At 73.3% G+C, this 56,981-nt stretch carries 54 protein-coding genes, 2 pseudogenes and 1 riboswitch (2 of these 57 running past the window's edge); of the genes and pseudogenes, 21 read left to right on the top strand and 35 right to left on the bottom strand.

The window, feature by feature from the left end:
• A protein-coding gene (locus DV701_RS17890; RefSeq protein ID WP_114930381.1) for an NAD(P)H-quinone dehydrogenase crosses the window boundary here: on the bottom strand, positions 1-700 show its 5' portion. 752 nt of this gene lie to the left of the window's left edge; only the first 700 of its 1,452 coding nucleotides appear in the window; it begins with the start codon at positions 698-700; its stop codon lies beyond the left edge, outside the window.
• Between the two features lie 47 nt (positions 701-747).
• On the opposite strand from DV701_RS17890, the gene DV701_RS17885 reads away from it, so the two are divergent.
• Positions 748-1,587 (top strand): purine-nucleoside phosphorylase, encoded by an 840-nt coding sequence (locus tag DV701_RS17885; RefSeq protein WP_114930379.1) that lies wholly within the window; start codon positions 748-750, stop codon positions 1,585-1,587.
• A 15-nt stretch (positions 1,588-1,602) separates the two neighbouring features.
• Complete coding sequence (locus DV701_RS17880; RefSeq protein WP_114930377.1) at positions 1,603-3,297, top strand: phospho-sugar mutase; 1,695 nt, start codon at positions 1,603-1,605, stop codon at positions 3,295-3,297.
• 51 nt (positions 3,298-3,348) lie between these two features.
• Here DV701_RS17880 and DV701_RS17875 read toward each other — a convergent pair whose 3' ends face one another.
• Positions 3,349-3,975: a hypothetical protein gene (locus DV701_RS17875; protein ID WP_114930375.1), complete on the bottom strand. Its 627-nt coding sequence runs from the start codon at positions 3,973-3,975 to the stop codon at positions 3,349-3,351.
• Between the two features lie 43 nt (positions 3,976-4,018).
• On the opposite strand from DV701_RS17875, the gene DV701_RS17870 reads away from it, so the two are divergent.
• The 7 genes from DV701_RS17870 to DV701_RS17845 all read left to right on the top strand — a co-directional run bounded on the left by DV701_RS17870 (position 4,019) and on the right by DV701_RS17845 (position 11,009).
• The gene (locus DV701_RS17870; RefSeq protein ID WP_114930373.1) at positions 4,019-4,696 is read left to right on the top strand and encodes a uridine kinase family protein; all 678 of its coding nucleotides are present in this window, start codon (positions 4,019-4,021) and stop codon (positions 4,694-4,696) included.
• The gene (locus tag DV701_RS17865; RefSeq protein ID WP_114930371.1) at positions 4,693-5,760 is read left to right on the top strand and encodes a hypothetical protein; all 1,068 of its coding nucleotides are present in this window, start codon (positions 4,693-4,695) and stop codon (positions 5,758-5,760) included. The genes DV701_RS17870 and DV701_RS17865 overlap by 4 nt, the downstream gene beginning before the upstream one ends.
• A 12-nt stretch (positions 5,761-5,772) precedes the next feature.
• A complete protein-coding gene (locus DV701_RS17860) occupies positions 5,773-6,429 on the top strand; it encodes a DUF4129 domain-containing protein (protein ID WP_114930369.1) in 657 nt (218 codons plus the stop codon).
• Complete coding sequence (locus DV701_RS18375; RefSeq protein ID WP_162803114.1) at positions 6,426-7,694, top strand: DUF4350 domain-containing protein; 1,269 nt, start codon at positions 6,426-6,428, stop codon at positions 7,692-7,694. The genes DV701_RS17860 and DV701_RS18375 overlap by 4 nt, the downstream gene beginning before the upstream one ends.
• Positions 7,691-8,671 carry an AAA family ATPase gene (locus DV701_RS17855; protein ID WP_114930367.1) on the top strand — a complete coding sequence of 327 codons (981 nt, stop codon included), beginning with the start codon at positions 7,691-7,693 and terminating at the stop codon, positions 8,669-8,671. Before DV701_RS18375 ends, DV701_RS17855 begins: the two co-directional genes overlap by 4 nt.
• A 10-nt stretch (positions 8,672-8,681) precedes the next feature.
• Positions 8,682-9,989 carry a DUF58 domain-containing protein gene (locus DV701_RS17850; protein ID WP_114930366.1) on the top strand — a complete coding sequence of 436 codons (1,308 nt, stop codon included), beginning with the start codon at positions 8,682-8,684 and terminating at the stop codon, positions 9,987-9,989.
• 72 nt (positions 9,990-10,061) lie between these two features.
• A complete protein-coding gene (locus tag DV701_RS17845; RefSeq protein WP_114930365.1) occupies positions 10,062-11,009 on the top strand; it encodes a cation diffusion facilitator family transporter in 948 nt (315 codons plus the stop codon).
• Positions 11,010-11,060: 51 nt separating this feature from the next.
• Here the strand turns inward: DV701_RS17845 and DV701_RS17840 are convergent, their stop codons facing one another.
• Positions 11,061-12,056 (bottom strand): stage II sporulation protein M, encoded by a 996-nt coding sequence (locus DV701_RS17840; protein WP_114930364.1) that lies wholly within the window; start codon positions 12,054-12,056, stop codon positions 11,061-11,063.
• 63 nt (positions 12,057-12,119) lie between these two features.
• On the opposite strand from DV701_RS17840, the gene DV701_RS17835 reads away from it, so the two are divergent.
• The gene (locus DV701_RS17835) at positions 12,120-12,923 is read left to right on the top strand and encodes an RDD family protein (RefSeq protein ID WP_114930362.1); all 804 of its coding nucleotides are present in this window, start codon (positions 12,120-12,122) and stop codon (positions 12,921-12,923) included.
• Between the two features lie 49 nt (positions 12,924-12,972).
• Here the strand turns inward: DV701_RS17835 and DV701_RS17830 are convergent, their stop codons facing one another.
• Positions 12,973-14,091: an adenosine deaminase gene (locus DV701_RS17830; RefSeq protein WP_114930360.1), complete on the bottom strand. Its 1,119-nt coding sequence runs from the start codon at positions 14,089-14,091 to the stop codon at positions 12,973-12,975.
• 59 nt (positions 14,092-14,150) lie between these two features.
• On the opposite strand from DV701_RS17830, the gene deoC reads away from it, so the two are divergent.
• The 3 genes from deoC to DV701_RS17815 are packed head-to-tail and all read left to right on the top strand — an operon-like array spanning position 14,151 to position 17,580.
• On the top strand, positions 14,151-15,158 hold the full coding sequence (gene deoC, locus DV701_RS17825) for a deoxyribose-phosphate aldolase (protein WP_456093833.1): 1,008 nt from the start codon (positions 14,151-14,153) through the stop codon (positions 15,156-15,158).
• Between the two features lie 50 nt (positions 15,159-15,208).
• Entirely contained in the window at positions 15,209-16,651 is a 1,443-nt protein-coding gene (locus DV701_RS17820) for an aldehyde dehydrogenase family protein (RefSeq protein ID WP_114930356.1), read from the top strand.
• Positions 16,652-16,653: 2 nt separating this feature from the next.
• Positions 16,654-17,580 carry an aldehyde dehydrogenase family protein gene (locus tag DV701_RS17815; protein ID WP_114930354.1) on the top strand — a complete coding sequence of 309 codons (927 nt, stop codon included), beginning with the start codon at positions 16,654-16,656 and terminating at the stop codon, positions 17,578-17,580.
• A gap of 44 nt (positions 17,581-17,624) precedes the next feature.
• On the opposite strand, the gene DV701_RS17810 is transcribed toward DV701_RS17815, so the two are convergent.
• Both DV701_RS17810 and DV701_RS17805 read right to left on the bottom strand, forming a co-directional pair.
• Complete coding sequence (locus tag DV701_RS17810; RefSeq protein ID WP_114930352.1) at positions 17,625-18,914, bottom strand: thymidine phosphorylase; 1,290 nt, start codon at positions 18,912-18,914, stop codon at positions 17,625-17,627.
• Positions 18,907-19,590 carry a hypothetical protein gene (locus DV701_RS17805; protein ID WP_114930350.1) on the bottom strand — a complete coding sequence of 228 codons (684 nt, stop codon included), beginning with the start codon at positions 19,588-19,590 and terminating at the stop codon, positions 18,907-18,909. The genes DV701_RS17810 and DV701_RS17805 overlap by 8 nt, the downstream gene beginning before the upstream one ends.
• A gap of 30 nt (positions 19,591-19,620) precedes the next feature.
• Between DV701_RS17805 and DV701_RS17800 the strand changes: the two genes are divergently transcribed.
• Positions 19,621-20,295, top strand: a complete 675-nt coding sequence (locus DV701_RS17800) for a hypothetical protein (RefSeq protein WP_114930348.1) — start codon at positions 19,621-19,623, stop codon at positions 20,293-20,295.
• Positions 20,296-20,328: 33 nt separating this feature from the next.
• On the opposite strand, the gene DV701_RS17795 is transcribed toward DV701_RS17800, so the two are convergent.
• The 8 genes from DV701_RS17795 to DV701_RS17760 form a co-directional block, all read right to left on the bottom strand.
• The gene (locus DV701_RS17795) at positions 20,329-20,724 is read right to left on the bottom strand and encodes a cytidine deaminase (protein ID WP_114930346.1); all 396 of its coding nucleotides are present in this window, start codon (positions 20,722-20,724) and stop codon (positions 20,329-20,331) included.
• Positions 20,725-20,735: 11 nt separating this feature from the next.
• Positions 20,736-22,055: an ABC transporter permease gene (locus DV701_RS17790; protein ID WP_114930344.1), complete on the bottom strand. Its 1,320-nt coding sequence runs from the start codon at positions 22,053-22,055 to the stop codon at positions 20,736-20,738.
• Positions 22,052-23,380: an ABC transporter permease gene (locus DV701_RS17785; RefSeq protein ID WP_114930342.1), complete on the bottom strand. Its 1,329-nt coding sequence runs from the start codon at positions 23,378-23,380 to the stop codon at positions 22,052-22,054. Before DV701_RS17785 ends, DV701_RS17790 begins: the two co-directional genes overlap by 4 nt.
• On the bottom strand, positions 23,377-25,002 hold the full coding sequence (locus tag DV701_RS17780) for an ABC transporter ATP-binding protein (protein ID WP_114930340.1): 1,626 nt from the start codon (positions 25,000-25,002) through the stop codon (positions 23,377-23,379). Before DV701_RS17780 ends, DV701_RS17785 begins: the two co-directional genes overlap by 4 nt.
• A gap of 146 nt (positions 25,003-25,148) precedes the next feature.
• Entirely contained in the window at positions 25,149-26,306 is a 1,158-nt protein-coding gene (locus tag DV701_RS17775) for a BMP family lipoprotein (RefSeq protein ID WP_114930338.1), read from the bottom strand.
• Between the two features lie 186 nt (positions 26,307-26,492).
• A complete protein-coding gene (locus DV701_RS17770) occupies positions 26,493-27,734 on the bottom strand; it encodes an amidohydrolase (protein WP_114931359.1) in 1,242 nt (413 codons plus the stop codon).
• Between the two features lie 87 nt (positions 27,735-27,821).
• A complete protein-coding gene (locus DV701_RS17765) occupies positions 27,822-29,405 on the bottom strand; it encodes an acyl-CoA mutase large subunit family protein (protein WP_114930335.1) in 1,584 nt (527 codons plus the stop codon).
• Positions 29,406-29,427: 22 nt separating this feature from the next.
• The gene (locus DV701_RS17760) at positions 29,428-30,321 is read right to left on the bottom strand and encodes a quinone-dependent dihydroorotate dehydrogenase (protein WP_228255112.1); all 894 of its coding nucleotides are present in this window, start codon (positions 30,319-30,321) and stop codon (positions 29,428-29,430) included.
• 27 nt (positions 30,322-30,348) lie between these two features.
• On the opposite strand from DV701_RS17760, the gene DV701_RS18975 reads away from it, so the two are divergent.
• The 3 genes from DV701_RS18975 to DV701_RS17750 all read left to right on the top strand — a co-directional run bounded on the left by DV701_RS18975 (position 30,349) and on the right by DV701_RS17750 (position 32,919).
• On the top strand, positions 30,349-30,501 hold the full coding sequence (locus DV701_RS18975) for a hypothetical protein (protein ID WP_228255111.1): 153 nt from the start codon (positions 30,349-30,351) through the stop codon (positions 30,499-30,501).
• 28 nt (positions 30,502-30,529) lie between these two features.
• A complete protein-coding gene (locus DV701_RS17755) occupies positions 30,530-31,636 on the top strand; it encodes a mannose-1-phosphate guanylyltransferase (RefSeq protein WP_114930331.1) in 1,107 nt (368 codons plus the stop codon).
• A 131-nt stretch (positions 31,637-31,767) separates the two neighbouring features.
• Positions 31,768-32,919, top strand: coding sequence for a glycosyltransferase family 4 protein (locus tag DV701_RS17750; RefSeq protein WP_202863580.1), 1,152 nt, complete (start codon positions 31,768-31,770; stop codon positions 32,917-32,919).
• A gap of 112 nt (positions 32,920-33,031) precedes the next feature.
• Here DV701_RS17750 and DV701_RS17745 read toward each other — a convergent pair whose 3' ends face one another.
• Both DV701_RS17745 and DV701_RS18970 read right to left on the bottom strand, forming a co-directional pair.
• Positions 33,032-33,517, bottom strand: coding sequence for a 2'-5' RNA ligase family protein (locus DV701_RS17745; protein WP_228255110.1), 486 nt, complete (start codon positions 33,515-33,517; stop codon positions 33,032-33,034).
• 182 nt (positions 33,518-33,699) lie between these two features.
• Positions 33,700-34,221, bottom strand: coding sequence for a LysM peptidoglycan-binding domain-containing protein (locus DV701_RS18970; protein ID WP_114930327.1), 522 nt, complete (start codon positions 34,219-34,221; stop codon positions 33,700-33,702).
• A gap of 227 nt (positions 34,222-34,448) precedes the next feature.
• On the opposite strand from DV701_RS18970, the gene DV701_RS17735 reads away from it, so the two are divergent.
• Positions 34,449-35,441, top strand: coding sequence for a malate dehydrogenase (locus DV701_RS17735; protein WP_114930325.1), 993 nt, complete (start codon positions 34,449-34,451; stop codon positions 35,439-35,441).
• 66 nt (positions 35,442-35,507) lie between these two features.
• Here the strand turns inward: DV701_RS17735 and DV701_RS17730 are convergent, their stop codons facing one another.
• From DV701_RS17730 to pcrA, 12 genes and pseudogenes are all read right to left on the bottom strand, one after another.
• On the bottom strand, positions 35,508-35,831 hold the full coding sequence (locus tag DV701_RS17730; protein WP_114930323.1) for a DUF3017 domain-containing protein: 324 nt from the start codon (positions 35,829-35,831) through the stop codon (positions 35,508-35,510).
• Positions 35,828-36,688 carry a bifunctional methylenetetrahydrofolate dehydrogenase/methenyltetrahydrofolate cyclohydrolase gene (locus DV701_RS17725; protein ID WP_114930321.1) on the bottom strand — a complete coding sequence of 287 codons (861 nt, stop codon included), beginning with the start codon at positions 36,686-36,688 and terminating at the stop codon, positions 35,828-35,830. The genes DV701_RS17730 and DV701_RS17725 overlap by 4 nt, the downstream gene beginning before the upstream one ends.
• A 65-nt stretch (positions 36,689-36,753) precedes the next feature.
• A complete protein-coding gene (locus DV701_RS17720) occupies positions 36,754-37,299 on the bottom strand; it encodes a glycine cleavage system protein R (protein WP_114930319.1) in 546 nt (181 codons plus the stop codon).
• 45 nt (positions 37,300-37,344) lie between these two features.
• Positions 37,345-38,940, bottom strand: a complete 1,596-nt coding sequence (purH, locus tag DV701_RS17715; protein WP_114930317.1) for a bifunctional phosphoribosylaminoimidazolecarboxamide formyltransferase/IMP cyclohydrolase — start codon at positions 38,938-38,940, stop codon at positions 37,345-37,347.
• Between the two features lie 28 nt (positions 38,941-38,968).
• Positions 38,969-39,046, bottom strand: a riboswitch (ZMP/ZTP riboswitch).
• A 1-nt stretch (position 39,047) separates the two neighbouring features.
• Positions 39,048-39,680, bottom strand: a complete 633-nt coding sequence (purN, locus tag DV701_RS17710; RefSeq protein WP_228255109.1) for a phosphoribosylglycinamide formyltransferase — start codon at positions 39,678-39,680, stop codon at positions 39,048-39,050.
• A 39-nt stretch (positions 39,681-39,719) separates the two neighbouring features.
• Complete coding sequence (locus DV701_RS17705; protein WP_114930313.1) at positions 39,720-41,021, bottom strand: cell division protein PerM; 1,302 nt, start codon at positions 41,019-41,021, stop codon at positions 39,720-39,722.
• 160 nt (positions 41,022-41,181) lie between these two features.
• A complete protein-coding gene (gene sucD / locus DV701_RS17700) occupies positions 41,182-42,072 on the bottom strand; it encodes a succinate--CoA ligase subunit alpha (RefSeq protein WP_114930311.1) in 891 nt (296 codons plus the stop codon).
• A 35-nt stretch (positions 42,073-42,107) separates the two neighbouring features.
• Positions 42,108-43,292 carry an ADP-forming succinate--CoA ligase subunit beta gene (gene sucC / locus DV701_RS17695; protein WP_114930309.1) on the bottom strand — a complete coding sequence of 395 codons (1,185 nt, stop codon included), beginning with the start codon at positions 43,290-43,292 and terminating at the stop codon, positions 42,108-42,110.
• Positions 43,293-43,381: 89 nt separating this feature from the next.
• Positions 43,382-43,786, bottom strand: coding sequence for a cobalamin B12-binding domain-containing protein (locus DV701_RS17690; RefSeq protein ID WP_114930307.1), 405 nt, complete (start codon positions 43,784-43,786; stop codon positions 43,382-43,384).
• 9 nt (positions 43,787-43,795) lie between these two features.
• Entirely contained in the window at positions 43,796-44,785 is a 990-nt protein-coding gene (locus DV701_RS17685; protein WP_267874122.1) for a serine hydrolase domain-containing protein, read from the bottom strand.
• 125 nt (positions 44,786-44,910) lie between these two features.
• Positions 44,911-45,033 (bottom strand): annotated as a pseudogene (locus DV701_RS19180) (serine hydrolase); the annotation flags it as partial.
• A 115-nt stretch (positions 45,034-45,148) separates the two neighbouring features.
• Positions 45,149-47,662 (bottom strand): DNA helicase PcrA, encoded by a 2,514-nt coding sequence (gene pcrA / locus DV701_RS17680; RefSeq protein ID WP_114931355.1) that lies wholly within the window; start codon positions 47,660-47,662, stop codon positions 45,149-45,151.
• 78 nt (positions 47,663-47,740) lie between these two features.
• On the opposite strand from pcrA, the gene DV701_RS17675 reads away from it, so the two are divergent.
• From DV701_RS17675 to DV701_RS17665, 3 genes are read left to right on the top strand one after another with little or no spacing between them, the layout of a single operon-like run.
• Positions 47,741-48,136: a hypothetical protein gene (locus tag DV701_RS17675; protein ID WP_114930305.1), complete on the top strand. Its 396-nt coding sequence runs from the start codon at positions 47,741-47,743 to the stop codon at positions 48,134-48,136.
• Complete coding sequence (locus tag DV701_RS17670) at positions 48,133-48,558, top strand: hypothetical protein (protein WP_114930303.1); 426 nt, start codon at positions 48,133-48,135, stop codon at positions 48,556-48,558. Before DV701_RS17675 ends, DV701_RS17670 begins: the two co-directional genes overlap by 4 nt.
• Positions 48,555-49,622: a lysylphosphatidylglycerol synthase transmembrane domain-containing protein gene (locus DV701_RS17665; protein ID WP_162803113.1), complete on the top strand. Its 1,068-nt coding sequence runs from the start codon at positions 48,555-48,557 to the stop codon at positions 49,620-49,622. The genes DV701_RS17670 and DV701_RS17665 overlap by 4 nt, the downstream gene beginning before the upstream one ends.
• A gap of 433 nt (positions 49,623-50,055) precedes the next feature.
• On the opposite strand, the gene DV701_RS17655 is transcribed toward DV701_RS17665, so the two are convergent.
• The 7 genes and pseudogenes from DV701_RS17655 to DV701_RS17625 form a co-directional block, all read right to left on the bottom strand.
• Positions 50,056-50,901, bottom strand: coding sequence for a type 1 glutamine amidotransferase (locus DV701_RS17655; protein WP_114930297.1), 846 nt, complete (start codon positions 50,899-50,901; stop codon positions 50,056-50,058).
• Positions 50,898-52,225, bottom strand: a pseudogene (locus tag DV701_RS17650) (MurT ligase domain-containing protein). Before DV701_RS17650 ends, DV701_RS17655 begins: the two are co-directional and overlap by 4 nt.
• A gap of 5 nt (positions 52,226-52,230) precedes the next feature.
• On the bottom strand, positions 52,231-53,820 hold the full coding sequence (guaA, locus tag DV701_RS17645; protein WP_114930295.1) for a glutamine-hydrolyzing GMP synthase: 1,590 nt from the start codon (positions 53,818-53,820) through the stop codon (positions 52,231-52,233).
• Positions 53,817-54,152, bottom strand: coding sequence for a DUF3817 domain-containing protein (locus tag DV701_RS17640; protein WP_114930293.1), 336 nt, complete (start codon positions 54,150-54,152; stop codon positions 53,817-53,819). Before DV701_RS17640 ends, guaA begins: the two co-directional genes overlap by 4 nt.
• Positions 54,116-54,955 (bottom strand): SURF1 family protein, encoded by an 840-nt coding sequence (locus DV701_RS17635; RefSeq protein ID WP_114930291.1) that lies wholly within the window; start codon positions 54,953-54,955, stop codon positions 54,116-54,118. The genes DV701_RS17640 and DV701_RS17635 overlap by 37 nt, the downstream gene beginning before the upstream one ends.
• A gap of 51 nt (positions 54,956-55,006) precedes the next feature.
• Complete coding sequence (locus tag DV701_RS17630; protein WP_228255108.1) at positions 55,007-56,419, bottom strand: YncE family protein; 1,413 nt, start codon at positions 56,417-56,419, stop codon at positions 55,007-55,009.
• A gap of 19 nt (positions 56,420-56,438) precedes the next feature.
• Positions 56,439-56,981 carry the 3' portion of a GuaB3 family IMP dehydrogenase-related protein gene (locus tag DV701_RS17625; protein ID WP_114930289.1) on the bottom strand. The gene runs 579 nt beyond the window's last position, so the window shows 543 of its 1,122 coding nt (coding positions 580-1,122); its start codon lies beyond the right edge, outside the window; its stop codon occupies positions 56,439-56,441.

The following is a 56,981-nucleotide window of genomic DNA, read 5'->3' as shown; positions in this document are numbered from 1 at the left end:
CGGGCAGCACCCGGTCCCTCGAGGAGATCAGCGTCACCGCGCAGCCCAGCCCGAGGTAGGCGTGCGCCAGCTCGGCACCGGTGACTCCCGAGCCGATGACCACCAGGTGCTCGGGCAGCTCGGTGAGGTCCCAGATCTGCTGCCAGGTCAGGATGCGCTCCCCGTCCGGGAGCGCGGAGTCCAGCACGCGCGGGCGCGCCCCGGTGGAGATCAGCACCACGTCCGCCTCCACGACCCTGGTCGCCTCCGCCGCGCTCCGGTCCTGCCCGTGCGGCGCCGGCTGCTCGCCGGAGGCCACGTCCTGCACGCCCTGGACCACCTCCACGCGGCGGTCCGGCAGCAGCCGCCCGGCGCCCTGGACGACCTCGACGCCGGCGCTCTCCAGCCGCTCGTCGATGTCCCGGCTCTGCGCACGGGCAAGATCCATGATCCGGGCGTTGACGTCGCTGATGTGGGCGGTGACCCCCTGGTCACCGGGCACGTTGGCGCCGTCGAAGTGCACGCCGATCCGCCGGGCCGCGCTGAAGCGGTCCATGAAGTCGGCGGTGGCGATGAGCGCCTTGCTCGGCACGCAGTCGGTGAGCACCGCGGCCCCGCCCAGGCCGGAGCGCTCCACGACGGTCACCTCGGCGCCGAGCTGTGCGGCGCCCAGCGCCGCCTCGTACCCGCCGGGACCCCCGCCGACGACGACCACGGACATGTTCGCTGCGCTCACGACCCCTATCCAACCATCGGTAGGCTGCGACGGTGACCTCCACCTCCCCGACGCACCCCGACCTCGCCGATCCGGCCACCGACCCGCAGGAGGTGGCGCGCGCCGCCGCCACGGTGATCGCGCAGCGCACCGGAGCCCCGCGGCACGACATCGCCCTCGTCCTGGGCAGCGGCTGGAAGACCGCGGCCGACCTGCTCGGGGAGTCCGCCGCCGAGATCGAGAACACCGAGGTCCCCGGCTTCGTCGCCGCCGCCGTCGAGGGGCACTCCGGCACGATGCGCTCGGTGCCGCTGGCCGACGGACGCCGGGTGCTGGTCTTCGGCACGCGCACGCACTACTACGAGGGTCGCGGCGTGCGCGCCGTCGTCCACGCCGTCCGCACCGCCGCCGCGGCCGGCTGCTCGACGATCGTGCTCACCAACGGCTGCGGCGGGCTGCGCCCCGAGTGGGCGCCCGGCACCCCCGTGCTCATCAAGGACCACATCAACCTGACCGCCGACTCCCCGCTGGAGGGCGCGACCTTCGTCGACCTCACCGACGCCTACGCCCCGCGCCTGCGCGAGCTGGCCCGTGAGGTCGACCCGAGCCTCGACGAGGGCGTGTACGTGCAGTTCCGGGGCCCGCACTACGAGACCCCGGCCGAGGTCGCGATGGCCGGCCTCATCGGCGGCGACCTCGTGGGCATGTCGACGACCCTGGAGACCATCGCCGCCCGCGAGGCCGGGCTGGACGTCCTGGGCATCTCCCTGGTCACCAACCCCGCGGCGGGGATCAGCCAGACGCCGCTGGACCACCAGGAGGTCATCGAGGTCGGCCGCGCCGCCGCCGAGCGCTGCGGCGAGCTGCTCGCGCGCATCGTCGAGAAGATCTGAGGCAGGAGAACAGGTATGGAGAACGCCACCACCCAGGAGCTCCTCGCCCGGGTGCGCGCCTGGGTCGAGGACGACCCCGACGAGCAGACCCGCGTCGAGCTGCGGGACCTGCTCGGCCGCGCCGAGGCGGGCGAGGCCGCCGCCGTCGAGGAGCTCGAGGACCGGTTCGCCGGCTTCCTCGAGTTCGGCACCGCCGGGCTGCGCGGCGCCCTGGGCGCCGGGCCCCACCGGATGAACCGCGCGGTGGTGATCCGCACCGCCGCCGGCCTGACGGCATACCTGAGGAGGACGCTGGAGGCCGCCGGCGACCGGACCCCTGGCCCCGCGGTGGTGATCGGCTTCGACGCTCGCCACAACTCCGACGTCTTCGCCCGCGACACCGCCGCCGTCGTGGAGGGCGCCGGCGGGCGGGCCATGGTCCTGCCCCACCCGCTGCCCACGCCGGTGCTGGCGTTCGCGATCCAGCACCTCGGCGCCGATGCAGGGGTGATGGTCACCGCCAGCCACAACCCCCCGCAGGACAACGGCTACAAGGTCTATCTCGGCGACGGCTCTCAGATCGTGCCGCCCGCGGACGCGGACATCTCCGCCGAGATCGCGCAGGTCACCTCGGTGCGCGAGGTGCCGATGGCGCGGGACGGGTGGGTCACCCTCGGCGAGGACGTCGTCGAGGCCTACCTCGAGGCCGCGGTCGCGGTGCTCGACCCGGACAGCCCGCGGGACCTCTCGGTCGTGCACACCGCCCTGCACGGCGTCGGCTCCGGCGTGGTGCTGGAGGCCTTCCGCCGCGCCGGCTTCCCCGAGCTGTCGCCGGTCGCCAGCCAGGAGGAGCCCGACCCCGACTTCCCCACGGTGACCTTCCCCAACCCCGAGGAGCCCGGCGCCATCGACGCCGCGCTCGAGCTGGCCGGGCAGGTGCGGCCCGACCTGGTGATCGCCAACGACCCCGACGCCGACCGCTGCGCCCTGGCGGTCCAGGACGGCGGGGCCTGGCGGATGCTGCGCGGCGACGAGGTGGGCGCGCTGCTGGGCCACCACGTCCTGGCCCGCGGACGGGTGAGCAAGGAGCGCCGGGTGCTGGCCCGCTCCATCGTCTCCTCGCGGCTGCTCGGCGCGATGGCGCAGGCAGCAGGACTGCCGGGGCAGGAGACCCTCACCGGCTTCAAGTGGATCGGCCGCGTCCCGGGACTGGCCTACGGCTACGAGGAGGCGCTCGGCTACTGCGTCGACCCGGCCACGGTGCCCGACAAGGACGGCGTGACCGCCGCACTGATGGCCGCCGAGCTGGCCGCCACGCTCAGGGCGGAGGGCCGCACGCTGCTCGACGTGCTCGACGACCTGGCGCTCGAGCACGGGGTGCACGCCACCGACGCGTTCTCGGTGCGCGTCGCCGACCTCGCGCTCATCCCGCCGGTCCTGGCCCGGCTGCGGGAGCAGCCGCCGGCTGAGCTGGGCGGGGTGGCCGTGGCCACGGTCGAGGACCTCGCCGAAGGGGTCGGAGCGCTGCCCCCGACCGAGGGCCTGCGCTTCCTCCTCGAGGACGACACGCGCGTGATCGTGCGCCCGAGCGGCACCGAGCCCAAGCTCAAGGTCTACCTGGAGGCCGTCGTCCCCGTCGACGGTCGCGAGCACCTCGCGCACGCGCGCGGAGAGGCGGCGCGTCGTCTGGCGGCGGTCCGCGAGGGTATGGAGCAGCTCACCGCCCTCTGACGCCGGCGGGGGCGCCGGGACGGGCTGGGCGTGGCTGCCGGCCACCACCTGTCAGCTCAGCAGCGCCACCACGAGGAGGACCAGGGCCAGCACGAGCACGACGAGCGCCGACCACGCCGGCCGCCGGGTCACCACGTCGGTCCCCTGCTCGTGCGCGCGGGCCTCCCCTCCGTCCAGGCGCCAGCGCTGCAGCGCGCGGTGCACCTCGTCGGCCACGCCCTGCGCGGTGGTGCCGGCCGAGCCGCGGTGGCGGGTGGTCTCGGCGAAGTCGTCGACCGCGCGGCGGCGCACCCACTCCCGGCGCACCGGGACCGCCCACGCGCTGTGCCGGTGCCCCTGTCGGTCGTTGAGCTCCAGGGCCCAGCGGTCGGTGACCTCCTCGACCGCCGCGAACGGCACCCGGGTGTCGCTGACGAGGTTGGCGAGCACGACCCCGTCCGTGCGCAGCTGCACGTGCGGGCGCAGGAAGAGGACCCACGCCAGACCTGCCAGTGCCACGACCAGCGCGGCGGGCCACGCCAGCCCCCGGTGCGACCCGCTCACCAGGTCCACGACCGTCAGCGTGGCGAACACCCCGGCCACCGCGACCATCCCCCACCCGACGATCCTGGCCGGCAGGGTGCGGTAGACGCGGACCAGGTCGCCGGTCGGCGGCGGCAGGGTGCTGGGTGCGCTCACGCCGCCCGAGTCTACGGGCGGGCGGCACCTAGAATGGCGCACCATGGATCATGACGCCGGCCGCCGTGCCCGGGTGCTCGTCCTCTCCGGTCCCAGCGGCGCCGGCAAGTCCCGGCTGGCGCGGCGTCTGCACGAGAGCCACGGGTTGCCGCTGCTCCCGCTCGACGACTTCTACCGGGAGCTCGGCGCGCCCGACCTGCCGATGAGCCCGCTGGGCCTGGTCGACTGGGACGACGTGCGCTCCTGGGACCTCGACGCTGCCCTGAGGGCCGCAGAGGAGCTGTGCGTGCGGGGCAGCACCCGGGTCCCGACCTACGACATCTCGACCTCCAGCGTGGTCGGCCACCGGACCATCGAGCTGGGCGGGGCACCGCTGGTGGTGGCCGAGGGGATCTTCGCCGCCCACGCCATCGAGGGGCTGCGCCACCGCGGCCTGCTCGCGGGTGCCTGGTCCGTCCACCACCGCCCCTGGGTGGTCTTCGCCCGGCGGCTGGCGCGCGACCTGGCCGAGCGGCGCAAGCCACCGCTGACGCTGTGGCGGCGGGGCCACGCGCTGCGCCGCGCCCAGCCGGGTATCGTGGCCGCACACCGGGCCCTGGGTGCCGTTCCGGTCCGGGCCAGGGTGGCCGAGCGGGAGGCCGCGGACCTGCTGCGCGACCTGCAGCACGACATACCCGGGGACGCCGAGCACGCACCAGACGCAGGAGGAGCAGGGGGATGAGCCAGCCGCCAGGGTCCGACCACGGGGGGCAGGTGCCCCGGTGGACCCCGCCCCCACCCGGACCCGTTCCCGGGCCCCAGGCGCCGCAGCAGCCCGCCCCGGCCTGGCAGCAGCTCCCGCCGGAGCAGCTGGCCCGCCTGCACCAGCCCGGCGTGGTGCCGCTGCGGCCGCTCACCCTGGGCGACGTCTTCGGCGGCACCCTGCAGACGATGCGTCGCAACCCCTCGGCGACCGTCGGCACCGCCTTCCTCGTGCTGGCGGTGCTGCTCGTGCCCTCCTACCTCGCCTCCCTGGCGGTGCTGAGGGTCGGCTCGCTCGCGGCGGAGGACCGCTACCTGCTCTCGACGGTGGTCAGCACCCTCTTCCTCGCGCTGGCCTCGGTCGCCCTGACCGGCATGATCGTGCACGTCGTGGGAGAGGCGGTGCTGGGCGACCGCGTCGGTCTGGCGCAGACCTGGCACGCCGTCCGCGGTCGGCTGCCCGCCCTGCTCGGGGTGCTCGTGCTCATGTCCCTGGTGCTGACCGTGCTCGCCGTCCTGGCGGTGGTGGCTGCGCTGCTGCTCGGCTGGGCGCTGTCCAGCGTGGGCGAGGTCGCCGCGATCGTGGCCGGCGTCCTGGTGATGCTCGCGCTGCTGCTCGTGGTCGCCTGGGTCGGCGTCCGGCTCTCGCTGGCGCCCGCCGCCGTCGTCCTGGAGCGGGTCGGCCCGTGGCGCGGGCTGCGCCGCGCCTGGCGCCTGACCACCGGCGGCCAGGGCTGGCGGGTCGTGGGCATCACCCTGCTCGCCGGCATCCTGACGACCATGTTCAGCAGCATGGTGCAGTTCCCGGTGACGCTGGTGCTGAGCGCCCTGGGGGGGCTGGACCCGTTCGGCGACGCCTCCCTGGTCAGCCCGCTCATGGTCGGCACCGACCACCTCGTGCAGCTGGTGGTCAACGCCTTCGTCGTCCCGTTCACCGCCGGCGTCACCGCGCTGCTCTACCTCGACCAGCGGATCCGCCGGGAGGGCCTGGACTCCGCCCTGGTCCAGGCCGCCCAGGCCCGGGCCGCCGCGCGGACGCGCTGACCGGGGCCGCGGGTGCTCATCATCGGCGTCCCGGTCGACCCCGACCGGGAGGAGGCGCGGCGCCTCCTCGAGGAGGAGCTGTCCGGGCCCGGCTACGAGCTGCACGAGTCGTTCGTCGCGCGCGCCTGGCGCTGGGTCGCCGACCACCTGCCCGCGCTCGACCTGCCGGCCCGGCTGCCCTCGTGGGCCGCCTGGGCGGTGCTCGCGGGGGTGCTCCTCGTGGCGCTCGCCGTCGTCCTCTTCGCCGCGCGCGACCGGTGGCGCCGTCCCGGTCCGGGTCGAGCGGCCGGTGGCGCGGTGCTCGACGGGGCCGGCCTGCCGGCCGCCGCGTACCGGCGCCGGGCGGCGGACGCCGCCGCAGCCGGGAACCACGCCGACGCGCTGCTGGACGCCTACCGGGCCGTCGCCGCCGGCGCCGTGGAGAGGGCGCTGCTCGACGGGCGTCCCGGGCGCACCGCCCACGAGGTCGCCGTGGACCTCGCACAGGTCTTCCCGCAGGAGGCGTTCGCACTGGCGCGGGCCGCGGACCGCTTCGACGCGGTGCGCTACGGCGCGGCCGCGGTGGGGGCCGAGGAGGCCAGCCGGGTCGTGGAGCTCGACCGGCGGCTCGTCGCCGCGCGGCCGGTCCCGGCTGCCGATGGCGAGGTCACGGTCGGAGGTGCGCCGTGAGCGCGCCCGCCCCGCCCTGCACGGACGAGGGACCCGGCTCCGAGGACGAGCACGGGTTCGACGCCGGGCCGGACGAACCCGCCCGGCCGGACCGCCCCGACCGGCTCCGCCTGCTGCGTCGGTGGGCCCCCTGGGTCGTCCTCGCCCTCGTGGTCGCCGTCGTCGCCACCCTGCTCTCCGGGAACCCGTCCGGCGAGCGGCTGGGCCCGGACAACCCGGGTCGCGAGGGCGGGCGAGCGCTGGCACGGGTGCTGTCCGACCAGGGCGTCGACGTGCAGCCGGTCGCCGGCGGCACCGCGCTCCTCGACCGACCGGTCGGGCCGGGCACCACCGTGCTGCTGACCGGGACCGCCTACCTTGACCAGCAGGCCGGAGCCGACCTGCTGGCCCGCTCGGCCGGCGCGGACCGGCTCGTCGTCGTGGTCCCGGACGCGACCGCATCGCCCGGCACCGTGCTCGGCCTGGACGTGGGCGTCGAGCCCGCCGCGGGCGGGCCGCCGCGCGAGCCGGACTGCCAGGACCCGCTCACCCGCCCCGGCGACCTGCTCCTGCGCCAGGACGTCCAGCTGGAGGCCTCCGGCGCCGACCGGTCGCCCGTGACCGCCTGCTACCCACCCACCCGCGGGCACAACGCCGGCGGCGCGCGCGAGGGCGCGCTCCTGTCCTGGCCCGCCACCGCCGAGCGGCCCGAGGTCGTGCTCGTCGGATTCGGCAGCGCGCTGGAGAACGCGCACGTCACCGACGGCGCGCACGCCGCGCTCGGGCTGCGTCTGCTCGGCGGGAGCCCGGAGCTGCTCTGGGTGGTCCCGCAGCCGGGCGACGCGGCCGCGGAGACCGAGCCCACCACGCTGTGGGAGGCGCTGCCGCGCAGCACCACGGCGGTCGTCGTGGTCCTGGGTGCCGCCGTCCTCGCCCTCGCCCTCTGGCGCGGCCGCCGCCTCGGGCCGGTCGTCACCGAGCCCCTGCCCGCGGTGGTCCACGCCGCGGAGACGACCCGCAACCGCGGCCGCCTCTACCGACAGGCCCGCGACCGGCGCCACGCCCTCGACGCGCTCCGGCAGGGCACCCGCCGACGGCTCGCCCCGCGCCTGGGCCTGCCCACCACGACCGAGGCAAAGACCCTCTCCCGCGCCGTCGCCGACGCGACCGGGCGGCCGGTCGAGCAGGTGCAGCAGCTGCTCGAGGGACCGCTGGACGACGACGACAGCACGCTCGTGACCACCGCCCGGGAGCTGCGCTCCCTCGAGGAAGGACTGCACCCATGACCGAGATCGACGCCGGGCACGACGACGCCGAACGCGCCCGCGCCGCCCTGCACGCCCTCCGTGAAGAGGTGGGCAAGGCGGTGGTCGGGCAGGAGCAGGCCGTCTCCGGGCTGGTCGTCGCGCTGCTCGCGCAGGGGCACGTGCTCCTCGAGGGGGTTCCCGGCACCGCCAAGACGTTGCTGGTGCGGACCCTCGCCGCCGCGCTCGAGGTCACCACCACGCGGGTGCAGTTCACGCCCGACCTCATGCCCGGCGACGTCACCGGCTCGATGGTCTACGACGCGGGCCGGGGCGACTTCACCTTCCGCCCGGGGCCGGTCTTCACCAACCTGCTGCTCGCGGACGAGATCAACCGCACGCCTCCCAAGACCCAGTCCTCGCTGCTCGAGGCGATGGAGGAGCGCCAGGTCACCGTCGACGGCACGACGCACGCCCTGCCCGCGCCCTTCCTCGTCGCCGCCACCCAGAACCCCGTCGAGTACGAGGGCACCTACCCCCTCCCCGAGGCCCAGCTGGACCGCTTCCTGATGAAGGTCACCGTGCCGCTGCCGCCGCGCGAGGACGAGATGCAGGTCGTCTCCCGGCACGCGGCGGGCTTCGACCCGCGCGACCTCGCGGCGGCGGGAGTGCGCGCCGTCGCCACGCCCGCGGACCTGGCCGCCGGGACCGCCGCCGTCGGTCGGGTCCAGGTCTCCCCCGAGGTCGTCGGGTATGTCGTGGACCTCGCCCGTGCGACCCGCACCTCCCCCTCCCTCCAGCTCGGCGTCAGCCCGCGCGGGGCGACCGCGCTCATGCGGACGGCGCGGGCGTGGGCGTGGCTGTCGGGGCGCGACTACGTCACCCCCGACGACGTCAAGGCGCTGGCGCACGCCACCCTGGCCCACCGCGTCGCGCTGCGCCCGGAGGCCGAGCTCGAAGGAGTGAGCACCACCTCGGTGCTGGAGTCGGTGCTGGCCTCGGTGCCGGTGCCGCGCTGAGGGGCTCGCCGTGGTCGTGAGGGGTCCGGTCCTCGCCCTGGTCCTGCTGGGCGTGGTGCCCGTCGTGCTGTGGCCGGGCAGCGCGGGGACGGTCGCCGCCCTGTGGTTGGCGGGCGTCGCGCTGCTGGTGCTGCTCGACGCGGCGCTGACCCCCTCGCCCCGCACCGTCGGCCTGGAGCGCTCGCCGGACCCGCAGGTGCGCCTGGGCGAGCCGGCGGCGTCCACGCTCACACTGACCAACCCGGGCACGCGCCGTCTGCGGGGGATGGTGCGTGACGCCTGGGTGCCGTCGGCCGGAGCGGCCGACCCACGCCATACCCTCGACCTGCCCGCCGGCGAGCGCCGCCGGGTGACCACCACGCTCGTGCCCGTCCGGCGCGGGGAGCGCGCGGCGGTCGGCGTGACGGTGCGGCTGCACGGGCCGTTGGGCCTGGCGGGGCGGCAGGCGACCACCCCGGTGCCGGGCGTGGTCCGCTCGCTGCCGCCGTTCCGCTCCCGCGCGCAGCTGCCGAGCAGGCTGGCGCGCCTGCGCGAGATCGACGGCCGCTCCGCGGTGCGCACGCGGGGGCAGGGCACCGAGTTCGACTCGCTGCGCGACTACGTCGAGGGCGACGACGTCCGCTCGATCGACTGGCGCGCGACGGCTCGGCGCCAGCACGTCGTCGTGCGCACCTGGCAGCCCGAGCGCGACCGCCGGGTGGTGATCGTGCTGGACACCTCCCGGACCGGCGCCGCGCGCGTCGGTGACGAGCCGCGGCTGGACGCCGCGATGGACGCCGCGCTGCTGCTGGCGGCGCTCGCCGAACGGGCCGGGGACCGGGTCGACCTGGTCGCGGGGGACCGGGTGGTCCGGGCGCGGGCCGGCTCGGGGACCGGCAGCTCCCGCGCGCCGCTCCTGCACGCGATGGTCACCGCGATGGCGCCCCTGGAGCCGCAGCTGGTCGAGGCGGACTGGACGACCCTCGCCGGAGCGGTCGTCGGCCTGACGCGCAGGCGCGCGCTGGTCGTGCTGCTCACCCCGCTGGAGCCGGCCGCGGTCGAGCAGGGCCTGCTGCCGGCGCTGCCGACGCTCACCGCGCACCACCGCGTGGTCCTGGCCTCCGTCGCCGACCCGGCGCTCTCCAGGCTGCGGCAGGACCTCTCCTCGGTGGAGCGCGTCTACGACGCGGCGGCCGCCGAGCGCGCCGGCGCGCTGCGGCACCGGACGGCCGCGGCGCTGGCCCGGCTCGGGGTGAGCGTCGTCGACGAACCTCCTGCCGTGCTGCCGGGCGCGCTGGCCGACCACTACCTCGAGCTCAAGGCGAAGGGCCTGCTGTGAGCACCGCCGCCGGCCGGGTGCAGGCCGGTAGGATCGACGCCATGCCCGCCGCCCGGACCCCTGAGCCTCCGCATGCCCTCCACCCCTGAGAAGCCCAGTCTCAGCACCCGCCACCCGGCGCCGGAGGACCTGACGCGGTTCGCCTGGCTGTCGATCGCCGCGGCCGTCGCGACGATCCTGCTCAAGGGCAGCGCCTGGTACGTGACGGACTCGGTGGGGCTGCTCTCGGACGCCGCGGAGAGCACCGTCAACCTGGTCGCCGCGGTGGTGGCCCTCGTCGCCCTGCGCGTCGCGCTCCGGCCGCCGGACCGCAACCACAACTTCGGGCACAGCAAGGCCGAGTACTTCTCCGCCGCCGTCGAGGGCGTGATGATCTTCGTCGCCGCCGCGGTCATCCTCATGGTGTCGGTGCAGCGCTTCCTGGACCCTGCGCCGCTGGACAACATCGGGATCGGCCTGGCGATATCGGTCGTCGCCTCGGTGATCAACGGCTCGGTGGCCTGGGTGCTGCTGCGCGCGGGGAAGCAGCACCGATCCATCACGCTCACCGCCGACGGCAAGCACCTGCTCACCGACGTGTGGACCTCCGTCGGTGTCGTCGTGGGCGTGCTGCTGGTGTGGCTGACCGGGTGGGAGCGGCTGGACCCGATCATCGCCTTCGCGGTGGGGATCAACATCCTCGTCACGGGGTGGGGCCTGATCCGGACCTCCACCTCCGGCCTCATGGACGCCTCGCTCCCGGCCGAGGACAACGCCCGGATCGTCGGGGTCATCGAGACGTTCATCGCCGGTTTCGAGGAGGACGACGTGCGCTTCCACGCCTTCCGCACCCGTGAGTCCGGCCACCGCCGCTTCATGGAGATGCACCTGCTCGTCCCGGGCGACTGGACCGTCAAGCGCGGGCACGACGTCGCCGAGGACCTCACGGACGCGCTCCTGGCGCAGTACCCGGACCTGCGCGTCAACCTGCACCTGGAGCCGGTCGAGGACCCACGGTCCTACGAGGACATCGGGATCTGAGCGCGTCGTCGGGACGAGCCGCGCACGCTCCCGGCGCCGCCCCGCCCCGGCTCACCCCGTCGTGGGCGCGGACGCGGACTGCAGGTGCTCCCCCACGTCCCCGCTGACCCCGGCCCGCACCGCGCGCCGGCCCAGGGTGAAGACGTAGACGAGGAAGAGAGCCAGCGCGAGGACCCCGATGCCCACCCTGGCCCAGGTCGGCAGCGGCGAGGGCGTCACGAAGCCCTCGATGAGGCCGGAGACGAGCAGGACGACGACGAGACCGAGCGCGACCCCCGCGGCCGTGCGGCCCTCCCGGGCCAGGTTGGCCAGCCGGGTGCGCGGCCCCGGTGCGACCCACGCCCAGAAGAGGCGCAGGCCGACGCCGGCCGCGACGAAGATCGCCATCAGCTCCAGCAGCCCGTGCGGGGTGATCAGCCCCCAGAAGACGTCGGCCCGCCCGTGCCGGTGCATCAGGGAGCCGATCACGGCCAGGTTGGCGATGTTCTGCCACAGCAGGACGACTACCGGGAAGCCCAGCACGCCGAGTCCGATGCAGCGAGCCGCCACCCAGGCGTTGTTGACCCAGACCAGCGTCGAGAAGCTGCTGGCCGCGTGCTCGGAGTAGTAGGACTCGAACTGCACGTTGACCAGCAGCTGCACCTGCTCCGGGCTCATCAGCGAGTTCTCGACGACCGGGTGCTCGTAGAGCCACCACCCCAGCACCAGCGCGACGAGGACGTTGACCGCCGCGGTGATCCCCCACCACCAGCGCAGCCGGTAGAGCGCCGCCGGGAAGTCCTCGGCGAAGAAGCGGCCCACCCCGGACCAGGACAGGGTCGGCACCCGAGAGGCGCGCGCCCTGGCACGGACGACCAGCGTGGAGAGGTAGCCGACGACGGCCGGGTCCGGCGCCGTGGAGCGGACCAGCGACAGGTCGGTCGCCGCGAGCTGGTAGCCGTCGACCAGCTCGTCCGCCTCGGCCCCGGTGAGCCGTCGGCGACGAGAGAGCGCGTCGAGCCGCCCCCACGCCTCCCGGCGTCGTCCCACCAGCGCGTCCAGGTCCACCCGGGTCACTGTATGCGGTGCTCCCGGGCCCTCCTGCCGCCCGCCCTACTAGGCTGATCGACCATGGCGGCCCGGGGGATCTTCGACACCGAGCGCTTCGTCACCGCCGAGGCGGTCGAGGTGGAGCTGCCCGCGGCCTCGCTGCCCCTGCGGATGGTCTCGGGGATCATCGACCTGCTCGTGGTCGCCGCCGGCGTGCTGATCCTCCTCCTCGTGACGCCGTTCGAGCTCTTCGGCCGGGACGCGGCGCTCGGCCAGGCGTTCGGGATCGTCGTCATGGCCCTGGTGATGGCCGGGCTGCCGATCACCCTGGAGACCCTCCTGCACGGGCGCACCGTAGGCAAGCTCGTGATGGGGCTGCGCACCGTGCGCGACGACACCGGGCCGATCGGCCTGCGGCACGCCACCATCCGCGCGCTCGCCGGCACGGTCGAGCTGTGGATGACGTTGGGCGGGCTGGCGCTGCTGGTGGCCGCGACCAACGAGCGGGCCCGCCGCATCGGCGACCTGCTCGCCGGCACCTACGTCGTCCGTGAGCGCGTGCGCCTGCGGCTGGTCGAGCCGCCCGAACCGAGCCCCCAGCTGGCCGCCTGGGCGGGGGGAGCGGACATCGGCGTCATCCCCGACGCCCTTCTCGTCGCGGTCCGCCAGTTCCTGCTGCGGGCGCCCGGCCTCACCGCCGAGGCCCGCGCGTCGACCGGGCCGGCGCTCGCCGGTGCGGTGCTCGAACGGGTCGCGCCACCTCCCCCCGGCGGCGCGCACCCCGAGGACGTGCTCGCCGCGGTGCTGGCCGAGCGCCGACGCCGCGACGAGGACCGGCTGGACCGGGCCGACGCCCTGCGCGCCCGGCTCCTGCCCCCCGGCTGACCCCGCGCGGCATCTTCGTGCCGGGGGTTCTCTCGGGAGTCTGTTCTGCTCAGGTCCCGTCATAGGCGGGCTTGAGCACTCCCTCGATGATGTCCAGCCGCTCGTCGAAGGGCAGGAAGGCCGACTTCATCGCGTTGACCGTGACCCGGCGCAGGTCCGCCCGCGTCCACCCGGCCCGCTCCACGAGCAGGCCGGCCTCGCGGGTCATCGAGGTGGCGCTCATCAGCCGGTTGTCGGTGTTGAGGGTGACGCGGAACTGCAGGTCCTTGAGCAGGCTGATCGGGTGCGCCTCGATCGAGGCGGCAGCGCCGGTCTGCACGTTGCTGCTGGGGCACATCTCCAGCGGGATCCGCGTGTCCCGGACGTAGGCCGCCAGCGCCCCGAGCTCGAAGGCGCGGGGGTCGGTCGCGGCGCGGGCGATCGCCGCCGGCAGGTCCTCGGTGACCGGCACGCCGTCCAGAACGATGTCGTCGACGATGCGCACCCCGTGGCCCAGACGGTCCGCTCCGCAGAACTGGATCGCCTCCCAGATGCTCGGCAGGCCGAACGCCTCGCCGGCGTGGATCGTGAAGTGCGCGTTGTGCTGGCGCAGGTAGTCGAAGGCCTCCAGGTGCCGGGTGGGCGGGAACCCGTCCTCGGCGCCGGCGATGTCGAAGCCGGCGACCTGGTCGCCGAGATGGCGCACGGTCAGCTCGGCGATCTCGACCGATCGCGCCGCGTGCCGCATGGCGCTGGGCAGGACCCTGACGCGGATCGGCCGGCCCTGCCCGGCCGCCTCCTCTTCGCCCTCCCGAAAGCCGCGGTTGACCGCCAGGACGACGTCGTCGAGCGTCAGCCCCTGGCGCAGGTGCTGCTCGGGGGCGTAGCGGGACTCGGCGTAGACGACCCCGTCCGCGGCCAGGTCGACCGCGCACTCGCGCGCGACCCGCGCCAGCGCCTCCCGCGTCTGCATGACGCCCACGGTGTGGTCGAAGGTCTGCAGGTAGCGCACGAGCGAGCCGGAGTCGGCGGCCTCGGCGAACCACCGGGCCAGGTCGTCGACGTCGTCCGCCGGCAGCGCGTCATACCCCTCCTGCCGGGCGATGTCGAGGACGGTGGCGGGGCGCAGGCCGCCGTCGAGGTGGTCGTGCAGGAGCACCTTGGGCAGGGCGGCGAGGTCGGTCTCCATCTGCGCATCCTGCCAGATCGCGCAGCGGCCGGTCAGGGCTGCCGGGCTACACTCGGGCGGTGACCACAACCCCTGACACCGTCGCCGTGACCGCCGCGGACCAGGAGGCCCGGGCCCGCGACGTCCTGGGCGTGTCGCGCCTGACCGACACCGCCCTGACCTCGTGGCTGCACGGGCTGCCCGGCGTGGACCAGGTCGGGTGCGAGGCCCGCGCCGCCGCGCTCGGCACCCGCTCCATCAAGACGACCTCCAAGGCCTGGGCGATCGACCTGGCGATCTCGATGATCGACCTGACCACGCTCGAGGGCGCGGACACCCCCGGCAAGGTCCGCGGCCTGTGCACCAAGGCCCTCTCGCCGCTGCCCTCCGACCCCAGCACGCCGCGGCCGGCGGCCGTCTGCGTCTACGGCGACATGGTCGCCACCGCCAGGGCGACCCTCGGCGCCAGCGACGTCAAGGTCGCGGCGGTCGCCACCGCCTTCCCCAGCGGCCGGGCCAGCCTCCCGGTCAAGCTGGCGGACACCCGGTACGCCGTGGAGGCCGGCGCCGACGAGATCGACATGGTGATCGACCGTGGCGCGTTCCTCTCCGGTGACCACGTGACCGTCTTCGAGCAGATCGTCGCCGTCAAGGAGGCCTGCGGCGACGCGCGGCTCAAGGTCATCCTGGAGACCGGTGAGCTGGTCACCTACGACAACGTGCGCCGCGCCAGCTGGCTGGCGATGCTCGCGGGCGCCGACTTCATCAAGACCAGCACCGGCAAGGTCGCGCCCGCCGCCACCCTCCCGGTCACCGTGGTCATGCTCGAGGCGGTGCGCGACTGGCTGGCCCTGACCGGGCGGATGGTGGGCGTCAAGCCGGCCGGTGGCATCCGCACCAGCAAGGACGCCATCAAGTTCCTCGTCGCGGTCAACGAGGTCGCCGGGGAGGCGTGGCTGTCGGACGAGTGGTTCCGCTTCGGCGCCTCCAGCCTCCTCAACGACCTGCTGCTGCAGCGCCAGCGGATGAGCACCGGTGCCTACTCCGGCGCCGACTACATCCCCGACGACTCGCCCAGCCTCTACTGAATCCCACGGGGGCTGCGCCCCCGTGCACCCCCGAACCGACAAGGACCGTCATGCCCACCTTCGAGTACGCCCCCGCGCCGGAGTCCCGCGCGGTCCTCGACCTCGCCTCCTCCTACGGACTGTTCATCAACGGCGAGTTCACCCCGTCCACGGGCGGCGCCAGCTTCAAGACGGTCAGCCCGGCCACCGAGGAGGTCCTCGCCGAGGTCTCCGAGGCGAGCGAGGCCGACGTCGAGGCGGCCGTGGCCGCCGCGCGCACGGCATACACCCGCGTCTGGTCCAGGATGTCCGGCGCCGACCGGGGCAAGTACCTCTTCCGCATCGCCCGGATCCTGCAGGAGCGCGCGCGCGAGTTCGCGGTGCTGGAGAGCCTGGACAACGGCAAGCCGATCCGTGAGTCGCGCGACGTCGACATCCCGCTGGCGGCGGCGCACTTCTTCTACCACGCCGGCTGGGCCGACAAGCTCGACTGGGCCGGCCTGGGCGCCGACCCGCAGCCCTACGGCGTCGTCGGCCAGGTCATCCCGTGGAACTTCCCGCTGCTGATGCTCTCCTGGAAGATCGCCCCCGCCCTGGCGACCGGCAACACGGTCGTGCTCAAGCCGGCCGAGACGACGCCGCTGACCGCGCTGCTCTTCGCCGAGGTCTGCCAGCAGGCCGACCTGCCGCCGGGCGTGGTCAACATCATCACCGGCGCCGGCGCCACCGGCCAGGCGCTCGTGGGCCACGGCGACGTGGACAAGGTCGCCTTCACCGGCTCGACCGCGGTCGGCAAGGCGATCGCCCGGACCATCGCCGGCACCCGCAAGAAAGCCACCCTGGAGCTGGGCGGCAAGGCGGCCAACATCGTCTTCGACGACGCGCCGCTCGACCAGGCGGTCGAGGGCATCGTCAACGGCATCTTCTTCAACCAGGGGCACGTCTGCTGCGCCGGCTCGCGCCTGCTCGTGCAGGAGTCGGTGGCCGAGGAGGTCCAGGAACGCCTCAAGGCGCGCCTGTCGACCCTGCGCGTCGGCGACCCGCTGGACAAGAACACCGACGTCGGCGCGATCAACAGCCGCGCGCAGCTGGACAAGATCACCGAGCTGGCCGCGGTCGGAGAGGCCGAGGGGGCGCAGCGCTGGTCGCCGGAGTGCGAGCTGCCGAGCAAGGGCTTCTGGTTCGCCCCGACCGTCTTCACCGGCGTCAGCCAGACCCACCGGATCGCCCAGGAGGAGATCTTCGGGCCGGTCCTGTCGGTGCTGACCTTCCGCACCCCCGGCGAGGCGGTCGCCAAGGCCAACAACACCCCCTACGGGCTGTCCGCCGGCATCTGGACCGACAAGGGCTCGCGCATCCTGTGGATGGCCGACCAGCTCAAGGCCGGTGTCGTCTGGGCCAACACCTTCAACAAGTTCGACCCGACCAGCCCCTTCGGCGGCTACAAGGAGTCGGGCTACGGCCGCGAGGGCGGCCGCCACGGACTGCAGGGCTACGTCAGGACGGGAGCGTGAGCATGGCCGATTCTCGAGTCGACGTGCGCAAGACCTACAAGCTCTACATCGGGGGCAAGTTCCCCCGCAGCGAGTCGGGCCGCTCCTACGAGGTGTATGCCGCTCCGCGCGGCTCGCGCACCTCCGCCTCGCGGACCGACCCGCCGTTCCTCGCCAACGTCGCCCAGGGCTCGCGCAAGGACGCCCGCGACGCGGTCGTGGCGGCCCGCAAGGCTCAGCCCGGCTGGGCCGGCGCCACCGCCTACAACCGCGGCCAGGTGCTCTACCGGGTGGCCGAGGTGATGGAGGGCCGCCGCGACCAGTTCGTGGCCGAGGTCCGCGCCGCGGAGGGGCTGACGCCCGCGCGGGCCGAGGCCGCGGTGTCGGCCGCGATCGACCGGTGGGTCTGGTACGCCGGCTGGTCGGACAAGTACACCCAGGTCGACGGGGCGCTCAACCCGGTCGCCGGCCCCTACTTCAACATCTCCGCCTCCGAGCCCACCGGTGTCGTGGCGGTGCTCGCCCCGCAGCGGTCCTCGCTGCTCGGCCTGGTCTCCGCCGTCGCCCCGGTGATCGTCTCGGGCAACACCGCGGTGGTCCTGACCTCGCAGGAGCGGCCGATCCCCGCGATCACGCTGGCCGAGGCGCTGGCCACCTCCGACGTGCCCGGCGGCGTGGTCAACATCATCACCGGCCGGACCGCCGAGGTCGCCCCCTGGCTGGCCTCGCACCGTGACGTCAACGCCATCGACCTCACCGGCGCCGCCGGTGTCGAGGACCTGTCGTGGGGCCAGCTGGAGGCGGCCGCCGCCGAGAACGTCAAGCGGGTCCTGCGCCCGGCCGGCGACGGGCCCGCGGCCGTCGAGCCCGATTTCGTGCCGGTGCCCGACCTGACCCGCCTGCGCACCTTCCAGGAGACCAAGACCGTCTGGCACCCGAAGGGCGTGTAAGGCCCGACCACAGCGGTGCGCTCGCACCGCTGTGCCGGCGAGGGTCAGGCGATCCGGTCGATGACGATGTCGCGACGCCCGTCAGCGGTGCCGCGAGAGCCGATGTCCCAGGCGCCCTCCAGCGCCTCGACGGCCCGGGCGAACCGCTGGGGGGTGTCCGTGTGCAGGGTCACCAAGGGCTGGCCGCCCCTGACCCTCTCGCCCGGCTTGGCGTGCAGCTCGACGCCGGCGGCGGCCTGCACCGGGTCCTCCTTGCGGGCGCGCCCGGCGCCGAGGCGCCAGGCGGCGACGCCCACGGAGAAGGCGTCGAGGCGGGTGAGGACGCCGTCGGCATCGGCCGTGACGACGTGGGTCTCCTTCGCCGTCGGCAGCGGCGCGTCCGGGTCGCCTCCCTGTGCGGAGATCATCCGGCGCCACACGTCCATCGCACGACCGTCGGCGAGTGCGTCGGCCGGGTCCACGTCGGTGACGCCGGCGCCGGCCACCATCTCCCGGGCCAGCGCGAGCGTGAGCTCGACGACGTCCGCAGGACCGCCGCCGGCGAGCACCTCGACCGACTCGCGCACCTCGAGCCCGTTGCCGGCGGTCCGCCCGAGCGGCGTGGACATGTCGGTGAGGAGCGCCACCGTGCGCACCCCGGCGTCGGTGCCGAGCGCCACCATCGTCTGCGCCAGCTCGCGGGCGTCGGACTCGGTCTTCATGAACGCGCCCGAGCCGACCTTGACGTCGAGCACGAGCGCGCCGGTGCCCTCGGCGATCTTCTTGCTCATGATGGAGGAGGCGATGAGCGGGATCGCCTCGACCGTGCCGGTCACGTCCCGCAGCGAGTAGAGCCGTTTGTCGGCCGGCGCCAGGCCGGACCCGGCGGCGCAGATCACCGCGCCGACGTCCTCGAGCTGGGCGAGAATCTCCTCGTTGGACAGCGCCGCCCGCCAGCCGGGGACGGCCTCCAGCTTGTCCAGGGTGCCGCCGGTGTGACCCAGTCCTCGACCGGACAGCTGCGGCACCGCGACCCCGCAGGCGGCGACGAGCGGCGCGAGGGGCAGCGTGATCTTGTCGCCGACGCCTCCGGTGGAGTGCTTGTCGGCCGTGGGCCGGGACAGGGAGGAGAAGTCCATCCGCTCGCCGCTGGCGATCATCGCCGCGGTCCAGTCGGAGATCTCCCGGCGGGTCATACCGTTGAGCAGGATCGCCATGGCCAGGGACGCCATCTGCTCGTCGGCGACGACCTCGCGGGTGTAGGCGTCCACCACCCAGGCGATCTCGTCGGTGGACAGCTCTCCCCGGTCGCGCTTGGTGCGGATGATGTCGACGGCGTCGAAGGACTCACTCATGGCGACCAGTGTGGCCCATCCGGAGGCAGGTCTGGACGACCCTGGTCACCTTCGAGCCCGGCGGGTTCTCCCCCCGCGCCTCGCGGACCTGCCCGTCCAGCGCCCGCAGACCCCTCACGAAGGCGTCCCGGTCCGGTCCCGAGCTGCCCGCAGCGGCGCCGAGCGAGCGCTGCATCCTCGCGACGAGGTCGTCGATCTCGTCGAGCACCCTGGTCGTCTCGGTGGCCGTGCCCTCGGACGCCGCGCGCTGCAGGTCGTGTCCGGAGCGCGTGAGGTGCAGCTGGCCCAGGGACACGACCGGGTCGGAGGAGGTGCTCGCGGTCCCGCCGGTGGCCGCCGTGCCCGGGGAGGAACCGGGATAGTGCGGCACGTCGATCGTCGGCATCGGGTGCTGCGGCTGCCCGGCGCCGGGCTGACCCTGGCCGGCCCCGGCGGGAGCGTCCTGGGGCCCCTGCTGGGGCCAGCGGGGCTGCGAGCCGGCCCACCCGCCCTCACCGACCCGCCCGGGCCCGCCGTCGCCGCGCGACCGGCTGCGACGGCCCAGGATGTTGACGAGCACGGCGCTGACGACGATCAGCGGCACCAGCGAGGCGTCGGCGTCGAGGACGCGCAGCAGCACGAAGACCGCGATCAGCCAGCCCCACCAGGGCACCCTGCGCACGTTCACCTGCCGCACCCGCTGCCACCGTGTGACATCCTGTCCCGCGTGCTCATCGCTGACGTCATGGCCCTCGTCGTCCCTCCTGTGACCGACCTGCTCCGTCGGAGCCGGTCCCGTGGTGGGACGAACGGCACCGAGCCGATGTTCCCCACCATCGTCGCAGTCCGCAACGACCGGGTGGTCGCGGCGGTCACCTCCCCCCGGCTGGAGATCACCCTCACCTGCGCCCAGACGATGGCCGTGGGTCTGGGCGCGACGGCGCTGGTGCTCGCCGCCCAGGCCGACCTCGGGGGCTCCCCGGTCGTCGGCTACTCGGTGATGACCGGGGACCGCAGGGCCAAGTTCGCCGTGCAGGGGGTGCGCTTCGAGCAGGACGGGTCGGTCGCCTTCGCCGAGCCGGTCGACGGCGGCGACCCCCACGACGCGACCATCCTGACGGTTCTCGCGGAGGCCATGGCGCAGCGTCCTGTGGACGTGACGAGGGTGGCGCGCAAGGACCGGGGCGGGACCTTCGGCGAGGAGCTCTTCCTGCCGTCGGAGCAGGGTCGTGTCGTCGTCGACGCGGGCACCATGCAGACCCTGCACGAGCGGGTCGCGGGTGTCTCCGGCGAGGCCGTCTACGTCGCCCGCAGCCCCGAGGCCGCTCGCCTCGCGCTGGAGGCCGGGCTGCCGCGCACGTCGCTGGTGAGCGCCGAGGACTGGCGCCCCGCGGCGGGCTGAGGACCGCCCGGACCGACCGGCCCGGTGGGCCGCTCAGACGTCGAGGTCCTCGGCGCCGAACGCCTGGGGCAGCACCTCGTCCATCGCCAGCACGCCCTCCGGCGTCTGCAGCAGGCACGCCGCTCCCCCGTGCTCCCAGATGAGCTGGCGGCACCGCCCGCACGGCATGAGCAGCTGCTCCTGCCCGCCGACGCAGACCACGGCGACCAGCCGCCCACCACCGCCGGCGACCAGGTCGGAGACCATGCCGCACTCGGCGCACAGCGTGACGCCGTAGCCGGCGTTCTCCACGTTGCACCCGAGCACCACGCGGCCGTCGTCGACGAGCGCGGCGGCGCCCACCGGGAAGCGCGAGTAGGGCGCGTAGGCACGGCGCATGACCCCGACCGCGGCCCCGCGCAGGGCGTCCCAGTCGACCTCGTGGCTCACGGCATACCTCCTCAGCTCTTGGTGTAGGGGATCCCCTCCGCCGCCGGCGGGCGCACCCGCCCGACGAAGCCGGCGACGGCGAAGATCGTGATGACGTAGGGCAGCATGAGCAGGATCTCCGAGGGGACGCCGCTGCCGATGGTCGACAGCACGTTGCCCAGGTTCTTGGAGAAGCCGAACAGCAGGGCCGCGGCGACCGCGCCCTTGGGGTTCCACTTGCCCAGGATCATCGCCGCCAGGGCGATGTAGCCCTGGCCGGCCGACATCTCCCGGCCGAAGGCCAGCCCCGACCCGACGGTGAAGAACGCGCCGCCCAGGCCGGCGACCGCGCCGCCGAGGATCGTGTTCCAGACCCGGCGCGGGTTGACCTTGATGCCCACCGTGTCCGCCGCCTTGGGATGCTCGCCGACCGCCCTGGTGCGCAGTCCCCAGCGGCTGCGGAAGAGCATGAACTGCAGGAGCGCGACGATGACGTACATCAGGTAGATCAGGATCGTCTGGTTGAACAGCACCGGGCCGATCACCGGGATCTGCGCCAGGCCGGGGATCGGCAGCCTGGGCAGCGGCATGCGGGAGTTCCACAGCGCCTTGTTGTCCGACAGGAGCGTGGCGAACAGGAAGCCGGTCAGGCCGATGATGAGGGTGTTGAGGACGACCCCGACGATGATCTGGTTGACCCGGAAGCTCACCGAGAACCACGCCAGGGCAGCGCCGACGAGGGCGCCGGCGACGGGCGCGGCGAGCAGGCCGGCATACCCCGACCCGGCGGCGGAGGCGACCACCGCTGCCCCGAAGGCGCCGAAGAGCAGCTGGCCCTCGATCGCGATGTTGATGATGCCAGAGCGCTCGCAGATGACGCCGGACATCGCCCCGAAGACCAGCGGCACCGAGAGCGCCAGGGCGCCGGCCAGGAGGGAGACCATCGGGATGACGGTCGACTTCCCGGCCCCGACATAGGTGAGGAAGGCGAGCACGAAGGCTGCCCCGACCACGATGTGCACCCAGGCGGGCACGGGGCGTCCCTGCCGGTAGCGCAGGACGGCCAGGACCAGGCCGGCGACCATGACCAGGACGAGCACGAGCAGCGAGACGAGCGAGGGGACCGGAGCGTTGGGGATCCGGAACAGGTCCGTGCCCGCACCGAACTGGAAGTTGGTGCGCGCGTCGGCGGGGACGTTGAGCACCCAGGCCAGCAGCGTCACCAGCGCCGCCAGGGCGTAGACCACCGCCGTCTTGATGCTCCCCCGCGGTCGGGCGCGGGTGACGTCGCCGGCCTCGGCCGGGGGCGTGGGCGGCGTCGCGGGCTGCTGGGATCGGGTGGCGGTGCTCATGCCGAAGCCTCCGTGGTCGCAGGAGCGGCCCTTCGTCGCCGTGGCCGGTCGGGATCGGGCAGCCGGAAGATGGAGCGGACCAGCGGTGGCGCCGCGATCAGCAGGACGATGAGTGACTGCACCACCAGCACGATGTCGATCGGGGTGGCGGTCAGCGACTGCATGAGGAACCCGCCGGCCTTGAGCCCCCCGAAGAGCAGCCCGGCGAAGAAGGTGCCCCAGGGTCGCGAACGTCCCAGCAGCGCCACCGTGATGGCGTCGAAGCCGAAGGAGGCGGCCACGCCGGCGGTGAGCGAGCGTTCGGTGCCCATCACCTGCCCGCCGGCGGCGAGCCCGGCGAGGGCACCGGCGACGACCATGGTGATGATCGTGGTGCGGCCCACCGACATGCCTGCGGTGCGCGCGGCCGCGGGGCTGGCGCCGACCGCGCGGATCTCGAAGCCGATCGTGGAGCGCTCCATCAGCCACCACACCGCCAGGGTGGCCAGGATCGCCACGACGAAACCCCAGTGCAGGCGGAAGCCGTTGCCCGGCCACAGCCACTGCGGCACGAGCAACGGGTAGGTCGCGTCGGCGGCGATCGCCGGGCTGCGCTGACCGGTGCGACCCGGGTTGAAGGACGGCTGCTTGAGGATGTAGCTGATCAGGTACACCGCGACGTAGTTGAGCATGATCGTCACGATCACCTCGTTGGCACCGAAACGGGCCTTGAGCAGCCCGGGGATGCCGCCCCAGACCGCGCCGCCGATCAGTCCGCCGAGGATCGCGACGAGCAGGTGGATGACCGGCGGCAGGTCGAAGGCGAAGCCGAGCCAGGCGGCCACGATCGCGCCGACGACGATCTGGCCCTGGGCACCGATGTTGAACAGGCCGGCCCGGAAGCCCACGGCGATGCCCAGCCCGGCCAGGATCAGCGGGATGGAGAACACCATGGACTCGGTGAACGGCTTGACCATCCCGGCCAGGGTGCCCGCCCGCCAGTCGAAGACCGACCCGCGGAACAGCGCGATGTAGGCGTCGGTCATCGACGTCCACGCCGCCGAGAGCAGGTCCGTGGGACGCGCGAAGAAGTAGCTCGCGGCGTCCCGGACGTCCTGGTCGGCGAAGGCGATGAGCAGCCCGCCGATCAGCATCGCCAGCACGACCGCCAGCACCGACATCAGCGCGCTGCCGGAGAGGATCTGGTGCAGCACCGTGGGACGGTCCTGCTCGCGGTGGGTGGGACCCTGGTCGCTGCCCGTCTCCCCCGGCGGGGCCGCGAGGACCGACTGCTCCTCGCCCGCGTCGGACCCGGTGGGCCGCCCCGGCCCGGTCTGGTCGCTCACTCCTGCTCCTCCCTGCTCTGCTGCTGGACGTCGGGTATGCCGTCCCCGTCCAGGTCGGCCCTCGCCAGCGCCGACCGGTGCTCGCTGGCCTGCCGCTGGGCCTCGTCCACGGGCACGCCGGCCATCATCAGGCCCAGGACGTCCCGGCTCACCGGCGTGCCGTCCTCCTCGACGGCGTCCAGGATGCCGACGATGCGCCCTCGGTACATGACGGCGACCCGGTCGGCCAGGGCCATCACCTCGTCGAGCTCGGTGGAGACGATGAGCACCGGGGTGCCGTTGTCGCGCTCGGCGACCATCCGCTTGTGCACGAACTCGATGGAACCCACGTCGAGGCCCCGGGTGGGCTGGGAGGCGACGAGCAGGCGCAGCGGACGGGACATCTCCCGGGCCAGCACGACCTTCTGCGCGTTGCCGCCCGAGAGGGTGGAGATCGGGTCCTGGACCGAGGTGAGACGCACGTCGAACTCCTCCGTGCGGTGCTCGGCGTTGGCCGTGACCGTCGCCGGGTCCATCGACACCCCCCGCGCGAACGGCGCCGTGTCGTAGACGTCCAGGACGAGGTTCTCGGCGATGCTGAAGCTGGGCACCACGCCGTCCGTCGAGCGGTCCTCGGGGACGAAGCCCAGCCCCGAGTGCAGGCGCTTCTTGACGCTGCGCACCAGCAGGTCCTCCTCACCCAGCGTCATCGTGCCAGCGTCGGCCTCCTCGAGCCCGAGGATGACCTCGGCCAGCTCGGTCTGTCCGTTGCCCTGGACGCCGGCGATGCACAGGATCTCCCCGGCGCGCACGTCGAAGGAGATGTCGTCGACCAGGACCGTGCCGTTGCCGGAGACGACGCTGAGGTCCCTGACCTGGAACGCGGCCTCCCCCGGGTCGGCGGGGGGCTTGTCGACGGTGAGACTGACCGAGCGCCCGACCATGAGCGAGGCGAGCTCGGTCTCGGTCGAGCTCGGGCTGGCCTCGCCGACCACCTTGCCGCGCCTGATGACCGTGATCCGGTCGGCCACCGCGCGCACCTCGCGCAGCTTGTGGGTGATGAAGACGATCGAGGTGCCGGCCGCCTTGAGCTCGCCCATGATGCCGATCAGCTCGTCGGTCTCCTGGGGGGTCAGCACCGCGGTGGGCTCGTCGAGGATGAGCACATGGGCGTCCCGGGAGAGCGCCTTGATGATCTCGACGCGCTGCTGGACGCCCACCGGGAGGTCCTCGACGACCGCGTCCGGGTCCACGTGGAAGCCGAACCGGTCGGAGATCTCCGTCACCCGGCGGCGTGCCTCGTCCAGGCGGAGCACCCCGCCCGGACCGGCCGGCTCGTAGCCCAGCGCCACCGACTCGGCCACGGTGAAGACCGGCACCAGCATGAAGTGCTGGTGGACCATGCCGATGCCGGCGGCGACCGCGTCGCCCGGGCCCTTGAAGCGCACCGGTTCCCCGTCGACGAGGATCTGTCCGTCGTCCGGGTCGTACAGCCCGTAGAGGACGTTCATCAGCGTCGACTTGCCGGCGCCGTTCTCGCCCAGGAGGGCGTGGATCTCTCCTGGCTCGACGACGAGGTCGATGTGGTCGTTGGCCACCAGAGAGCCGAAGACCTTGGTGATTCCCTGCAGCTCGAGCTTCATCGCGCTTCCTGCTTCATCCTGCACCTCACGGGGCGGGCGGTCGGTTCGGGGAGAGGGTATGCCGCCGGCTGGGACAGCGTAGCGGCCCGGCCCCCTGGGGCCGGGCCGCTACCGGGAGTGTCAGCCGATCAGCATCGGCCGCCGCGTCACTGCTGCGGCGCGTTCGGCGTCTCGATGACGAGGTCGCCGGAGATGATCTGCTGCTTGTACTCCTCGATCTTGTCGGTGAGCTCCTGCGGGACGTCACCCTCGAAGTCGTGGTACGGGGCCAGGCCGACGCCCTCGTTCTCCAGGGTGCCCACGTAGGGCTCGTTGGTGAAGCCACCCTCGACGGTGTCGGTGACGGTGGTCTCGACCGCGGCGCCGATCTGCTTCATCACCGAGGTCAGCATCAGGTCGCCGTACTCCGAGGCGGTCACGAAGCCGTCCGAGTCGACCCACACCAGCTTGACGCCGTCGGCGGAGGAGGCCGCCGCGGCGGCACCCAGGCCCACCGGTCCGGCGACCGGCATGATGATGTCGGCGCCCTGGGAGATGAACTGCTCGGTCAGGGTCTGACCCTGGCTCTGGTTCTCGAAGTCGCCGGAGAAGGAGCCGTCCTGGGCCTCCTTGTCCCAGCCGAGGAGGTTGACGTCGGTGCCGTTGTCCTCGTTGTACTTGTCGACGCCGTCGGAGAAGCCGTCCATGAAGATGGAGACCGACGGGATCTTCAGGCCGCCGAAGGTGGCGACCGTGCCACTCTCGGACATGCCCGCCGCCAGGTAACCGGCCAGGAAGCTGGCCTCGGCGGTGTTGAAGAGGATCGGCTTGGCGTTGTCGATCTCCACCGGCTGGAAGTCGGCATCGCTGAAGGCGGAGTCGATGAGCGCGAAGTTGGTGTCCGGGTTGTCCTCGGCCGCGGCCTGGATGGCGTCCTCGAGGAGGAAGCCGACGCCGATGACGATGTTGCAGTCCTGCTGGACGAGGTTGTTGACGTTGGTGGTGTAGTCCGTGTCGGCCTGCGACTCGACCTCGACCGCCTCGATCCCGAGATCTGCGGCCACGGTGTCGAGGCCCTCCTTGCCGGACTGGTTGAACGACTGGTCGTCGAAACCGCCGGAGTCGGAGACCATGCAGGCCTTGAAGTCCTTGTTGTCTCCGGCCGCCTCGGTCTGCTCGGCGCCCTGCTCGGCGCCCGAGGTGTCGCCGGCGTCGGCGTTGGACTCGCTGGTGGTGCTGTCTGCGCTGTCCGGCGCCTGGCCGCAGGCTGACAACGAGAGAGTGGCGGCCGCACCCAGGGCCGCGAGCTTGAGAACCCGACGCACGGTGAACTCCTTCTGTCCGGGGGAAAGTGCACGCAGATCGTATCCCGCCCTACCGCCTGGTAGGGCCGCGACGATCGTGCCCGCGCGAACGTGACAGAGTCGTGACCTACGGACGAACCACGCGCATCTTGAGCCCCACCAGCCTCACCAGACCCGTCACGGCGAGTGAGGCAGCCGGCCGGGCTCCTACCGCAGACCCTCCGGCCCGGTCGAGGTCAGCACCGACGCGGCGAGCAGCGAGGCCGCCACGGTGATGCTGCGCTCGTCGACCACGAGGTCACCCTGGTGCAGCTCGTGCGTGGGCCCGCCGGGGCTGCGCGTGCCCAGTCGCGCCATCGCCCCGGGGACCTGGGTGAGGTACCAGCCCAGGTCCTCACCGCCCATGGACTGCCTGGTGGGGACGACGGCCGACGGACCGAGCAGCGTCATGGCTGCCCGCGACATCGCCACGACGGCGGCGTTGTCGTTGTCGACCGGCGGCACGCCGCGGGTGTAGGTCACCCGCGCCTCCACCCCGTAGGGGGCGACGACCGAGCGGACGACGTCCTCGACGAGGTCGCCGACCTCGTCCCAGGTGTCGGTGTCCAGCATGCGCAGGGTGCCCATCGCCTCGCCCTGGGTGGGGATGACGTTGGGCGCCGACCCGCTGCGCACCATCCCCCAGACGAGGGTCGCTCCTGAGCGCGGGTCGAGGCGGCGGGAGAGCACGGCGGGCACCTCGGTCACGACCTTGCCCAGGGCGAAGGTGAGGTCCTGGGTCAGGTGCGGCCGGGAGGTGTGGCCGCCACGTCCGGTGAGCACGACGTGGATGGCGTCGGAGGCTGCGGTGATCGGGCCCACCCGCAGCCCCACGGTGCCGGCGTCCACCGCAGGGTCGCAGTGCACCGCGAAGAGGCGGTCCACCCCGTCCAGCCCTCCGTGCTCCATCACCGCCTGCGCGCCGCCGGGCATGACCTCCTCGGCCGGCTGGAAGATCAGGCGGGCGGCGACGCCGCGCCCGACGAGCTCGTCCTCGACCGCCTTGAGGGCCAGCCCGGCCCCGAGCAGGCCCACGGTGTGCACGTCGTGACCGCATGCGTGGCACACGCCGGGGTTGCGGGAGGCGAAGGGCAGGCCGGTCGCCTCCTCCAGGGGCAGCGCGTCGAGGTCGGCGCGCAGCGCCACGCGCACCCGCGGCTGCGGCGCCCCGATCTCGGCCATCAGGCCGGTGCCGGGCAGGGCCCGGACCGCGACCCCTGCCTCGTCGAGCGCGTCGGCGACCAGGGACGTGGTCCGCAGCTCCTGCCAGGACAGCTCCGGGTGCTGGTGGATGTCACGGCGCAGCTCGCGCAGCCGTTCCCCCTGCCGCTCCACCTCGGCGGCGATGCGACCGAGCGCGCCCACGGGTCCCGGTCCGTTCCCGGCGGCGGGCACGGTCCGGTGGGGCATGCTGGCGGTCTCGGCTGTCACGTGTGGGTCACTTCGCGGGTCGACGGGGCGGGGCGCTGCCCAGGTTACCTCCCGCCGCCGGCCCGCTCAGAAGGTCTCCCGTGGCTGGTACTGGCCCCACACCTCCCGCAGCGCGTCGGCGACCTCGCCGCCGGTCGCCCGCGCCCGCAGCGCCTCGCGCATCGGCAGCAGCACGTTGTCGCTGCCGCCCGCCGCCGCCCGCAGCTCGTCGAGCCGCCTGGAGACCTCCTCGCCGTCCCGGTCGGCGCGCAGCCGCTCGAGCCCCTCGGCCTGCTGCGCCTCGATGACCGGGTCGACGCGGAGCGGCTCGTAGTCCTCCTCCTCCTCGACCTGATAACGGTTCTGCCCCACGACCACCCGCTCGCCGGAGTCGATCTCCAGGGCGGTGTCGTAGGCGGAGCGCTCGATCTCGCTCTTCTGGAACCCCTGCTCGATGGCGCTCACCGCGCCGCCGCGGTCGTCGACCGCGGCGATGAGCTCGGTGATGGCTGCCTCGAGGTCGTCGGTGAGGGACTCCACGACGTAGGACCCCGCGAAGGGGTCGACGGTGCGGGTGACGTCGGTCTCGTGGGCGAGGACCTGCTGGGTGCGCAGCGCGAGCCGGGCCGCCTTGGCGGAGGGCAGCGCGATCGCCTCGTCGAAGGAGTTGGTGTGCAGCGACTGGGTCCCGCCCAGCACGGCACCGAGCCCCTGCAGCGCCACGCGCACCAGGTTGACCTCCGGCTGCTGGGCGGTCAGCTGCACGCCGGCGGTCTGGGTGTGGAAGCGCAGCATCAAGGACTTCGGGTCCTGCGCGCCGAACTCCTCCTTCATGATCCGCGCCCAGATCCGCCGGGCCGCGCGGAACTTGGCGACCTCCTCCAGGAGTGTCGTGCGGGCCACGAAGAAGAACGACAGCCGCGGCGCGAAGTCGTCGACCGCCAGACCGGCCTCGACCGCCGCCTGCACGTAGGCCTTGGCGTTGGCGAGCGTGAAGGCCACCTCCTGCGCGGGCGTCGCGCCGGCCTCGGCCATGTGGTAGCCGGAGATCGAGATGGTGTTCCACCTCGGCAGCTCCTGGCGGCAGTAGGCGAAGATGTTGCTGATCAGCCGCAGCGACTGCGCCGGCGGGTAGATGTAGGTCCCGCGGGCGATGTACTCCTTGAGCACGTCGTTCTGGATGGTGCCGGTCAGCTTCGCCGCGGGTATGCCGTTGCCCTCCGCCACCAGCTGGTACATCAGCAGGAGCGAGGAGGCCGGCGCGTTGATGGTCATCGAGGTCGACACCTCGTCCAGCGGCAGCCCGTCGAAGAGCACCTGCATGTCCTCGACGGAGTCGATGGCGACGCCGACCTTGCCCACCTCGCCGGAGGCGAGCGGGTGGTCGGAGTCGTAGCCCATCTGCGTGGGCAGGTCGAACGCGACCGACAGCCCGCCCGTCCCGTTGGCGACCAGCTCCTTGTAGCGGGCGTTGGACTCCGCCGCGGTCCCGAAGCCGGCGTACTGGCGCATCGTCCACGGCCGCCCGGTGTACATCGTCGGGTAGACGCCGCGCGTGTACGGGTAGGAACCGGGCTCGCCCAGGGCGGTGCCCGGGTCGAAGCCGGAGAGGTCATCCGGTCCGTAGACCGCCTTCATCGGCAGCCCGGACTGCGTGGTCGACTCAGCCATGTCGGCAGCCTACTGGCCCCGCCTACCGGCGCGACGTGGCCTCCGCCGCCTCGGCGACCAGGGTCGGCCCCGCGTAGACCAGGCCGGAGTAGAGCTGGACCAGGCTGGCGCCCGCGTCGAGCATCGCCCGCGCGTCCGCGCCGGACATGATCCCGCCCACCCCGACCACCGGCAGCTCGGTCCGGGCGGCGACGTGGGCGACCACCTCCCGGGCGCGCAGGGTCAGCGGCGCGCCGGACAGCCCGCCGGCCTCGGCCTCGGCACGCGTCCGCTCCCGCGGCGCCACGCCATCGCGGGACAGCGTGGTGTTGGTCGCGATCACGCCGGACACGCCGGCGGCGGTCGCGACCTCCAGCGCCTCGTCGAGCGCACCGTCGGTCAGGTCCGGTGCCAGCTTGACCAGCACCGGGGTGCCCCCCGCCGCCCGGACCACCGCGGTGAGCAGCGCGGTCAGCGGCCCGGCGTCCTGCAGCGAGCGCAGCCCGGGGGTGTTCGGGCTGGAGACGTTGACGGCCAGGTAGTCGGCCAGCCCCTCCAGCGCGGCCACCGACTCCAGGTAGTCGTCCACCGCCTCCTCCACGGGGGTGACCTTGCTCTTGCCGATGCTCACGCCGACCGGGATCCGCACCAGGTCCTGCTCGCGCGCGGTGCGCAGCCGGTCGGCCAGGGCGTGGACACCGAGGTTGTTGAAGCCCATCCGGTTGATGACCGCCCTGCTCTCCGGCAGGCGGAAGAGGCGAGGACGCGGGTTGCCCGGCTGCGGGCTGGCGGTGACCGTGCCCAGCTCGACGTGCCCGAAGCCCAGCGCCCCCCACGTCGCCACCCCGCGCCCGTCCTTGTCCATCCCGGCGGCCAGGCCGATCCGGTGCGGGAAGCGCAGCCCGAGCAGCTCGACGGGCGCACCCTCCCCCAGCACCGGCCCCACGGCATACCCCCGAGGACGGTGAGCGCGCGGACGGGCGCGGTGCGACCGAGCGCCTGGGCGGCGAGCACGGTGGCGTGGTGGGCCGTCTCGGCGTCGGTGCGCCACAGCAGCGGGCGCGCCGTCCTCCGGTATGCACTCTCCCCCGCCCGTCGCGCGCCGCGCCGCAGCTGATCCATGGCCTCACCCTAAACTGGTGGGCATGCCCTCCCCCGCGCCCCAGGTCGACGACCTGGGCGACGTCACCGCGGTCGTCCCCGCCGGGGGCGTGGGCACCCGGCTGTGGCCGCTGTCGCGGGCCTCGGAGCCCAAGTTCCTGCACGACCTGACCGGCGCCGGCCGGTCCCTGCTCCAGAGCACCGTCGACCGGCTGGAGCCGCTGGTGGGCGGCCGGGTGATGATCGTCACCGGCGCCCGGCACGCGGCGGCGGTGCGCGAGCAGCTGCCGGGTGTGGCGGACGTGCTCGTCGAGCCCAGTCCTCGCGACTCCATGCCCGCGATCGGGCTGGCCGCGGCCGTCCTCGAGCGGCGCGACCCCCGCTCCGTGCTCGCCTCCTTCGCCGCCGACCATGTCGTCGGCGACCTCGACGTCTTCGACGACCGGGTCCGCCAGGCGGCCCGCGCCGCCCGCACCGGGGCGCTGGTCACGCTCGGCATCACCCCGACCTACCCGGCCACCGGGTTCGGCTACGTCCGGGTGGGCGACCCGGCCGACGTGCCCGGCGCACCGGACGCGCGCCGGGTGGCGGCCTTCGTGGAGAAGCCGGACGCCCGCACCGCCGAGGACTTCCTCGCCTCCGGCGAGCACCTGTGGAACGCCGGCATGTTCGTCGTCCGCGCCACCGTCCTGCTCGAGCTGCTCGCCGAGCAGCACCCCGAGATGGTCCGGCTCCTGCGCCAGGTCGCCGCGCGCCCGACCTCGATCGAGGACGTCTGGGACTCGCTGACCAAGATCTCGATCGACCACGCCGTCGCCGAGCCGGCCGCCCGCGCCGGCCGGGTGGTCGTCGTCGCGGCGCCCTTCGCGTGGGACGACGTGGGCGACTTCGCCTCGCTGGCCACGCTGCTGGCCGGGAGCGGGGACGAGGACGGGCTCGTCGTCCTCGGGGAGCGCCGGCTGGTCGTCAACGAGGGATCCACGGGCCTGGTCGCCGCGCGTGGCGGCCGCACGGTGGTCACCCTCGGCGTGGACGACGTGGTCGTCGTCGACACCCCCGACGCGCTGCTGGTCACCACCCGGCAGCGCTGCCAGGACGTGCGCGGCGTGGTCGCCACGCTGCAGCGTCTCGGGCGGGAGGACCTGACCTGAGCTTCCTCCACCCCCACCGCCCGGACCGTCTGCCCCGCGACGGCCTCGGCCACCCGCTGGTCCCACGCCGCTCGCCCGACACGCAGCTGGATCGCACCGAGGCGTGCCCCGCGCCGCCCATGCTGGACCACGTGCGCGTCGCGATCGTCACCGAGTCCTTCCTGCCCGCACTCAACGGGGTCACCACGAGCGTGTGCAAGGTCCTCGAGGGCCTGCGCGCCCTGGGCCACGACGCGCTCGTCGTCGCTCCCGGCACCAGCCCGTGGAGCCCGACGATGCCGCCGGAGCGCTACGCCGGCTACCCCGTGCACACCGTCACCAGCGTGCCGGTCCGCCAGTTCAGGGTCGGCCTGCCCTCCTACGAGCTGGAGACCGTGCTGCACCGGTTCCGGCCGGACGTCATGCACGTCGCGTCCCCGTTCGTGCTGGGCGTGCGCGGGCTGACCGCGGCCCGTGCCCTGGACATCCCCTCGGTGGCGATCTACCAGACCGACATGCCCTCCTACGTCCGCCAGCACTCCGGCCCGGCCGGCGACCTGACCGCCCGGGCGGCCTGGCGCTGGATCCGGCGGATCCACCAGCAGGCCGACCTCACCCTCGCCCCCTCCACGGCCGCGCTGGCGGACCTGCAGGCGCACGGCATACCCCGGACCGCGCTGTGGGGACGGGGGGTGGACGCCGACCTGTTCCACCCCGACCGCAGGGACGACCCCGAGACCATCGCCCTGCGGACCCGGCTCGCGCCGGACGGCGAGGTCCTGCTCGGCTACGTCGGGCGGCTGGCCCCGGAGAAGGAGCTGCACCGGCTGCGCGAGCTCGCCGACCTGCCCGGCACCCGCCTGGTCCTCGTCGGCGAGGGGCCCAGCCGCGAGCAGCTCGAGGAGGAGCTTCCCGGCGCGGCCTTCCTCGGCAGGCTCGAGGGGGCGGACCTGGCGCGCGCCTACGGGGCGTTCGACCTGTTCGTGCACACGGGCACCCGGGAGACCTTCGGGCAGACGCTCCAGGAGGCCGCGGCGGCCGGGCTGCCGGTGGTCGCCCCCGCGCGCGGCGGTCCGCTGGACCTCGTCGACGTCGGCCGCTCCGGCGACCTCTTCGACCCCGACGTGCCCGGCGACCTGCGCGCCCGGGTCGCACCCTTCGTCTCCGCGGACGCCGCGCGGCGCCTCGAGATGGGCCTTGCCGGGCGCGCGCAGGTCGTGGCCCGCTCGTGGCCCGCCCTCGTCGACCAGCTCCTTGGGCACTACGCCCAGGTGGTCGGCAGCGGCTCGCGCACCGCGGCCTGACCCGCCTCCTCCCGACCTGTGCACCGGAAGACGACTTGTGCGGTGGATATTTCCCGTGCACAAGTCCTGTTCTGGTGCACAGGTCGTGCCCGCTCCTCGTCCCGGCGGACGGTCAGCCGGTCAGCGCGTAGTCCTCGACCCGTCGCCAGACCTCGTCCCCGCCGTGCAGGTAGAGCCGGAAGCTCGAGGCGGTGAAGGCGCAGGTGAACGCCTCAAGGTCGGCGAAAGCCCGGTCGAGCACGGCCGGGGGCCGGTCGTGCACGAGCGTCACGTGCGGGTGGTAGGGGAAGTCCAGCACCCGGCTCACCGGACCTGCCCTCACGGCGCGCTCGAGGCGTTCGCAGCTGGAGACGCCGTTGGCGACCTGCACGTAGACGACGTCGGAGATTGGCCGGAAGGTTCCGGTCCCCCTCAGAAGCACCTCGAAGCGCGGGTGCCTCGCCGCCACCTCCGCCAGGTGCCGGCGCAGGGGCGTGAGGTTCTCGGGCTCGACCGGCGTCGGCGGCATGAGCGTGATGTGCGTGGGGATGTGCTCCGCCCGCTCCTCGCCGTAGCCCGTCCGCAACCCCTGCAGGTAGCGGCCCCAGGGGTCGGGCACCGGTAGAGCGACCCCGACGACGGGGGACGCAGACGTGCCGGGTGTGCCGGCCGAGCCAGGGCGGTCCACGCGCGCCACCCTACCGTCCTCCCCCGGGGACGGCGCCGGGCCCCGCAGCAACGCTGCGGGGCCCGTCCGGTGCCCGTCCGGGGCCGCCCCGGGGACGGCCCGGCGTCCTGGTCTCAGTCGTTCGGGACCTTGAAGACCTGGCCCGGGTAGATGAGGTCCGGGTTGTCGAGCTTGTTCAGGCTGGCCATCTCGCGCCAGTCCACCCCGTACTTGGCGGCGATCCCCGAAAGGGTGTCGCCGGACTTGACGGTGTAGGTCCGGTGCTCCTTCTTCGCCTCCTGCTCGGCCTCCTCGCGCGTGGCCTGCTCGGCCTCGGCCTTCTTCTGGGCCGCCTCCTCCTTCTTGTCGGCAGCCTTGGCCTGGGCGTCGGCCTTCTCCTCGGCCGCCTCGCGCCTGGCCTCGTCGGCGTCGTCCTGGGCCTTCTTGGCGTCCTCGGTCGAGGTGGTGTCGGCGGGGTCGCCGGCCTTCCTGGCCGCCTCGTCCGCGCGCTGCTGCAGCTCGTCGGCACGCTTCTGGGCCTCGGCCCTGACCTTGTCCGCCTGCTCCTGCGCCCTGTCGGCCGCCTCCTTGGCCTTCTCGGCCCGCTCGGCGTCCGAGGTGGTCAAGGCGTCCTTCACCTTGTCGAAGAATCCCACGTGGTACTCCTTCCGGCAGACCCGGGCAGAGGGCTTGTGCCCCCGCACCGTCCCGGGCCCGGTCCGTCCGCAACATAGTCCTCCTCGTGTGACGACCGCCACTTGTGGGTCGGCTGGCACGGGCCGGCTGGAGATCCAGTGCTAGCGTCGGCACACGGTGCCGGGACCCGACGGCGGGGACGCGGCACCCTGTGCACCGCATACCGAAGTGAAGGGCATCCCCACATATGAGCACTCCCGTCAAGGTGGCCGTCACCGGCGCCGCCGGCCAGATCGGTTACAGCCTCCTCTTCCGCATCGCCTCCGGCGAGCTCCTGGGCAAGGACACCCCCGTGGAGCTGCGGCTGCTGGAGATCGCGCCGGCCCTCAAGACGCTCGAGGGCGTCGTGATGGAGCTGGACGACTGCGCCTTCCCCACGCTGGCCAAGGTCGAGATCGGGGACGATCCGAACGTGATCTTCGACGGCGCCAGCGTCGCGCTGCTGGTCGGAGCGCGACCGCGCAGCAAGGGTATGGAGCGTGGCGACCTGCTCGAGGCCAACGGCGCCATCTTCACCGCCCAGGGCAAGGCGCTCAACGACCACGCGGCGGACGACATCCGGGTCACGGTGACGGGCAACCCGGCCAACACCAACGCGCTCATCGCGATGAGCAACGCCCCCGACATCGGCAGCGAGCGCTTCTCCGCCCTCACCCGCCTGGACCACAACCGGGCCGTCGCCCAGCTGGCGGCCAAGGTCGGCGCGCCGGTCAGCGAGGTCACGCACATGACGATCTGGGGCAACCACTCGGCGACCCAGTACCCCGACCTTTTCCACGCCCGGGTGGGCGGGCGCAACGCCGCCGAGGCGGTCGGCGACCAGGCCTGGATCGAGGACACCTTCATCCCGACGGTCGCCAAGCGCGGCGCCGCGATCATCGAGGCGCGCGGGTCCTCCTCGGCCGCCTCGGCGGCCTCGGCCACGATCGACCACACCCGCGACTGGCTGCGCGGCTCGGCGCAGGGGGACTGGGTCTCGATGGCCGTCCGTTCCGACGGCTCCTACGGCGTGGCCGAGGGCCTGATGAGCTCCTTCCCGGTCACGACCACCGCGGGCGGCGGCCACGAGATCGTCCAGGGCCTGGAGATCGACGACTTCTCCCGCGGCAAGATCGACGCCTCGGTCGCCGAGCTCTCCGACGAGCGCGACGCCGTGACCCAGCTCGGCCTCATCGGCTGACCTGACCGACCCGGCGCCGACCACGAGGGCCCCTCCCGTCCCACGGGATGGGCCCTCGTCCGCTCGTCAGCTCGTCAGCCGCAGCGTGCTGGCCAGCACCGCCACCGCCCCACCGAGCAGGGCCATGGCCGCGACGTCCGTCCAGCGCCCGCGCACGGCCAGTCCGCCGGCACGGGAGTCGGGCAGCACCGCGCGCAGCAGCGCCAGGACACCCAGGGTGGCGCCGACGGCATACCCGTAGGCACGCAGGTTCTCGGTGACCAGGAGCACGCCGGCCGCGCCGAGGCCGAGCACGCCGAGCCACCACACCCCGAGGGGTTGCCGCGGGCGGGCGGCGCGCCCGGCGTCCAGGTCCTCGTCGAGGGGCCGTGCGGGGTCCCCCTCGCTCACGCCGGCGGCTCGACCCCCGCGGCCCGCTCGGCCGCCTCGACCACGTTGGCCAGCAGCATCGCCCTGGTCATCGGGCCGACACCCCCGGGGTTGGGGGTGAGGTAGCCGGCCACCTCGGCGACGTCCTTGTGCACGTCCCCGGCGATCTTGCCGTCGCGGCGGGCGACGCCCACGTCGAGGACGGCGGCGCCGGGCTTGACCATGTCCGGGGTGATGATGTCCGGGACGCCGGCGGCCGCGACGACGACGTCGGCCTGGCGGGTGTGGGCGGCGAGGTCCTTGGTGCCGGTGTGGCACATGGTGACCGTGGCGTTCTCGGAGCGTCGGGTGAGGATGAGGCCGAGAGGGCGCCCGACCGTGAGACCGCGGCCGACCACCACGACCTCCGCGCCGTTGAGCGGCACGTCATACCTGCGCAGCAGCTCGACGCAGCCCACCGGGGTGCAGGGCAGGGGCGCCTTCTTGTTCATCACCAGGGAACCGAGGTTGAACGGGTGCAGCCCGTCGACGTCCTTGCTCGGGTCGACCCGCGAGAGGATCGCGAACTCGTCCAGCCCGGTCGGCTGCTGCACGAGGAAGGCCGTGACGTCCGGGCGCTCGTTGAGCTCGTCCACCACGGCCAGGACCCCCTCCAGGGACGAGCCCGCGGGCAGGTCCTTGCGGATGGAGGTGACACCGATCTCGGCGCAGTCCTTGTGCTTGGCGCCGACGTACCAGGTGCTCGCGGGGTCGTCGCCCACGAGGACCGTGGCCAGGCCGGGCACCACCCCGGCCTCGGCGAGCCGGGCCACACGGGCCCTCAGCTCGTCCTTCATCGTCGCCAGAACCGCCTTGCCGTCCAGAACCGTCGCAGTCATGCTCCGGAGTCTAGTGGGAGCGCCCGCCACGGGGGGCGGGCACCGTCGACGGCGGCGGCGCGACGTCACTCCCAGACGGCAGCCTGGTCCGCGGCGTCGAAGGTGACGTCCACCTGGAGCTCCTGGGCCAGCTCCTCGAGGGCCTGCTTCAGGGCCTCGACGTCGACGTCGGCAGGCGCGCGGAAGGCGCAGCGTGCCTCGAAGAGGTCGCCCCCGGCCTGCGGCGCGGGCACCACCCGGGTGTCGAGGGCCTCGACCGAGACCTTCTGCCGGGCCAGGACACCGCTGACCTGCTGGACGATCCCGGGGTGGTCGTGCCCGACGAGGTCGAGGTGGAAGGTCTCGCCGGCCTCCCCCTCGACGCCGGCCGCGGCGCCGTCCTCCGCGCCCTGGACGCTGATGTCGAGCCCCTCGAGGCTGCCGACGGCCCGGGTCAGGGCTGAGGCGTGGGCGTCCGGGACGTCGACGGTCACGATGCCGGCGAACTTCCCGGCGAGCTGGGCGAGCTGGCTGCGGCCCCAGCTGCCCCCGTGCTCGGCGACGACGTCCGCGAGCGAGCTGACGAGACCCGGGCGGTCCTCGCCGATGACTGTGATGACAAGAGTGGCCATGCGTGGACCCTATCTGCTGACCGCCCTGCGTGGGAGGGGCCGGCCTCAGTGCGCGAAGTGGCGCGTGCCGGTGAAGTAGAGCGTCGCACCGGCGACCCGTGCGGCAGCGACGACCTCGTCGTCGCGCATCGACCCGCCGGGCGCCACCACGGCGCGCACCCCGGCGTCGAGGAGGATCTGCAAGCCGTCGGCGAAGGGGAAGAACGCGTCGGAGGCGGCGACCGAGCCGGAGGCCCGCTCCCCCGCCCGGCGCACGGCCAGCTCGCAGGAGTCGACCCGGTTGACCTGGCCCATGCCGATCCCCACGCTGGCCCCGTCGTCGGCCAGCAGGATCGCGTTGGACTTGGTGGCGCGCACGGCCCGCCAGGCGAACTGGAGGTCGGCCAGGGTGGCCTCGTCGGCCGGGTCGCCGGCGACCAGCCGCCAGCGTGCGGCGTCGTCACCGCCGTCCTCGACCTCGGCGTCGACCGTGTCGACCGCCTGCATGAGCATGCCGCCGGAGATTCCCCGGGTCTCGAGGCCGCCGCGCGCCGGCGAGGCGGCCCGCAGCAGCCGGAGGTTCTTCTTGGCTCGCAGCACCTCGAGGGCGTCCTGCTCGAAGGCGGGGGCGACGACGACCTCGGTGAAGATGTCCTTGACCTGCTCGGCCATCGCCAAGGTCACCGGGACGTTGGTGGCGATGATGCCCCCGAAGGCCGACACCGGGTCGCACGCGTGCGCCTTTCGGTGGGCCGCCGCGACGTCCGCACCGACCGCGATGCCGCAGGGGTTGGCGTGCTTGATGACCGCGACCGTCGGCCGGTCCCCGTGGTCGTGGGCCGCGCGACGGGCGGCGTCGGCGTCCACGTAGTTGTTGAACGACATCTCCTTGCCGCCGAGCTGCTCGGCCTGCGCGAGGCCGGGTCCGGTCTGGAAGCCCTCGGTGTAGAGCGCCGCGCGCTGGTGCGGGTTCTCCCCGTAGCGCAGCACCGCGGCCCTGTCCCAGGTCGCACCGACCCAGGCGGGGAACCCGGTGCCGGACGAGGACGGGTCGGCGTCGTCCGGTGCCTGCGCCAGCATCCAGGTCGCCACCGCGACGTCGTAGGTGGCGGTGTGCACGAACGCCTGCGCGGCGAGCGACCGGCGCTGCTCGAGCGTGAAGCCGTCCGCCGCGACCGCCGCGACGACCTGCGGGTAGGCGGTGGGGCTGGTGACCACGGCGACGCTGCGGTGGTTCTTCGCGGCCGCGCGCACCATCGAGGGTCCGCCGATGTCGATCTGCTCGACGCACTCCTGCGGCGAGGCCCCCGACCTGACCGTCTCGGTGAAGGGGTAGAGGTTGACCACGACCAGGTCGAAACCCTCCACCCCGAGCTCCTCGAGCTGACGCACGTGGTCGGGGTTGGTGGTGTCGGCGAGGATGCCGGCGTGGACGCGCGGGTGCAGGGTCTTGACCCTGCCGTCGAGGCACTCGGGGAAGCCGGTGAGGTCCTCGACCCGGGTGACCGGCAGGCCGAGCCGGTCGATCACCCGGGCCGAGCCGCCCGTGGAGACGAGCTCGACGCCCGCCTCGTGCAGGCTGCGGGCGAGGTCCTCCAGCCCGGTCTTGTCATGGACGGAGACGAGCGCGCGGCGGATCGGGCGGCGGTCGGGTGCGTTCACGTGGAGCTCCTCGCGGGTAGGCGGGTCTGCTGGGCACCCAGGCGGGCGATGCCCACGAACGTCACTCCCCGGTGGTGGTCCACCTGCGCCAGTCGTGTGCAGCCAGTCTAGGGGGTGGGTGGCAGGGCCTGCGTCGGCGTCGGCGTCGGCGTCGGTGCAGCACGGCCGAGCAGCCTCGGCAGCTCCTCGACCAGCATCCGCCGCTCGACGACCTTGATGCGCTCGTGGAGCGTCTCCTCGGTGTCGTCGTCGAGCACGTCCACGGCCCGCTGGGCGAGGATCCGGCCGGTGTCGACGCCCGGGTCCACCTCGAAGAGGGTGGCGCCGGTGACCCTGACTCCGTGCGCGAGCGCGTCCCGCACGCCGTGCGCCCCGGGGAAGCTGGGCAGGAGCGCGGGGTGGGTGTTGAGGATCCGGAAGCGGCTCAGGCTGGGCTCGCCCAGGATCTTCATGAAGCCTGCGGAGAGGACCAGGTCGGGGTCGTGGGCGCCGATCGCCGCGGCGAGGGCCGTGTCCCAGGCCGCCCGGTCCGGGTGGTCGGCCAGCCGCACCACGAAGGTCGGTATGCCGTGCCGCCGCGCCCTGGCGAGGCCCTCGACGTCGTCCCGGTCGGCCCCGACCGCGACGACCTGCACGCCGTAGGCAGGGTCGACCGCCGCGTCGAGGAGCGCCTGCAGCAGGGTGCCGGAGCCGGACACGAGCACGACGACCGCGGCGCGGGTCTCTGGCGGGGCGGTCACGCTGTGCAGTCTAGGTGGCGGGGCGGCGCCGACCGACGGTCAGCGGCGTCGGGCCGGGCGCCGGCCCAGCAGGTGGCGCAGGCTCACCACGACGAGGGCGCCGGAGGCGACCTCGAGGGTGAGCAGACCGGCGAGGCGCCACGGCTCGACACCGACCGTGCCGAGCAGCCCCGGGGTGAGGCCTCCGGTGGCGAGCCACCCGGCCACCAGCGCGGCCGCGCCGACCAGGAGAGAGCCGAGCAGCGCGATCCGGGACTTGGTCCACCAGCTGGAGAGCCGGGAGGCGGCGCCCGCCGACCGGTGGCCGAGCCACCCGCCGGCCACGAGCGGGACCAGCACCATCGCCCACATGCCCGGCGGGAGGGTGCCCGGCTCCGGCAGCGCCCCGAGCACGGGCAGCAGCGGCAGGTCGCCGGCGGTGGACGCGTCCCAGCCGACGTGCACGGTGCCGACGGTGAGGCCGGCGCCGGACAGCCAGCCCAGGGCCCAGACCATGAGGTTGGGGACGGCGAGCAGCTGGGCCACGGTCAGGACCGTGGTGCCGACGATCCCGGCGTCGAGCGCGCCGTAGAGGGTCAGGACCCGCTCCCCGCGCACGAGCAGCAGCCCGAGCACCACGAGGAAGGTGACGGCGCTCAGTCCCACGACGACCTCGACGGCGGCCGGGACCGCCCGCCGGACCAGGACCGGGGTGCGCGCCTCGACCCAGCGCAGCCCCGCCACCACGGCCGGGTGTTCCTTGCGGCGGTGCTCGGCCCACCAGACGAGTCCGACGGCCACCAGCGGCACCAGCAGCGCGCCGATCACCAGGCTGGGCAGGAAGACGGGGGCCAGCCCGAAGCTGGCGGAATGCGCGACGACGAGGCCCGCGACGAGGTAGCCCAGGCAGAAGACGACGGCGTCCGAGCCGCCCAGCGCGTGCCAGGCGCTGCGCCAGCCACCGACCACCGGGGACCTGGCCAGCATCTCCTCACGGTTGAGGACCACCTGGCGGGCCGCCCACCAGCACAGGAACACCGGCAGCGCGGTCAGCAGGAGCGGCGCGAGCACGACGTGTGCGTCCGGGGTGCGCACCTGTGCCCGGTGGGCCAGGGCCCACAGGTCCACCGATGCGCCCAGGGTCTGCCAGAAGGAGACGCTGCTGCGCTCGTCGGCTACCCAGGCCACGACCGTGGGGACCGCGACCGCCACCACGCCGAGCAGGACGCAGACTGCGCCGGCGACGCCGGCCACCGCGAGCTCGACCAGCCGGCCGAGGGTCAGACCCTCCAGGGTCGCGCCGCCGGTCTGCGGGTCGTCCTCGGTCGAGGTGGTGGGGTCGGATCGCTGCAGCAGAGTCATGACGCTCCCATGGTCACCCGTGCTCGCGTGCGGGCCGGGGAGGCGCGCCGCGCCTCACCGGCGCTCGTCCGAAGGATGGTCGCTGCGGCGACGCCCGAGGAGGACACGCGGACGCCCGAGGACGGCACCCCGGTGGGGCGCCGTCCTTGCAGGTGGCTCATCAGCCGAGCGAGGCGACGATCTCGCGCATCAGCTGGGCGGTCTCCGAGGGCGTCTTGCCGACCTTGACCCCGGCGGCCTCGAGGGCCTCCTTCTTGGCCTGGGCGGTGCCCGAGGAGCCGGAGACGATGGCGCCGGCGTGGCCCATGGTCTTGCCCTCCGGGGCGGTGAAGCCGGCCACGTAGCCGACGACCGGCTTGGTGACGTGCTCCTTGATGTAGTCCGCCGCGCGCTCCTCCGCGTCCCCGCCGATCTCGCCGATCATCACGATCGCGTCGGTGTCGGGGTCGTCCTGGAAGGCCTTGAGGCAGTCGATGTGGGTGGTGCCGATGATCGGGTCGCCGCCGATGCCCACGGCGGTGGAGAAGCCGAGGTCACCCAGCTCGTACATCATCTGGTAGGTCAGCGTGCCCGACTTGGAGACCAGCCCGATCCGGCCCGGGCCGGCGATGCTCGCCGGGATGATGCCGACGTTGGACTGCCCGGGGCTGATCAGGCCGGGGCAGTTCGGGCCGACGATCCGGGTGGTGCCCCTGTCGCGGGCGTGCGCCCAGAACTCGGCGCTGTCACGCACCGCGATACCCTCGGTGATCACGACGACCAGCGGGATCTGGGCGTCGACCGCCTCGACGACCGCGTCCTTGGCGAACTTCGGCGGGACGAAGACGACCGACACGTCCGCGCCGGTGGCTTCCATCGCCTCTGCGACGGTCCCGAAGACGGGGACCTGGACACCGTCCTGGAAGTCGACGGTGGTGCCGGCCTTGCGCGGGTTGACGCCGCCGACGACGGCGGTGCCGGCCCGGAGCATGAGCTGGGTGTGCTTCATGCCCTCGGAGCCGGTCATGCCCTGGACGATGACCTTGGAGTCGTTGTTGAGGAAGATCGCCATGGTGTCGTGTGATTCCTTCGTAGGTCTGCTGGGGGTCAGTTCGCGGCGGCCAGCTCGGCGGCCCGGCGGGCAGCACCGTCCATGGTGTCCTCGATGGTCACCAGGGGGTGGTTCGCCTCGGCCAGGATGCGGCGGCCCTCCTCGACGTTGTTGCCGTCGAGGCGGACGACCAGCGGTTTGGTCGCCTCGTCGCCGAGGGTCTCCAGCGCGGCGACGATGCCCCTGGCCACCTCGTCGCACGCGGTGATGCCGCCGAAGACGTTGACGAAGACCGACCGCACCTGCTCGTCGCCGAGGATGACGCTCAGCCCGTTGGACATCACCTCGGAGGAGGCGCCACCACCGATGTCGAGAAAGTTCGCCGGGCTGGCCTTGCCACCGGTGAAGTCTTCGCCGGCGTAGGCGACGACGTCCAGGGTGGACATGACCAGGCCTGCGCCGTTGCCGATGATGCCGACGTTGCCGTCGAGCTTGACGTAGTTGAGGTCGAGCTCCTTGGCCCGGGCCTCCAGCGGGTCGGCGGCCCCCTTGTCCTCCAGCTCGGCGTGGTGCGGCTGGCGGAAGGAGGCGTTGGCGTCGAGGGTCACCTTGCCGTCGAGGGCGAGGATGCCCCCGTCCTCGGTCTTGACCAGCGGGTTGACCTCGACCAGCGTGGCGTCCTCGTCGCGGTAGACCTCCCAGAGCTTCTGGAGCACCGGGACGATCTTGGCGCCGGTCTGCGCGTCGAAGCCGGCCGTGTCCACGATCTCCTGGGCCTTGGCCTCGTCGATGCCGGTGTTGGCGTCGACCTCCACCCGGGCGAGCGCCTCGGGGCGCTCGACGGCGAGCTGCTCGATCTCCATCCCGCCCTCCTTGCTGCACATGGCCAGCAGCGAGCGGTTGGAGCGGTCGAGCAGGACCGAGAAGTAGTACTCCTCGGCGATCTTCGCGCCCTGGGCGATCATCACGCGATGGACGGTGTGCCCCTTGATGTCCATCCCCAGGATCTGCTCGGCCGCGGCCTGCGCCTCCTCGGCGGACTTCGCGACCTTGACGCCACCCGCCTTGCCACGCCCCCCCGTCTTGACCTGAGCCTTGACCACGGTCACGCCGCCGGAGAGCTGCCCGATCCGCTCGGCGGCCGCGCGCGCCTCCTCCGGGGTGTCGGCGATGGCGCCGGCGAGCACGGGGACCCCGTGCGTCTCGAACATGTCGCGTGCCTGGTACTCGAACAGATCCACGGGTGGCTTCCCAATCGTGTGAGGGTGATGGACGGACTGATGAGGGTATGACGTGGGCGTCCGCCCGGCGCGGGCCGGGCGGAGCGTGGTCAGTCGGGTCGGGCGAGGTGCTCGTGCACCCAGCCGGTGATGTCGGTGGTGCTGGCCCCTGGCGTGAACACCTCGGCCACGCCCATCTCCTTGAGCGCCACGACGTCCTCGGCGGGGATGATCCCGCCGCCGAAGACCACCACGTCGGCGGCGTCCTGCTCGGCCAGCAGGTCGATGACCCGCCGGAACAGCGTCAGGTGGGCCCCGGAGAGCACCGAGAGCCCGACCGCGTCGGCGTCCTCGGCGACGACGGCCGCGACGATCTGCTCGGGCGTCTGGTGCAGCCCGGTGTAGATCACCTCGACGCCGGCGTCACGCAGCGCACGGGCGACCACCTTGGCACCGCGGTCGTGGCCGTCCAGGCCGGGCTTGGCCACGACGACGCGCAACGGTGTTGAGGTCATGGCCAGACATTAGCGCAGGGCCGCGCCGCGACCCCACGCGGTGCCGCGCCTGGCCAGGTAGGTCTGCTCCGGCCAGGCGCTGACGCCGGCCACCCGCATCCTGGTGACGCGACCCTCCTCGTCGACCTCGAACGGCACCGCTTCGCCGGAGCCGCCGAACCCGTCGACGTCCTCCGGACGCAGCGTCGTGGCGTCCAGCGCACGCAGCTCCTGGCAGTCCTCCAGCGGGCTCGGCGTCGTGGGGTCGAGCATGACCAGCCGGTCCCCGCCGCGCGCCACGTCGGTCTCGCCCCAGAGCGAGTGGTAGCGCCCGGTGAGCCGGTCCAGGTCCGCCACGCTCACGCCCCGCGGCAGAGCCTGCCAGTCGGCGGCGTCCTTGGTCAGCAGGTCGATCAGCTGCAGGACGCCCGACGCCAGAGCCTCCGCCGGCCCGTCGATCGGGTTGGTGAGGACGCAGACCACCAGCCCGTGGGTCGGGTCGAGCAGCGTGCGGGTGATCTGGCCCGGGAAGCCGCCCGAGTGCCCGACCGTGGCGCGCTCCCCCACCTTCGCCGCGATGAGCCCCAGCCCGTAGGAGGTCTGCGACCCCCTGCGGATGAAGGTCGCCTCGGCGCGCTGCATGAGGCGCAGGCTCCGGTCGCTCAGCAGCTCGCCCGACCCCAGCGTCAGGGCACCGAAGAACCGGCTCAGGTCCTCGGCGGTCGAGGCGAAACCGGTCGCCGGAGCCAGTGCCCCGGTGCCGACGTGCTCCACGGCGACGCGGTCGCGGGTCCGTCCGTGCGGCCGGCTGTGGCCGGTCACCGCACGAACCGCCGCCTCGTCGGTCAGCTCCGGCGTGGTGTCGCCCAGGCCGAGGGGCGCGAGGACGGCGGAGGTGACGTGCTCGGCATACCCCGACCCGGTGACCCGCTGGATGATCGCGCCGAGCAGGCCATACCCGATGTTGGAGTACTTGAAGTGCTCCTGCGGCTCGTAGGTCGCCCCGTGCTCGCGCACCACGCCCAGCAGCGCCTCGGTGTCGGGGAAGGGCCGGTCGAGCGGCCAGAAGTCGGAGTCGACGCCGTCGCGAACCGCCCCTGCTCGACGAGGTGGAGGACAGCCACCGAGGTGAAGGTCTTGCTGTGGCTGGCGACGCGGAAGACGTGGCCCGTCGTCAGCGGCTCCCCGCTGTCCAGGTCGGCGACACCGTAGGCCTCCGAGAGCACCAGCTCCCCGCCGAGCCGGACCGCGACCTGGGCACCGGGCACCTGCCGGCACTCGACCTGGGTGGCCAGCCAGCGGGACAGGTATGCGCGGTCTCGCGGAGGCGGTCCACGGTCAGGTCGGGGGTGCTCACGCTGGGTGAGCCTAACGGGGCCGGCGCTACAGCTTGGTGAGCGGTGCCACCCGCACCAGGAGCCGCTTGACGCCCGTCTCGCCGCCGAAGTCGACGTGCGCCATCGTGTGCTTGCCGGTGCCCTCGACCCGGACCACGGTGCCCAGTCCGAAGGTGTCGTGGCTGACCCGGTCCCCGCCGGACAGCGTCTCGAGCTCGGCGGTCTCGGCCTCGCTGCGCCCGGGTCGGGGAGCGCTGCCTCGCGGGTCGAGCCGGACCACCTCGGGGCGTCCGCCGCGACCTCCGCGGCCGCGGGCGGCATGTCCCCCTGCCCACCCGGACGACTCGGTGGCCGAGCGGCGGCCACCGAAGCTGGACCGGTCGGCGTCGGTGCGCTCCCAGGTGACCAGCTCCTCGGGCACCTCGTCGAGGAAGCGGGAGGGCGGGAAGTACTGCGGGGTGCCGTAGGCGGCGCGGGTGCCGGCGCGGGAGACGTGCAGCTGCTCGCGGGCCCGGGTGATCCCGACGTAGGCCAGCCGACGCTCCTCCTCCAGCTCCTCGGGATCGTCCAGGCTGCGCTGGTGCGGGAAGGTGCCGTCCTCCATCCCGGTGAGGAAGACGACGGGGAACTCCAGACCCTTGGCGGTGTGCAGGGTCATGAGCGTCACCACGCCGGAGGAGTCGTCACCCTCGGGGATCTCGTCGGCGTCGGCGACCAGCGCGACCTGCTCGAGGAAGTCGACCAGCCCGCCCTCGGGGTAGTTGTCGTCGAACTCCCGGCCCACCTCGACCAGCTCGGCGAGGTTCTCCACGCGGGTCTCGTCCTGCGGGTCGCTGCTCGCGCGCAGCTCGGCGAGGTAGCCGGTGCGGTCCAGGATCGCCTCGAGCAGGTCGCCCACGCCGCTGTCCTCGTCGGCGGCCAGCCCGCCCAGCTCCTCCAGCAGCGCGGTGAAGCCCTTGATCGCGGCGACCGAGCGGGTGGCGATCGCGGGGGCGTCCTCGGCGCGGCCCAGCGCGGCGACGAACGGGATCCGCTCCCGCTCGGCGAGCGCGCCCACGGCACCGACGGCGCGGTCGCCGATGCCGCGCTTGGGGGTGTTGAGGATCCGGCGCAGGTTGACGTCGTCGGCGGGGTTGGCCAGCACCCGCAGGTAGGCCAGCGCGTCCTTGACCTCGCGGCGCTCGTAGAAGCGCGTCCCGCCGACCACCTTGTAGGGCAGGCCGGTGCGCACCAGCACCTCCTCCAGCGCCCGCGACTGGGCGTTGGTGCGGTAGAAGACGGCCACGTCGCCGGGCCGCACCCCGCGCTCGTCGCCGAGCTCGTCGATCCGGCGCGCCACGAAGGAGGCCTCGTCGTGCTCGTCGTCCGCGACGTAGCCCACGATCTTGCGTCCGTCCCCCGACTCCGTCCACAGCCGCTTGTCGCGGCGGTGGGGGTTGCGGACGATGACCGCGTTGGCCGCGGAGAGGATGGTCGCGGTCGAGCGGTAGTTCTGCTCGAGCAGGATGGTGCGCGCCTCGGGGTAGTCCTCCTCGAACTCCACGATGTTGCGGATCGTCGCGCCGCGGAAGGCGTAGATCGACTGGTCGGCGTCGCCGACGACGCACAGCTCGGCCGGCGGCAGCGGCCGGTCGCCGCCGTCGACGATGTCGCCCAGGTGGCCGACCAGCTCGCGGACGAGGGCGTACTGGGCGTGGTTGGTGTCCTGGTACTCGTCGACGAGGACGTGGCGGAACCGGCGCCGGTAGTGCTCACGCACGTCGGGAAAGGCGCGCAGCAGGTGGACCGTGGTGGAGATGAGGTCGTCGAAGTCCAGCGCGTTGGCCGCGCGCAGCCGCCGTTGGTAGAGCGTGTAGGCCTCGGCGACCTTCTGCTCGTAGGGGTTGTTGCCGACCTGCGCCGCGAACGCCTCCTCGTCGAGCAGCTCGTTCTTGGCGTTGGAGACCTTGGCCAGGAAGGCCCGCGCCGGGTAGCGCTTGGGGTCAAGGTCGAGGTCGCGGACGACCATCCCCATCAGCCGCTGGCTGTCGGCGGCGTCGTAGATCGAGAAGGAAGACCGCAGCCCGGCGGTCTGCGCCTCGCGGCGCAGGATGCGCACGCAGGCGGAGTGGAAGGTCGAGACCCACATCGCCTTGGCTCGCGGGCCGACCAGCGCCTCCACCCGCTCCCGCATCTCCGCGGCGGCCTTGTTGGTGAAGGTGATCGCCAGCACCTGGCCGGGGTGCACGTGCCGCTCGGCGAGCAGGTAGGCGATCCGGTGGGTGAGCACCCGGGTCTTGCCCGAGCCGGCGCCGGCGACGATGAGCAGCGGCCCGCCGTGGTGGGTCACCGCCTCGCGCTGGGGCTCGTTGAGGCCGGCGAGCAGCGCCTCGACGTCGATCTCCCGGCGTGGCCGGCGGGGGGCCTGCGCAGGCGGCGCCTCCCCCTCGCCGAGAGCCCACGCGGGGATCCCCCGCTCGTCCACCCCGTCCGTCGCGTCGTCCGGGTGGCCGCTGGCCTGGGCGGCACTCATCGAGGGCAGGGGAAGATCGAAGGAGAGGTGGTCGAACAGGCTGCTCATCGTGGCGCCCATCCTAGGTGGGCGCGCCGACGACGTTCTCCGTCAGTCCACAGGACCGCCCCCGTACGCTGGTGACCCGTGACCGGCAGCACCACCTCATACCTCGACCCGCCCACGCTGACGATGCTCCTGGGCGGGCTGGCTGTCGCGTTCGTGTGCCTGGTCAGCGGGCTCAACGGCCGGGCGCCCGGCCGGCTGACGGCCGGCCTGACCTGGCTGGTGCAGGCGGGCGTGGTCGCCTACGCCGCCTGGTACCTCGTGCGCCAGCTGCGCGGCGAGACACCCGTCGGCCCCGGCTGGGAGCTGTGGGCCTACCTGGTGACGATCCTGCTGCTGCCGGCCCTCGCGCTGGTCTGGTCGCGCGAGGAGCCGACCCGGTGGAGCACCTTCGTGCTCGCGGTCGCCGCCTTCACCGCGGCAGTGATGGCTGCCCGCTCGGCGCAGATCTGGTACGGAGTCGGGATGCTCCCGTGAGGCGCCCCGAGGCGCACGCCGGCGACCGGCGGCACGGGCCGGGCAGGGTGATCCTGGCCCTCTACCTGATCTTCGTGATCGGCACCGTCTCGCGCTCCGCCGCCCAGATCTCGACACGCTGGCACGAGGCGCCGCTCGCCTACGGGCTGTCCGCCTTCGCGGCCGTGGTGTATGTCGTCGCGCTCGTCTCCCTGTCGATGCGCGGCCGGCGTGCCTGGTGGGTGAGCGTGGTGGCGCTGTCCGTGGAGCTGGCCGGCGTGCTCGTGGTCGGCACCTGGAGTCTGGTGGCGCCCGCGATGTTCCCGGACGCGACCGTGTGGTCCGACTACGGGCTGGGCTACCTGCTGATCCCGCTCGTCCTGCCCGTCGCGGGGCTGTGGTGGCTGCTCTCCCCGCGGGGCGCACGCGCGGAGGACGGGTGAGCGAGGAGACCCCGCGGCTGCGCCGGATCGGCTGGAAGGACGTCATCCAGTCGGTCTTCGGCCTGGTCCTCGTCGTCCTGCTGATCTCCTTCGGCCTGCCGCACCTGCTGGACACCTCGTGGGCCGAGATCGGCGCCCAGCTCGCCCGCGTCCGGCTGGGTACTGCGGTGGCGATGGGCGCGCTGCTGCTGGCGGGCCTCTTCTGCTACACGTGGGTGGTCATCGGCTCGCTGCCCGGGGTGGGCCACGTCTGGGCGCTGCGCGTCAACGCCACCACGGCGACCATCGCCAACCTGCTCCCCCTGGGTGCGGCCGTCGGGGTCGCCGCGGCGTGGATGATGCTGCGCAGCTGGGGGTTCTCCAGGTCCGCGGTCTCCAGCTCCTTCCTGGTCACCGCGCTGTGGAACCTGCTCGCTCGGGTGGCCCTGCCGGTCGTCGGCTGTCTCGTCGTCGTGGCCGGCACCGTCTCGGCGCCCCGGATCGTCGTCACCGGCGCCCTGCTCGCCGGCGCGGTGGGCATCGCCGTGGTGGTGATCTGCTCGCTGATGATCTTCTCCGACCGGGTCGCCGGGTGGGTCGGACGCGTGCTGCACACCGTCCTGGCCCCTTTCGTGCGCACGGTGCGCGACGGCCGCGGGATCGACCACGTGGTCACCGAGCAGCGCGGGCGGATCGAGCAGGTGGTCCGCACCGGCTGGTGGCGGATGACGCTGGGGATGGTCGGCCAGTTCGTCTTCCTCTTCGGGCTCTACTGGCTGGCGGCCCGCGTCGTCGGCCTGGACCTGCCGGTGCCGGAGCTCATCTGCGCCTACGCGTTCCGCCAGTTCCTCACGGTCATGGCCGTGACGCCGGGCGGGCTCGGGGTGACCGAGGTCGGGACCGCGGGCATCCTCGTGCTCTTCGGCGGGGCGCCCGGCGCCGCGTCCGCGACCGCGCTGCTCTACGCCATCTACGCCCACCTGCTCGTCGTGCCCTTCGGGCTGGCGACGCTGGCGGCGTGGTGGGTGCGCACCGGCCGGCGCGCGGCTGCGGCCGGAGGACGATCTGCCGTTGACCTCATCTGAGGAAGGTCAGGTGTCGGTCGATTCGCGGATGACTGGGAATCGAGCTCACATCATCTCTGGGAGCGCGGTCGCCAGTTCCCCTTCCGCTCCTCGAAGACCCACCCCCGGAACGCCGTCATGGAAGCCGTGGCCCTCAGCGCGTTCGGTCACCTCCACCTCGAACGCGTCATACACAGCACGAAGCTTGGAGACCACCTCCGCCGGAGTCGTCGGGCGCCTGGTCGGGCGGGGGGTCAACCCGTCAACCCGGACGTGCGTGTACACGTACATCCGTCAGGACAAGTGGTGTACCCCTCAGCATGAGTCATGGCTGCGGACGCCGGAACGGCCATGGCGGGGGTCAGAGCCCCAGCGCACGACGCTCCCACAACGGTGCCCGTCTTCCTCGACATTCAACGCTCCATCATCGTTGCGACCGAAGACACGGCGGCCCCTAGGGCTCTCCACGATCACGATTCACGGTGTGGATTTCCGAGCCTGACGTTTGGTGAATCCTCCGCTGAAAGAGCCGGGCCACCTGCCGTTCGTGCGCCTCCCGGGCGAGGGTGTCGTCGATCTGCACGGGGAGCCAGTCACCCGTGGCCCGGCGCGCCGCCTGCTCCAGCAGCCCGTCGGCGAGCGCCGGGTTGGCCGGCAGCACGGGGCCGTGCAGGTAGGTGCCGACGACGTTGTGCGTCCGCGCCCCCTCGGTGCCGTCCGAGCCGTTGTTGCCGCTACCGTGGCGCACCCGGCCGAAGGGCGCCTGCCCCTCCCCCAGCACGGTGGAGCCGGAGTGGTTCTCGTAGCCGACGACCTGGCCGAGGTCGGTGTCGAGGACGATGGGGCCGATCATCCGCGTCGAGTTCCCGCGGGTGGTGACGTCGAGGATCCCCAGCCCGGGCAGCCGGCGGCCGTCGACGGTCACGAAGGCCTCGCCGAAGAGCTGGTACATGCCGCAGACCATGAGCATCGGCACCCCGTCTGCGGCCAGCTCCCGGAGCCGGTCGGCGTGGGTGGCCAGGTCGTCCTGGACGCGGGCCTGGCCGCTGTCCTGCCCGCCGCCGCCCAGGACGAGGTCGACCCGCTCCGGCCACGGCGCGCCGGGGTGGTGGTCGTGGACGACCGGCTGGTAGCCGTGCCAGCGCAGGCGGGCCGCCAGGCAGCGGGTGTTGCCCAGGTCGCCGTAGATGCTCATCTCGCGCGGGTAGAGGTGGACCAGGTGCACCTCGCCCTTGTCGGCGGCCACGTCGGCCAGCGCAGCGACGTCGCCGGGCAGCGCGGTGGTCAGGTCCTCGCTCACGCCGTCTCCTCCCCGAAGCGGGCCAGCCCGAAGCGGTCGGCCAGCCTCCGGCGCAGGTGCATCATCGCGGTGTAGGTGCAGAAGATCCGCGTCGGCTCTCCCGCGTGGTCGCGCAGGAACCGCTCCAGGGCCGCGTCCAGGTCGGTCTCGACGTCGGCGACCTCGACGCCGTCGTAACGCAGCCGCAAGGCCATGTCCCAGCCGCGCACTCCGGACGTCAGCGCCACGCCCTGCTCCCGCAGCGACTCGAAGGACACGTCGTAGAGCCACGAGACGTCGCGCCCGTCGGCGTAGTCGTCGTTGATCGCCACCATCGTGGCCACCGGCTCGCCGCCGTAGGTGCTCAGCGCCACGGTGAAGCCGGCCGGGTTCTTGACCAGCACCAGCTCCAGCGGCGCGCCGCCCGCGTCGATCACCTCGCCGCGGCCGAACGGCGGCTGCACCGCCTCGAGGGCCCTGGCGGCGGTGCGCGCATCGAAGCGCTCCCCCAGCAGCGTCCGGGCCGTCGTGGTCGCGGCCGTGGCGTTGATCATCGCGGCGAGGCCGCGCTGGCGCAGCCTCAGCGGCCCGACGTCAGGCCCGCCGGGGAAGCGCACGGTGAGCCCGCGCCCGTCCTCCTCCGGCAGCAGCAGGCCGTCGTCCGGCCCGAGCTCGGGCCGCTCGTCGTGGTCCTCGAAGCGGACGTCGGCCTCCTGCAGCTCGGGCAGCCGGTCGGCGACCCTCGGGTCCACGGCGAACCAGCGCACCGTGACCCCGGTTCCCACCTGGGCTCGCACGCGCGAGATGAACGAGTCATCGCCGTTGAGCACGACCCCCGTCGTCGTCTGCTCGCCGAGCCGGGTGAGCAGCCGCGCCGTGTGGTCGATCTCGGCGAAGCGGTCGAGCTGGTCGCGCGCCACGTTGAGCAGCAGGCTGTACGTGGGCGGCACCTGGGCCGCGAAGTGCAGCGCGTGCGCCTCGTCCAGCTCGACGACGGCCAGGTCCGCGTCCAGCCGCCCGCGCAGCCCGATCTCGCCGAGCATCGAGGAGATCACCCCGCGGGTGAAGTTGGAGCCGGTCGGGTTGGTGAACACCCGCAGCCCGTGCGCCCGCAGCAGCGCCACGAGCATCTTGGTCGTGGTCGTCTTGCCGTTGGTGCCGGACACCACGACCACTCCCCCGGCAGCGAGCCGAGGGTATGGCGCAGCACGGCCGGGTCGAGCGTCTCGGTCACCAGGCCGGGTAGCGCCGAGCCGCCCCCGCGCAGGCGGGAGGCGAGCCGTGCCGCCTTGCCCGCGGCCAGCGCGATCGTGGTGCGCGCCCGCCGCAGGGGGGCGGACGGCATACCGCTCACTCCCACTCGATCGTCCCCGGCGGCTTGCTCGTGACGTCGAGGACCACCCGGTTGACGTCCTCGACCTCGTTGGTGATGCGCGAGGAGATCCGGGCGAGCACGTCGTAGGGCACCCGGCTCCAGTCCGCTGTCATCGCGTCCTCGCTGGAGACGGGCCGGAGCACGACGGGGTGGCCGTAGGTGCGGCCGTCGCCCTGGACGCCCACCGAGCGCACGTCGGCCAGCAGGACCACCGGGCACTGCCAGATGTCCCGGTCCAGGCCGGCGGCGGCCAGCTCCGCGCGGGCGATCGCGTCGGCCCGGCGCAGCAGCGCCAGCCGCTCGGCCGTCACCTCGCCGACGATGCGGATGCCCAGGCCGGGACCGGGGAAGGGCTGGCGCCAGACGATCCCCTCGGGGACGCCGAGCTCCAGGCCGACCTGACGCACCTCGTCCTTGAACAGCGTCCGCAGCGGCTCGATGAGCTGGAACTGCAGGTCCTCGGGCAGCCCGCCGACGTTGTGGTGGCTCTTGATGTTGGCGGTGCCGGCGCCGCCGCCGCTCTCGACGACGTCGGGGTAGAGGGTGCCCTGGACCAGCCACTTCACCGGGTGGTCGTCCTGCCCGGCGGTCCCGTCGTGGGAGTGGACGATGTCGCGGGCGGCCTGCTCGAAGACACGGATGAACTCCCTGCCGATGGCCTTGCGCTTCTCCTCCGGGTCGGTCACCCCCGCCAGGGCGCCGAGGAACCGCTCCCGGGCGTCGACGACGACGAGGTCGACTCCTGTCGCGGCGACGAAGTCCTCCTCGACCTGCTGGGCCTCCCCCTCGCGCAGCAGCCCGTGGTCGACGAAGACGCAGGTGAGCTGGTCGCCGACCGCGCGCTGCACGAGCGCGGCGGCGACCGAGGAGTCGACCCCGCCGGAGAGCCCGCAGATCACCCGGTCCTCGCCGACGGTGGCGCGCACGTCCTCGACGAGCCGCTCGACCACGTTGCCGCTGGTCCAGGTGGGCTCGATGCCCGCACCGTGCCGCAGGAAGTTGACCAGGACCTGCTGGCCGTGCGCGGAGTGCAGGACCTCGGGGTGCCACTGCACTCCGTAGAGGTGGCGCTCGTCGTCCTCGAAGGCCGCGACGGGTGCCCCCGGCGTGGTGGCGGTGACCGTCGTGCCGGCGGGCGCGGTGGTGACCGCGTCACCGTGCGACATCCACACGTCCTGCTCCTCCGGCTGCCCGGCGAAGAGCGTGCTGCTCGCGGCGGCCACCTCGGCGCGGGTGTGGCCGTACTCGCGCTGCCCGGTGCGGGCGACCTCCCCGCCCAGGGCGCGCGCCATCGTCTGGAAGCCGTAGCAGATGCCCAGGACCGGCACGCCTGCGGTGACGACCGCCTCCTCCAGCGCGGGCGCCTGCGCCGCGTAGACCGAGGACGGCCCGCCGGAGAGGATGATCGCCGCGGGGTCGCGGGCGAGCATCTCGGCAGCCGGCATGGTGTGCGGCACGATCTCGCTGTAGACGTCCGCCTCACGCACGCGCCGGGCGATGAGCTGGGCGTACTGGGCGCCGAAGTCGACGACCAGGACGGGTCGCGCGTCGAGGGGCTCGGTCACGCGGACACCCTATCGGCGCCGGACTCGGCCGCCTCGATCTGGGCCAGCGCCCGGCCGTGCACGCGGTGCTCGACCCAGAAGGAGAGGAAGGGCACGCACCCGGCGAGCATGACGCCGACCATCTTGCCCAGGCCCCAGTGCAGTTCGAAGCCGAGCAGCGCCACCGCGACGAGGTAGACCATGTAGACCCAGCCGTGCGGGCTGGGCCACCAGGCCAGCGCGTGGTTGTCGAAGCCGTAGCGCAGCACGATGTGGGCGCAGAGCACGAGCAGCCCCACGCCGACGACGAAGGCCATCACACGGAAGAACGCGAGCTTGGCACGGGCGGACATGGAGTCTCCTCCTGGATCGGGGCGTGGGGGGACGGGGTATGGGGCGGCTCGCCGGCGCCCTGCTCCTCGCGGCGACCCGGGGTCGCCTGGCGCAGGAACCGGATGTACATGTAGACGGCGAAGGCCGCGAAGGTGAACCACTGCAGGCCGTAGCCGAAGTTGCGCCAGACGATGCCGCTGTCGCCGAAGACCGGTGGTGGGATACGCACCACGGACGTGGCGGTCACGGCCGGCTGCTCGTCGACGAGGAAGACGAAGGCGTTGTAGACCGGACCGTCCCAGTCGTTGACCAGGTCGGCGGTGTCGATCGTGGCCCGCTGCCCCTGCGGCAGCGCCCCGAGACCGGCGGACTCGCCCGGCGACTCGCTCGGTGCCAGGGTCCCGGTCACCTTCACCGGGTCGGCGGGCGGCAGGTCGGCCTGGACAGGGTCGGTGACGAACCCGCGCACCACCGGCAGGAGCGCGGCCTCCCCGGAGGCGGCCGTGCGCAACGGGGTCACCACCCAGTAGCCCGGCTCGTCCTGGAGCAGCCGACCGGGGACGAGGAACTGCTCGGACGCCGCATACTCCCCCTCGGCGAAGACCGAGAGCCCGGCGCCGTCGTCGGGGAACGGCTGGTGCGGCGCGGTGACCTCGCCGAGCGGCTCCGTCGGACGGGCGGCCTGGGCTGCGGCGTGCTCGCGCGCCGCGTCGTTGGAGCTGACGCCGATCTGCCACATGCCGAGCTGGTAGAAGCTCCACACGATCACGACCAGCAGCGCCAGCAGGGCCAGCCAGGCCGGTCGGAGGGCGGTGCGGATCACCTGCTCAGGGTAGGCGATCAGGCTGGATGTCCCGACCGCGAGGGGCGGTGGTCACAGCGGCGTGCTCTGGTCGTCGAAGACGTAGATCGAGCCGTTGTAGCAGGCCACCCAGACGGTGTTGGTCACGGGGTCGTAGTCGATGCCGATGGGGTCGGCGTCGACGTCGACCTTGTCGATGACCTCCATGTCGGAGGTGCGCACCTTGGAGACGGTCGCCTCGTTGTAGTTGACGACGTAGAGGGCGGTCTCGTCCGGCGACAGCGTGACCGACCGCGGCTCCAGGCCCGGTGAGACCTCGTCGACGATCTCGTCGGTGCTGGTGTCGATCTTGTAGATCGTGTTGGCCGAGCTGACCGTCATGTAGAGGGTGGAGCCGTCCTCGGTGAGGTTGAGGTGGCGGGGGCGCAGCGTGGTGTTCATCACCAGCTCGCTGGTGCCGGCGTCGATGTCGACCTTGAACAGCGACTGGGCGTACATCGCCACGACGTAGGCGGTGTTGCTGTCCGGCATGATCGCGATCCCGCGCGGCGACTCGTTGACGTCGATGACCTTGGTCTCCTCGGCCTTCTCGACGTCCACGACGGAGATCGTCGCGTCGCACCAGTTGCTGACCAGGATCGTGGTCTGGTCCGGGGTGATCTCGAGGTACTTCGGGACCGCGCCGACCTTGATGACCTGGTCCCAGGCCATCTCCTCGGCGTCGAAGCGGTAGAGGAAGGAAGGGCCCACGCCGCTGTCCCTGGTGCAGGCGTCGAAGCCCTGGATGCCGAAGTTCTGGCCGTACATCGTGTACTGGGAGACGTAGGCGTAGCGGCCGTCGGCGGTCCACACCGCCTCCACCGGCGAGCCCTGCGAGATCCCCGGGTGCCCCTCGACGCCGAACTCTGCGAGATCGATCTCGTCGTCGAGGACGGCGACCTGCTCACGGGTCGTGGTGTCGAAGACCGTGGAGGTGTGGGAGTACATCATGTTGTTGGCGATGGCCAGCCCATGGTTGGAGGCCATCACCGACTTGGGCGTCATGCCACCGGTGAGGTAGTCCAGCGGCTCCATCGCGGTAGTGTCGCTGGGCAGCTCGTTGGGGACGGGCTCCTTCTGCCACACCGGGTCCGGCTCCGGGGTCTGCTCGGCGGTGACCGAGGCCGCCTCGGCACCCTCCGACGTCGTGGCCGCGCCGTCCGGCCCGGCACCGTCGGCCAGCGCGCCGTCGCCGGTCCCACCGGAGATGTCGCCGACGGACGCCACCGTGGTGTCGTCGCCCGAGCGCCACGCACCGGTGAGCCAGACGCCCGCACCGGTCACCACCGCCAGCAGGAGCGCCAGCACGCCGCCCAGGACCGCGCGCCGACGTCGTACGTGGACGGGGTCCTGGCTGATCCGCACCTCCCCGGGCTGGGCGCCGCGGTGGCGCCCACGCATCTCCCGGACGTCGTACTCGGCGTAGTCGTCGTGCTCGTCGTTCATGCCATCTCCGTCGCGGTCGTCAATGGGTGCCATAGGGAGCCACCACCACCTCGACGCGCTGGAACTCCTTGAGGTCGGTGTATCCGGTCGTGGCCATCGCCCGGCGCAGCCCGCCCATCAGGTTGGTGGTGCCCTCCGCGTCCACCGCCGGGCCGCCCAGGATCTGCTCCAGACCCGCCACCGTCCCGACGTCGACCCGCCTCCCACGGGGCAGCTCGGGGTGGTGGGCCTCGCTGCCCCAGTGGTAGCCCTGGCCGGGCGCCTCGCTGGCCCGGGCCAGCGCCGCGCCCAGCATGATCGCGTCCGCGCCGCAGGCGACCGCCTTGACGATGTCGCCGGAGGTGCTCGTGCCACCGTCGGCGATGACGTGGACGTAGCGGCCTCCGGACTCGTCGAGGTAGTCGCGGCGGGCCGCGGCCACGTCGGCGACCGCGGTCGCCGCGGGCGTGTGGATCCCCAGCGTCGTGCGGGTCCGGTGGGCCGAGCCGCCGCCGAAGCCGACGAGCACGCCGGCCGCGCCGGTGCGCATCAGGTGCAGCGCCGCGGTGTAGGTGCCGGCCCC

This window comes from Ornithinimicrobium avium (genome assembly GCF_003351765.1).
In the GTDB taxonomy this organism is placed as follows: Bacteria; Actinomycetota; Actinomycetes; order Actinomycetales; family Dermatophilaceae; genus Ornithinicoccus; species Ornithinicoccus avius.
This window is presented reverse-complemented; position numbering and strand designations above follow the sequence as displayed.

Bases quoted from the DNA above. Each gene is read 5' to 3' on its own strand.
- DV701_RS17880 (WP_114930377.1), top strand. From the start codon at position 1,603: ATGGAGAACGCCACCACCCAGGAGCTCCTCGCCCGGGTGCGCGCCTGG.
- DV701_RS17870 (WP_114930373.1), top strand. From the start codon at position 4,019: ATGGATCATGACGCCGGCCGCCGTGCCCGGGTGCTCGTCCTCTCCGGT.
- DV701_RS17865 (WP_114930371.1), top strand. From the start codon at position 4,693: ATGAGCCAGCCGCCAGGGTCCGACCACGGGGGGCAGGTGCCCCGGTGG.
- DV701_RS17855 (WP_114930367.1), top strand. From the start codon at position 7,691: ATGACCGAGATCGACGCCGGGCACGACGACGCCGAACGCGCCCGCGCC.
- DV701_RS17845 (WP_114930365.1), top strand. From the start codon at position 10,062: ATGCCCTCCACCCCTGAGAAGCCCAGTCTCAGCACCCGCCACCCGGCG.
- DV701_RS17835 (WP_114930362.1), top strand. From the start codon at position 12,120: ATGGCGGCCCGGGGGATCTTCGACACCGAGCGCTTCGTCACCGCCGAG.
- DV701_RS17830 (WP_114930360.1), bottom strand. From the start codon at position 14,091: ATGGAGACCGACCTCGCCGCCCTGCCCAAGGTGCTCCTGCACGACCAC.
- DV701_RS17820 (WP_114930356.1), top strand. From the start codon at position 15,209: ATGCCCACCTTCGAGTACGCCCCCGCGCCGGAGTCCCGCGCGGTCCTC.
- DV701_RS17815 (WP_114930354.1), top strand. From the start codon at position 16,654: ATGGCCGATTCTCGAGTCGACGTGCGCAAGACCTACAAGCTCTACATC.
- DV701_RS17810 (WP_114930352.1), bottom strand. From the start codon at position 18,914: ATGAGTGAGTCCTTCGACGCCGTCGACATCATCCGCACCAAGCGCGAC.
- DV701_RS17790 (WP_114930344.1), bottom strand. From the start codon at position 22,055: ATGAGCACCGCCACCCGATCCCAGCAGCCCGCGACGCCGCCCACGCCC.
- DV701_RS17780 (WP_114930340.1), bottom strand. From the start codon at position 25,002: ATGAAGCTCGAGCTGCAGGGAATCACCAAGGTCTTCGGCTCTCTGGTG.
- DV701_RS17770 (WP_114931359.1), bottom strand. From the start codon at position 27,734: ATGCCCCACCGGACCGTGCCCGCCGCCGGGAACGGACCGGGACCCGTG.
- DV701_RS17765 (WP_114930335.1), bottom strand. From the start codon at position 29,405: ATGGCTGAGTCGACCACGCAGTCCGGGCTGCCGATGAAGGCGGTCTAC.
- DV701_RS17755 (WP_114930331.1), top strand. From the start codon at position 30,530: ATGCCCTCCCCCGCGCCCCAGGTCGACGACCTGGGCGACGTCACCGCG.
- DV701_RS17735 (WP_114930325.1), top strand. From the start codon at position 34,449: ATGAGCACTCCCGTCAAGGTGGCCGTCACCGGCGCCGCCGGCCAGATC.
- DV701_RS17725 (WP_114930321.1), bottom strand. From the start codon at position 36,688: ATGACTGCGACGGTTCTGGACGGCAAGGCGGTTCTGGCGACGATGAAG.
- DV701_RS17720 (WP_114930319.1), bottom strand. From the start codon at position 37,299: ATGGCCACTCTTGTCATCACAGTCATCGGCGAGGACCGCCCGGGTCTC.
- DV701_RS17705 (WP_114930313.1), bottom strand. From the start codon at position 41,021: ATGACTCTGCTGCAGCGATCCGACCCCACCACCTCGACCGAGGACGAC.
- sucD (WP_114930311.1), bottom strand. From the start codon at position 42,072: ATGGCGATCTTCCTCAACAACGACTCCAAGGTCATCGTCCAGGGCATG.
- DV701_RS17690 (WP_114930307.1), bottom strand. From the start codon at position 43,786: ATGACCTCAACACCGTTGCGCGTCGTCGTGGCCAAGCCCGGCCTGGAC.
- pcrA (WP_114931355.1), bottom strand. From the start codon at position 47,662: ATGAGCAGCCTGTTCGACCACCTCTCCTTCGATCTTCCCCTGCCCTCG.
- DV701_RS17640 (WP_114930293.1), bottom strand. From the start codon at position 54,152: ATGTCCGCCCGTGCCAAGCTCGCGTTCTTCCGTGTGATGGCCTTCGTC.
- DV701_RS17630 (WP_228255108.1), bottom strand. From the start codon at position 56,419: ATGAACGACGAGCACGACGACTACGCCGAGTACGACGTCCGGGAGATG.